The 57671-nt window shown below is 40.6% G+C and carries 48 protein-coding genes and 2 tRNA genes (1 of these 50 running past the window's edge); 34 read left to right on the top strand and 16 right to left on the bottom strand.

Translation table 11 applies throughout. The features are described 5' to 3' along the window. The 18 genes from A7967_RS13880 to tldD all read left to right on the top strand — a co-directional run. Positions 1-1551, top strand: the 3' portion of a protein-coding gene (locus tag A7967_RS13880; RefSeq protein WP_054204846.1) for a GspE/PulE family protein. 177 nt of this gene lie to the left of the window's left edge; only the last 1551 of its 1728 coding nucleotides appear in the window; its start codon lies off the left edge, out of view; its stop codon occupies positions 1549-1551. Further along, entirely contained in the window at positions 1538-2761 is a 1224-nt protein-coding gene (locus A7967_RS13875) for a type II secretion system F family protein (protein ID WP_064435811.1), read from the top strand. The genes A7967_RS13880 and A7967_RS13875 overlap by 14 nt, the downstream gene beginning before the upstream one ends. Positions 2762-2772: 11 nt before the next feature. Next, positions 2773-3357, top strand: coding sequence for a prepilin-type N-terminal cleavage/methylation domain-containing protein (locus tag A7967_RS13870; protein ID WP_244507104.1), 585 nt, complete (start codon positions 2773-2775; stop codon positions 3355-3357). Between the two features lie 23 nt (positions 3358-3380). Then, on the top strand, positions 3381-3917 hold the full coding sequence (locus A7967_RS13865) for a prepilin-type N-terminal cleavage/methylation domain-containing protein (protein ID WP_054204843.1): 537 nt from the start codon (positions 3381-3383) through the stop codon (positions 3915-3917). 8 nt (positions 3918-3925) lie between these two features. Next, positions 3926-4417, top strand: coding sequence for a type II secretion system protein (locus A7967_RS13860; protein ID WP_054204842.1), 492 nt, complete (start codon positions 3926-3928; stop codon positions 4415-4417). Continuing rightward, entirely contained in the window at positions 4404-4940 is a 537-nt protein-coding gene (locus A7967_RS13855; RefSeq protein ID WP_054204841.1) for a prepilin-type N-terminal cleavage/methylation domain-containing protein, read from the top strand. The genes A7967_RS13860 and A7967_RS13855 overlap by 14 nt, the downstream gene beginning before the upstream one ends. Further along, positions 4940-5770, top strand: a complete 831-nt coding sequence (locus A7967_RS13850; protein WP_054454805.1) for a PulJ/GspJ family protein — start codon at positions 4940-4942, stop codon at positions 5768-5770. Before A7967_RS13855 ends, A7967_RS13850 begins: the two co-directional genes overlap by 1 nt. After that, positions 5760-6254, top strand: coding sequence for a hypothetical protein (locus tag A7967_RS13845; protein ID WP_054204839.1), 495 nt, complete (start codon positions 5760-5762; stop codon positions 6252-6254). The genes A7967_RS13850 and A7967_RS13845 overlap by 11 nt, the downstream gene beginning before the upstream one ends. Further along, positions 6251-9994: an H-type lectin domain-containing protein gene (locus A7967_RS13840; protein ID WP_064435810.1), complete on the top strand. Its 3744-nt coding sequence runs from the start codon at positions 6251-6253 to the stop codon at positions 9992-9994. The genes A7967_RS13845 and A7967_RS13840 overlap by 4 nt, the downstream gene beginning before the upstream one ends. Before the next feature lie 369 nt (positions 9995-10363). Next, positions 10364-12394, top strand: a complete 2031-nt coding sequence (locus tag A7967_RS13835; protein WP_054204838.1) for an SUMF1/EgtB/PvdO family nonheme iron enzyme — start codon at positions 10364-10366, stop codon at positions 12392-12394. Between the two features lie 137 nt (positions 12395-12531). Beyond that, positions 12532-13575, top strand: coding sequence for a rod shape-determining protein (locus tag A7967_RS13830; RefSeq protein ID WP_016709506.1), 1044 nt, complete (start codon positions 12532-12534; stop codon positions 13573-13575). Continuing rightward, a complete protein-coding gene (mreC, locus tag A7967_RS13825; protein WP_170173838.1) occupies positions 13575-14417 on the top strand; it encodes a rod shape-determining protein MreC in 843 nt (280 codons plus the stop codon). The genes A7967_RS13830 and mreC overlap by 1 nt, the downstream gene beginning before the upstream one ends. Next, positions 14410-14889: a rod shape-determining protein MreD gene (gene mreD, locus A7967_RS13820; protein ID WP_054204837.1), complete on the top strand. Its 480-nt coding sequence runs from the start codon at positions 14410-14412 to the stop codon at positions 14887-14889. Before mreC ends, mreD begins: the two co-directional genes overlap by 8 nt. Next, complete coding sequence (locus A7967_RS13815) at positions 14889-15458, top strand: Maf family protein (protein WP_064435809.1); 570 nt, start codon at positions 14889-14891, stop codon at positions 15456-15458. The genes mreD and A7967_RS13815 overlap by 1 nt, the downstream gene beginning before the upstream one ends. Before the next feature lies 1 nt (position 15459). Next, a complete protein-coding gene (gene rng, locus A7967_RS13810; protein WP_054204835.1) occupies positions 15460-16932 on the top strand; it encodes a ribonuclease G in 1473 nt (490 codons plus the stop codon). Then, entirely contained in the window at positions 16932-20780 is a 3849-nt protein-coding gene (locus tag A7967_RS13805) for a YhdP family protein (protein WP_064435808.1), read from the top strand. The genes rng and A7967_RS13805 overlap by 1 nt, the downstream gene beginning before the upstream one ends. Positions 20781-20790: 10 nt before the next feature. Continuing rightward, positions 20791-21609, top strand: coding sequence for a carbon-nitrogen hydrolase family protein (locus A7967_RS13800; RefSeq protein ID WP_064435807.1), 819 nt, complete (start codon positions 20791-20793; stop codon positions 21607-21609). Beyond that, positions 21606-23045 (top strand): metalloprotease TldD, encoded by a 1440-nt coding sequence (gene tldD / locus A7967_RS13795; RefSeq protein WP_054204833.1) that lies wholly within the window; start codon positions 21606-21608, stop codon positions 23043-23045. Before A7967_RS13800 ends, tldD begins: the two co-directional genes overlap by 4 nt. A 62-nt stretch (positions 23046-23107) precedes the next feature. Here the strand turns inward: tldD and A7967_RS13790 are convergent, their stop codons facing one another. Then, a complete protein-coding gene (locus tag A7967_RS13790) occupies positions 23108-24001 on the bottom strand; it encodes a LysR family transcriptional regulator (protein WP_054204832.1) in 894 nt (297 codons plus the stop codon). Between the two features lie 113 nt (positions 24002-24114). On the opposite strand from A7967_RS13790, the gene A7967_RS13785 reads away from it, so the two are divergent. From A7967_RS13785 to A7967_RS13765, 5 genes are all read left to right on the top strand, one after another. After that, the gene (locus A7967_RS13785; protein WP_054204831.1) at positions 24115-24519 is read left to right on the top strand and encodes a VOC family protein; all 405 of its coding nucleotides are present in this window, start codon (positions 24115-24117) and stop codon (positions 24517-24519) included. A 412-nt stretch (positions 24520-24931) separates the two neighbouring features. Beyond that, entirely contained in the window at positions 24932-26032 is a 1101-nt protein-coding gene (locus A7967_RS13780) for an alkene reductase (protein ID WP_054204944.1), read from the top strand. Positions 26033-26067: 35 nt separating this feature from the next. Further along, the gene (locus tag A7967_RS13775) at positions 26068-26607 is read left to right on the top strand and encodes a YbhB/YbcL family Raf kinase inhibitor-like protein (protein ID WP_054204830.1); all 540 of its coding nucleotides are present in this window, start codon (positions 26068-26070) and stop codon (positions 26605-26607) included. A gap of 18 nt (positions 26608-26625) precedes the next feature. Next, complete coding sequence (locus tag A7967_RS13770) at positions 26626-27561, top strand: polysaccharide deacetylase family protein (protein ID WP_197279068.1); 936 nt, start codon at positions 26626-26628, stop codon at positions 27559-27561. Positions 27562-27674: 113 nt separating this feature from the next. Next, positions 27675-28244 (top strand): DUF2799 domain-containing protein, encoded by a 570-nt coding sequence (locus A7967_RS13765; protein ID WP_064435816.1) that lies wholly within the window; start codon positions 27675-27677, stop codon positions 28242-28244. A 108-nt stretch (positions 28245-28352) separates the two neighbouring features. Here the strand turns inward: A7967_RS13765 and A7967_RS13760 are convergent, their stop codons facing one another. Beyond that, a complete protein-coding gene (locus tag A7967_RS13760; RefSeq protein WP_054204828.1) occupies positions 28353-29180 on the bottom strand; it encodes a mechanosensitive ion channel family protein in 828 nt (275 codons plus the stop codon). A 167-nt stretch (positions 29181-29347) separates the two neighbouring features. Next, positions 29348-30709 (bottom strand): glutathione-disulfide reductase, encoded by a 1362-nt coding sequence (gorA, locus tag A7967_RS13755; RefSeq protein WP_054204827.1) that lies wholly within the window; start codon positions 30707-30709, stop codon positions 29348-29350. 130 nt (positions 30710-30839) lie between these two features. Here gorA and prlC point away from each other — a divergent pair, with 130 nt between their 5' ends. From prlC to A7967_RS13730, 5 genes are all read left to right on the top strand, one after another. Then, on the top strand, positions 30840-32891 hold the full coding sequence (gene prlC, locus A7967_RS13750) for an oligopeptidase A (protein ID WP_064435806.1): 2052 nt from the start codon (positions 30840-30842) through the stop codon (positions 32889-32891). 120 nt (positions 32892-33011) lie between these two features. Next, positions 33012-34193 (top strand): response regulator, encoded by a 1182-nt coding sequence (locus A7967_RS13745; RefSeq protein WP_054204825.1) that lies wholly within the window; start codon positions 33012-33014, stop codon positions 34191-34193. A 57-nt stretch (positions 34194-34250) separates the two neighbouring features. Continuing rightward, positions 34251-35006 (top strand): class I SAM-dependent methyltransferase, encoded by a 756-nt coding sequence (locus tag A7967_RS13740; protein WP_054204824.1) that lies wholly within the window; start codon positions 34251-34253, stop codon positions 35004-35006. A 118-nt stretch (positions 35007-35124) separates the two neighbouring features. Continuing rightward, positions 35125-37050, top strand: a complete 1926-nt coding sequence (locus A7967_RS13735) for a methyl-accepting chemotaxis protein (protein ID WP_064435805.1) — start codon at positions 35125-35127, stop codon at positions 37048-37050. 72 nt (positions 37051-37122) lie between these two features. Further along, positions 37123-37596, top strand: coding sequence for a peroxiredoxin (locus A7967_RS13730; RefSeq protein ID WP_054204822.1), 474 nt, complete (start codon positions 37123-37125; stop codon positions 37594-37596). Between the two features lie 105 nt (positions 37597-37701). On the opposite strand, the gene A7967_RS13725 is transcribed toward A7967_RS13730, so the two are convergent. Further along, entirely contained in the window at positions 37702-39852 is a 2151-nt protein-coding gene (locus A7967_RS13725) for a S8 family peptidase (RefSeq protein WP_064435804.1), read from the bottom strand. 313 nt (positions 39853-40165) lie between these two features. Between A7967_RS13725 and A7967_RS13720 the strand changes: the two genes are divergently transcribed. The 4 genes from A7967_RS13720 (at position 40166) to A7967_RS13705 (ending at position 43937) form a co-directional block, all read left to right on the top strand. Further along, on the top strand, positions 40166-41350 hold the full coding sequence (locus A7967_RS13720; protein WP_054204820.1) for a BaiN/RdsA family NAD(P)/FAD-dependent oxidoreductase: 1185 nt from the start codon (positions 40166-40168) through the stop codon (positions 41348-41350). Positions 41351-41704: 354 nt separating this feature from the next. Beyond that, positions 41705-42895: an RNA ligase RtcB family protein gene (locus A7967_RS13715; RefSeq protein WP_054204819.1), complete on the top strand. Its 1191-nt coding sequence runs from the start codon at positions 41705-41707 to the stop codon at positions 42893-42895. Beyond that, positions 42892-43593: a peptide chain release factor H gene (gene prfH / locus A7967_RS23560; RefSeq protein WP_054204818.1), complete on the top strand. Its 702-nt coding sequence runs from the start codon at positions 42892-42894 to the stop codon at positions 43591-43593. The genes A7967_RS13715 and prfH overlap by 4 nt, the downstream gene beginning before the upstream one ends. Continuing rightward, complete coding sequence (locus A7967_RS13705; protein WP_197279067.1) at positions 43593-43937, top strand: low molecular weight protein tyrosine phosphatase family protein; 345 nt, start codon at positions 43593-43595, stop codon at positions 43935-43937. The genes prfH and A7967_RS13705 overlap by 1 nt, the downstream gene beginning before the upstream one ends. Positions 43938-43991: 54 nt before the next feature. Here A7967_RS13705 and A7967_RS22425 read toward each other — a convergent pair whose 3' ends face one another. The 8 genes from A7967_RS22425 to A7967_RS13665 all read right to left on the bottom strand — a co-directional run bounded on the left by A7967_RS22425 (position 43992) and on the right by A7967_RS13665 (position 51002). Beyond that, positions 43992-44237: a hypothetical protein gene (locus A7967_RS22425; protein WP_054204817.1), complete on the bottom strand. Its 246-nt coding sequence runs from the start codon at positions 44235-44237 to the stop codon at positions 43992-43994. A gap of 294 nt (positions 44238-44531) precedes the next feature. Beyond that, on the bottom strand, positions 44532-44876 hold the full coding sequence (locus A7967_RS22420; RefSeq protein WP_054204816.1) for a hypothetical protein: 345 nt from the start codon (positions 44874-44876) through the stop codon (positions 44532-44534). A gap of 160 nt (positions 44877-45036) precedes the next feature. Next, the gene (locus A7967_RS13695) at positions 45037-45864 is read right to left on the bottom strand and encodes a nucleotidyltransferase domain-containing protein (RefSeq protein ID WP_054204815.1); all 828 of its coding nucleotides are present in this window, start codon (positions 45862-45864) and stop codon (positions 45037-45039) included. Beyond that, positions 45851-47128, bottom strand: coding sequence for a multifunctional CCA addition/repair protein (locus tag A7967_RS13690; protein WP_054204941.1), 1278 nt, complete (start codon positions 47126-47128; stop codon positions 45851-45853). Before A7967_RS13690 ends, A7967_RS13695 begins: the two co-directional genes overlap by 14 nt. 38 nt (positions 47129-47166) lie before the next feature. Beyond that, a complete protein-coding gene (rtcA, locus tag A7967_RS13685) occupies positions 47167-48216 on the bottom strand; it encodes an RNA 3'-terminal phosphate cyclase (RefSeq protein WP_054204814.1) in 1050 nt (349 codons plus the stop codon). 2 nt (positions 48217-48218) lie between these two features. After that, entirely contained in the window at positions 48219-49442 is a 1224-nt protein-coding gene (locus tag A7967_RS13680) for an RtcB family protein (protein ID WP_054204813.1), read from the bottom strand. 55 nt (positions 49443-49497) lie between these two features. Next, positions 49498-50667, bottom strand: a complete 1170-nt coding sequence (locus A7967_RS13675; RefSeq protein WP_054204812.1) for a slipin family protein — start codon at positions 50665-50667, stop codon at positions 49498-49500. Between the two features lie 265 nt (positions 50668-50932). Next, a tRNA-Leu gene (locus A7967_RS13665) sits at positions 50933-51002 on the bottom strand. A gap of 253 nt (positions 51003-51255) precedes the next feature. On the opposite strand from A7967_RS13665, the gene rtcR reads away from it, so the two are divergent. Continuing rightward, positions 51256-52860: an RNA repair transcriptional activator RtcR gene (rtcR, locus tag A7967_RS13660; RefSeq protein ID WP_054204811.1), complete on the top strand. Its 1605-nt coding sequence runs from the start codon at positions 51256-51258 to the stop codon at positions 52858-52860. A 278-nt stretch (positions 52861-53138) separates the two neighbouring features. Further along, positions 53139-53215: transfer RNA gene (locus tag A7967_RS13655), tRNA-Ile, on the top strand. A 48-nt stretch (positions 53216-53263) separates the two neighbouring features. Here A7967_RS13655 and A7967_RS13650 read toward each other — a convergent pair. From A7967_RS13650 to A7967_RS13635, 4 genes are all read right to left on the bottom strand, one after another. Beyond that, positions 53264-53686 carry a hypothetical protein gene (locus A7967_RS13650; protein WP_152960623.1) on the bottom strand — a complete coding sequence of 141 codons (423 nt, stop codon included), beginning with the start codon at positions 53684-53686 and terminating at the stop codon, positions 53264-53266. A 133-nt stretch (positions 53687-53819) separates the two neighbouring features. Further along, positions 53820-55046: an organoarsenical effux MFS transporter ArsJ gene (arsJ, locus tag A7967_RS13645; RefSeq protein ID WP_054204809.1), complete on the bottom strand. Its 1227-nt coding sequence runs from the start codon at positions 55044-55046 to the stop codon at positions 53820-53822. A gap of 5 nt (positions 55047-55051) precedes the next feature. Continuing rightward, the gene (locus A7967_RS13640) at positions 55052-56062 is read right to left on the bottom strand and encodes an ArsJ-associated glyceraldehyde-3-phosphate dehydrogenase (protein WP_054204808.1); all 1011 of its coding nucleotides are present in this window, start codon (positions 56060-56062) and stop codon (positions 55052-55054) included. 68 nt (positions 56063-56130) lie between these two features. Beyond that, positions 56131-57018 (bottom strand): metalloregulator ArsR/SmtB family transcription factor, encoded by an 888-nt coding sequence (locus A7967_RS13635; protein WP_231659011.1) that lies wholly within the window; start codon positions 57016-57018, stop codon positions 56131-56133. Between the last annotated feature and the right edge of the window lie 653 nt (positions 57019-57671).

The raw sequence follows: 57671 nt of genomic DNA, 5'->3' as shown, positions 1-57671 counted from the left end.
CAACTTAAAGTGCCATTTTTAGATATTTCACAACGCAAAATATCCCCAGAAGTGTCTAAGTTGCTATCAGAGGTTATGGCTAGGCGTTACCGTGCACTTGTAATTGAAGATAATGGCGACTCAGTACTTATAGGTATGAGTGATCCGGCTGATTTAAGAGGGTTAGATCAACTAGGGCCAATATTTGCACCAAAAAGAATTGATTTGGCGGTAGTGCAAGAAAGCCAAATTATGGTTGCATTCGATAATGTCTATCGTCGTACGGAAGAGATAACCAGCTTTGCGGAACAGTTACATGAAGAGTACGAGGATGTTGAAGAATTTGACTTAAACTCTCTCGGTGATGATTCTTCAGATGCAACTGTTGTTAAATTACTACAGTCTATTTTTGAAGATGCAGTACAAGTAAGGGCATCGGATATCCATATCGAGCCAGATGAAAGTATGTTGCGTATTCGCCAGCGTGTTGACGGTGTATTACAAGAGCACATATTACATCAGGTGAAAATTGCCTCTGCATTAGTATTACGTCTTAAGTTGATGTCTGGCTTAGATATATCAGAAAAACGTCTACCACAAGATGGCCGATTTAATATTAAAGTTCATACACATAGTATTGATGTGAGGTTATCCACGATGCCGGTGCAGTATGGTGAATCGGTAGTTATGCGGTTACTTGATCAATCAGCTGGATTACTAACTTTAGATGAAACAGGTATGCCGACGCATATTTTGAAACGCTTGCGCAGTATTTTAAAGCGCCCCCATGGGATGATTTTAGTTACAGGGCCGACAGGGTCCGGGAAAACGACCACTCTTTATGGGGCGCTAAGTGAGCTTAATCAGCCTGAAAAGAAAATTATTACAGTTGAAGATCCTGTTGAGTATCGAATTGGCCGTATTAATCAGGTGCAAATAAAAAACAAAATAGGGCTCAGTTTTGCCAGTATTCTACGCACTGCATTACGCCAAGATCCTGATATTTTGATGGTTGGTGAAATGCGAGATCAGGAAACCGTAGAAATTGGCTTAAGAGGTGCATTAACAGGGCACTTAGTCTTATCAACGCTACATACCAATGATGCGATCACCAGTGCAATGCGTTTAATTGATATGGGCGCGCCAGCCTATCTGGTTGCCAGCTCATTACGTGCCATTATAGCTCAACGGCTAGTAAGGCGAGTATGTGAAAACTGCAAAACGCAATACCACCCTGATCATCAAGAAACGAGTTGGTTAAAGTATTTGAAAGTTGATGTTGCTAATAGTCAGTTTTGGTGTGGGAAAGGATGTACTGCGTGTAACCATACGGGCTATAAAGGTCGTGTTGGGGTGTTTGAGCTACTGGAAATGGATGACGCCATGATGGATGCATTACGCCAAGATGATACGCAAGGTTTTTCTGACGCGGCTAAAAATAGCGCTCAATTCACACCTTTATCAAGCATGGCACTAGAGTATGCAAAACAGGGCCTAACCACATTGGATGAAGTGTTTAAAGTTGCTGAATATATCCCTGAGATAATAGGAGATGACGATGCAACTTTATAGCTACCAAGCTAAAGATCATAAAGGAACATTAGTAAAAGGCAAGCTTGAAGCGGTCAATCAAGCCGGCGTAGCTGATAACTTAATGCGTCGTCAATTTATACCAATAACGATCACACTGATCGAGCGTGAAAATGATATTCAATTTCCAGGTTTACAACTATTTAAACAAAAAGTAGGCCTTGACGACATGATTATGTTTTCTCGGCAAATGTATTCATTACTCAAAGCAGGCATACCTATAATTCGTGCCATTGTTGGGTTAGCAGATACTACACAAAATAAAGAGTTTAAAGCGGTTTTAACTGAGGTTATTAAGCAGTTAGAGCAAGGTCGAGATTTATCTAGTGCAATGAGCATGCATAATAAAGTGTTTAGTCGTTTGACTATTTCGATGGTGTTGGTGGGCGAAGGTTCAGGGCGTTTAGAAGATGCTTTTTTACAACTTGCTAATTATTTTGAAAAAGAACAAGACACACGAAAACGTATTAAAACAGCGATGCGTTACCCTATTTTTGTTATCGCAGCTTTAGTGATAGCCATGGTGATTTTAAACATTTTTGTAATCCCCACATTTGCCACTATGTTTGCTCGATTTAATGCTGAGTTGCCTTTGATGACGCAGATATTAATAGGAACCAGCCACTTTTTTGTTAACTACTGGTGGTTACTATTATTGATAATTGCAATGACTATTTTTTTCTGGAAGCGCTACTTAGCGACTGAACAAGGTTTGTATAACTGGGATCACTACAAGTTAAAAATCCCTTTTGTAGGCCATATTATTCATCGCTCACTTCTTGCTCGTTATAGCCAAAGCTTGGCTATGGTACTGCGCTCAGGTGTACCGATGACTACAGGCTTATCGCTTACAGCACAAGCCGTTGATAATAGTTACATGGAAAAAGCTATTTTATCTATTCGTCAGGAAATAGAAAAGGGCGATAGCTTATTGCGAGCTTCGCGTAGTAGTGAGCTGTTTTCGCAGCTGGTATTACAAATGGTTGCAGTGGGTGAAGAAACAGGCCGTGTTGATGAAATGCTACAAGAGGCTGCTGATTATTATGAGCGAGAAGTTGATTACGATTTACGTAGTTTAACTGCGAAGATAGAACCTATTTTAACTGTATTTGTTGCCATTATGGTCCTTATTTTAGCGTTGGGTATATTTATGCCGATGTGGAATATGATTTCAGCAATAAAGGGGGGGTGATAATGCTCAATATGGCGCAACACAATAATGGTTTTTCACTGTTTGAAATGGTTTTAGTTGTGATTTTGTTGGCCGTAGTTATGAGTGTAGCTGTACCACAATTTATGAATGTTAAAGAGCAGGCTCATAGTGCAAACATTGATGCTGTAGCGGGTGGTTTTGCCAGCGCAGTCGGGTTTGTCAGAGGGCAATGGGAATTAGAAGCACGACCTAAAGGTAGCGCTGCTTCACGGTTTGTTACTTATATTAATTATGGAGGTGTGGTTGTAGGAGTTGATGGTGAAACAGGTACTCCTACCAGTGATGAAACAGAGCAAAAAGACACACGGGCATTAGCAATGAGTAGTGCAAGATGCCAACAGGTGCTGAATGTGATTTTACAAGATGCGCCAAGCAATACCCTAAGTAGTACAGTGTCAGAGGTTAAAGATGTACGTTTTTTAGTAAGGTACGACGCAGATGCGTTGCAGTGTATCTACTATCTTAGTCATTCTTTAGATGCTGAAAATATCCCTAAGAATGGTAAGCAATTAATTGATACCAAAGGGTTTTCGTACTTTCCTAAAATAGGCAAAGTGCAAATTTTTAAATCTTAAGTAATAACAAAAGAGGCTTACTTATGAAAACGCAATCAATGAATAGCAATGAAATGAACAACCAAGCAGGTTTTACCCTAGTAGAATTGATCATTGTGATCGTGATCCTTGGCATACTTGCGGTAACGGCTGCTCCGCGCTTTTTGAACTTACAAGGCGATGCAAATGCATCAACACTTGAAGGTTTGCAGGGCTCTATTCGCAGCGGTATGAACATCGTTAATGGTAAATCAATAATCTCAAGTGATCATAAAAAACCAACCGCAACAGTAACGGTTGATACAGGCGCTGCAGTTGATACTATTTATGGTTATCCTGCTGCGAGTACTGCTGCATTTGAAGCTTTCTTAGATGTTGACTTTGCAACTGGTGATGCGGGTGACTTTAACTTAGACGACACGACTAAAGCCGCTACTGGAACTGCAATTATTTTTCCTAACAGCTATGTAAGCACAGATGATTGTCGTATTGAATATACACAAGCTAAAGACTCTAACGATGGTACCCCGCCAGTCAAAGTTGTGGCGCCAGTATTAACAATTATACTTACAGGATGTTAATCATATAGATGGGAAGCTCGACTAAGCAACGATTGCGTGGCTTTACTTTAGTTGAACTGATAATTACTTTGGTTATTTTGGGTATCCTGTCGGTAACGGCAGGGCCCAAATTCTTAGGTAGTTCAACCGAAGACGCCTATTCATATCGTGATCGCGTATTGGCCGCACTACGCACAACTCAATTACGAGCGATGCAAAACAGTGCAATAGCGAGTTGCCATAAGTTATACATAAGCGCAGTGTTAATTGCTGGGCCAACAACAGATACATGCAATGGAGGAGCGGATCCTAACAACCAAGACGATTTGGTAGTGAAGATAGACACGCAACGTAGCGAAATAGTATTTACTGCGTTAGATGGTCAAGGATCGCTATTTACTGAAATTAATTTTGACCCATTGGGGCGAAGTGATCGAAATTGCAACAATACATGTCGAATAGATGTAGGGTTAGCTGGTGTATGTATTAGTGGTGAGGGGCTGATTTATGCGTGCCCTTAATACGGGTTTTACCCTTATTGAGCTAATCATTAGCATTGTTATTTTTGCGATAGCCCTGACAATTATTACCGGTTTAATTGCGCCGCAGGCGCGTCAAAGTGCGGATCCTATTTTACAGTTACGTGCTAATGAATTGGGTCAATCATTAATGAATGAGATCCAAAGTAAGGCATTTGATGAGCATAGTGAACGTGCGCCGCCGTTTAGACGATGCTCAGAGAGTGGTTTGGCTGCACCAAATTGCACCGTTGTAGCCGATTTAGGTGCCGATAGCGGAGAAACCCGGACTACGTATGATGATGTGGATGATTATTTAGCACTCAATGCTCAGCCTATAACAAATAGCTTAGGTGAGCAGTTAACGCAGTATCAAGATTTTAGTGTTGCCGTTACTGTGGTTTATGACAGTGACCGTAATAGTACAACCGTAAATGATGGAACAACATTAAAGCTCATCACACTTATTGTTAGTGCTCCAAATGGAGAGCAATATGGGTTTAGTGCTTATAAAGGTAATTACTGATGTTTAGCTTTATAAAACAATGCGGGTTTACCCTTATAGAGTTATTAATAGTCATGGTGATTGTGGGGATATTAGGGGTTACTTCGGTTGCTTATATTAATGCGGGGGTAAATATCTACAGCCAAGGTGTTGAGCGTCAAGAAGCCGTTGCACAAGCACGATTTATGCTAACACGCTTAGCTAAAGAGCTACGGCACGCCACACCAAACTCTCTTCGGTTACAGTGTGAAGGAGGGTGCACATTTGATCAGTGTCTTGAGTTTATTCCTTTCCAATCAGCGACTCATTATACCGGCTACCTACCAACGTCAGCCCCTTTTAATGTTACAGCGGTAGACTTCGAATTAAATAATTTAGCACAGCCAACAATTGGAAATTGGGCCACTGTATACCCATTACACCACAGTGATTTATACGATGTAGCAAACAATAAACGATTACAAGTAACAGGGTTTGTAAGCTCAACAACGAGCGAGCTGGATCAATGGCAATTTAGCCAAGCATTTATGCAAGAGTCGTCATCAAAGCGTATCTATTTACTGGCTGAGCCTGTGAGCTTTTGTGTTGAAGGTAATGCCTTATATCGATACCAAGATTATGGTTTTAATGTAAACCAATTAAATGCAGTACAGCTACAGGCAAGCAGTGGGGTAAAACGAGATTTACTTGCGCTTCATATAAGCAACAACTTAGTTAGCAATGAGTTTTTCAATTTAGATGATGCAGCGTTAACACGTAATTCTGTATTAAATATTCATGCAATTATGACGTTTAATGATAGTGAAGCAATGATGTTTAATCATGAGGTGCATATACCCAATGTACCTTAAAAATAATAGGAATCAAGCAAGTCAAAATGCCGCTCGTCAAAAAGGTAATTTACTCGTTGTTACACTGGTGATTATTGTTGTATTTTTGATGTTGGGCTTAGCGCTAGTGAAAATACTTTCTGCATCAGCACAACAAAATATTATTGAGTATTATGGCGCTCGTGCTTATATGGCTGCCCAAAGTGGGTTAGAAAATGCTTTAACAGAGCTTTTCCCGTTAAATAACCCTGCACAGAATTGCGCGGCAGTATCAACGACGCTAGCTTTGCAAGTAACTTATCTTGAAAACTGTGTGGTTACACTCAGTTGCAAGCAATACTTGGCTGTGCCAGATAGTAGTAATAGTGCTGGTACTGTTAGTATTTTTTATCTGCAAAGTACGGCTATTTGCGCCCCTATTGCATGCGCCATTGGTGAGGCTTGTCGAAAAGATTATTGGCAAACACAACGTACATTGAGCGTTGAAGCGAAGACCTTACCATGATGATTTACCGTACATTAATACTATTAGGATTGCTATGCTGTAGTTGTGTGTGTGTAGCCGCAACGCCAAAAATAGAAGGCCGCTTTATTGAACTGCAAGACACGTATGTTTCACCTATTTGGACCAAAATAAATTTTCAACAAGAATATGATGTTCCGCCTGCGGTGTTTATGCTTTCGACCAATCAAGGCGGTAACCCTGCAATAGTACGCATACGCAATGTGACTACAACTGGCTTTGAAGCTCTACCACTTGAACCTACAGGAGAAGATGGTGAGCATATTACCATGGGGGCGCATTATTTAGCGGTTGAATATGGCGTACATGAATTCCCTGATGGCACAATCATGGAAGTTGGTAGTACAGATATATTGCTTGAAATTCAATATGGGCCTCAATCTAATTATGTTTTGCCGAAGAGCTATAAAGGCGTTACCTTCTCGATGCCATTTACTACACGGCCAAATTTTTTTCATTCACTACAAACAATCAATAGCTTGGAAACAACTCCTCCGAGAGATGCGTTAAGACCATTTTTAACCGTGGCTGTTGAAACTAATTCATTAACATCAGTGGGAGTAAATATAGCGCTTGAAGCATCAGAGACAAGTAGTGGCTTAATCAAAAGCGAGACAATTGCCTACCTTGTTGTGGAGCCAGGAAGTAACCGTACTTTTGTGGATGATAATCAAGTCGAAGTGTTATGGGAGAGTTTTTTCACTGGGTATAAAGTGGATGGTTGGAGTGATGGTTGTAATTACTTTTACTTTAATAATGACTTTGACGTAGCCCCTTTAGTTGTCGCAAGTAAGAATAGTCGGGTTGGTGAAGATGGGGGGTGGTTACGTAGTTGTAATTTAACACGAACTCGGCTGGGTATAGTGGTTGATGAAGATAGAGATGGCGATAGGGAGCGTAATCACCCAAATGAAGAGGCATCTATTTTAGCCATGACGAGTACGTTTGTATCCAACGGGGACATTTTGAGTTGTGATACGCTCTTTCCAGGGGCTATTGCTACATACAATAATGGACAGATTCAACTTGTTCAAGGCGTTACGGTTACAGACAACAATGCGAATGTTTTAACAACAATGAATTACATTTCAACTGCGATTACTAATATTCCTTTATGCAATGGTCAGCCTTGTGCTGCAAAGGGAGAAAATTCGCTGACCGCAGGGCAAGCTTCACGGGTGCCTACAATAGCAAATGATGGCTCATCTGGAAGTGCCATACCAACGAGCTTAGCGGGTGATTACTTTTTTGATGAATTGCAAATAACGATGGTCGAACCTGAATACAGAGTAACAAAGCCCACCCGAATATTTGTGCAAAATTCAGACTCAATATTATCAACCGCTTTTTTAACGGTCGCTAATACGAATATAGTTATTGAAGATGGTGCGTATTTGGCTATCTACATTGATGGTGCTGTATCGATTGGAGCGAGTGTTGACTTTAACGCATTTTTAGTCGCAACGGGAGAGGTGCGTATTGCGCAAGAAGTACAGTATACGGGTATGATTACCTCTGGCACTGAGATTATAGCAGAGCAAAGCTCTTCATTTACGGGAACACCAGTACCGAATAATATCCCCGGTTTTTGTGGAATTACACCACCAGTATTATTAGATCATTACCGCATATCCATGAGTGATAACAAGGGTTTAACGTGTCAGGCTAAAGAAATGACGCTTACAGCATGTGCGAATGATGCATGTGATGTGCTTTATGCTGAAGAGTCTACACTCGATCTTTCGCCAAGTACTAGCGGGTCACAAAGCTGGGTTACAGGGGAGAACATAACATTTACAAGCATGACAGATATACGCTTTGCTAAGCGTACGGCTGGTCAAGTGCAATTTGGTTATAACTTAGCTGATCCATCAGCGCCGTTACGTTGTTATATTGGGGGTATTAATGTTGGCCTTGGTGGATGTAAAGTCACGTTCTCTGATGCAGGGTTTATTTTTAGAAATGACAGTGACAATAACACCTTAATACCTACTCAGTTATCAGGAAAACCTTCTGATACAGGCTTTAATGCTAAACAGTTAGCGATACAGGCTGTTAAAACCAACACAACAACAGGAGTCTGCGAAGCTGCTTTTCCTACCGATGGAGAAGTTGCAATTGATTTGGCTTATAGCTGTAGTTCGGGGTCTGTTTGTAGTGATGAGTTGGCGCTTGTGAATAACGGTAATACGCATGCAATTGGGCAAAGCTATCAAGCGGTACCACTAAAGTTTAGTAGTGAATCCAAAGCTGAGATTACCATTAATTACCCTGATGCAGGACAGGTAAGCTTAAATACTAGGTTAAACTTGATACTGGATCCTGCAACCAATCTATCAGTAAGCTTAGCGGGGAGTTCAAATGAATTTGTTGTTAAGCCATTTGGCCTTGCTATAAACTTTCCTAATGACGGCAATAATGCATTTGCAAGTGATGCAAACGGCAGTTTATTAAAGCTCACTGGTGAGCCATTTTCATTGAAAATGAATGCGGTACAATGGCTTGTTGGACAAGATAACAACAATGATGGTTACCCAGATGATTATTCAGTAATAAACAGCAATGCAATCGCTAAACACTTTATTGGTGAGTCACCCAATGTGACACCTTCCACCTTATTACCTTCGGGCGGAGTATTAGGTAATCTAGACGTAGATACACTATCCGCGTTTACTGATTCGGGTAGCTTAAGTGAATCCCTATCACAATATAATTATGATCAAGTCGGGATTATTGATTTAGCTGTGGGCTTGCAAGATGGCGATTACTTAGGTGCTGGAGATGTGCGAGGTGAGATCACCAATGTTGGCCGTTTTGCTCCATCTCAATATGTATTACAAGGTATTCAAGCCGCTGCTCAATGTACACGTTATGGCAGTAATCAAACCTACTTAAGTGAGCCATTTTCACTTGGGTTTACAGTACTCGCTCAAAATCATAAAAATCAAACAATGAAAAATTATGTGGGTGGGTTTATTAACTCAAATATCGTAGTTAATGCTGAAAACAGTGAGGCCGGTAATTATGTATCCGCACTTGATTTAACACCAAGGCTGCAGAACATAGACTCACCAGCATGGGGGAGTACACCTGCAGACGCTGGACAATGGCAATTAAACGACCTCGACACCATTTTGGCACGCCAAGAATTTAATGACCCAGATGGGCCTTTCGAAAGTGTAAACCTTATGGCAACACTAACAGGGCTTGAGGGGGCTGCTTTAATGGGTGCTAACGATAACCCAATAATTGCGGGGAGCTGTGTGGCAAATTGCGATAGCGTTAGACTTAATAGTGCACCAATTAGTTTTCGGTTTGGGCGTCTGGATTTGGGGAATAATGCAGGTTCTGACTTAGATGATTTACTCGTACCAATGGAGATGCAATATTATAATGGTACTGAGTTTGTTCGTAATGCCAATGATAACTGCAGTGTATTTACGCACCCTGAAATAAGTCAAATTTCACCGGCATTACCTGTTCTTAATTATGTTTACAGTACAGGCAATAGTGGTGTCTTTGAAAATGGTAGTTACCCAAATACTAACGGAATTTATGCGCAACCTCAGGGTATTGGTATTTTTATAATTGAATACGATACTGAAAATTGGCTTGAGTGGGATTGGCAAGCTGATGCTAGCCAATTAAATCCTAGAGGAATACTTCAATTTGGCAGTTTTAGAGGAAATGACAGAGTTATTTACTGGCGTGAAGTCCGATAATAGTAGTATGTCCAGTCAATCTCAAGATACAGAATTCAGTGTTTCACAGGGGATGGCTATCAAGGTGTGATTTTACAAAAATGGCAACGCCTGTGAAGCATCCTATAGAGAAGCTTAAAAGCAGATTTATACTGCGTTACTGTTATGAGAGACTAATTTTAATAAGGGAATAGCCATTATTTGCAATCAATGCCTTGTTTAAATCACTTTTAATTCCAACTGAAGCTCGCATCTTGAGGCTAATTAGGTATAAACTCAGATAATTTTTGAACAAAGCTTGTGTTTTGCCTTGCAAGTACATAGCATAAGAGTTTAATTATAAAAAATAAATAATGACCAAATAATTGCCGCTTTTTGGGAATGGAATATATGCGAATTGCTCCTTTATCTCTGTTAATTTCAGCAAGTTTGCTTGCATCAAGTGCGTTTGCACAAGATACAGCGACGGTAACTGGGATTGAATCTGAGATCAGTATTAAACAAGCTGAATACGATAACTCTACACAGATACTTGAAAAACATTTAAAAGAAGAAAGTCAGTTACAAAGCCAACTTGATTTATTGCGTACTCGTTCAACTGCACTCGATAAAGAAAAGAACCAAGCACTTGATGCAATGAACGAGATGTACCGTCGTTTAATTGATGATCCAACGCTTGATATCAGTACCGCACAAGCACGTTATCAACAAGCCGTGGTTGATCATAAACAAAATAAAGATGATATAGCGATGCAGTTGGCGGCAATTGCATCCCACCGCAAAGATATTGAACAAATTCGCGTAGCTAAACATACCCAGCTAAACACGCTTGAAAGCTTAAAAGAACAATTAACAACAGCACGAGTAGAGCGCTTGCGTAACGAGTTTACCCGCGAGGGAACGTTAGAAGTTAATCACACCATCAACTGTAAGCGTACAGAAACGCTAGCAGCGTGTGAGCAACGCGGTCAGCAAATGGGTTTACAAAAAGCAACAAAACGCTTCGTAGATCAAATATTTGCAAACCTAACTGAAGAGCGATTGGTTGAACCAAAACGCAATATGGCTGGTGCGCAAGTACAAATATTAAGTAGCCATGTAGTAAATAGTGCATTCAGTGGTCAAGGTAATTACAACGTAAATTTAAGTGTTACCATGCGCGGAGATGTTAATAGCAGCCGTTTATGTAACTTATTAAGTGTTGATAATCGCTATTGTTCTGAGTACGGCACACCACTGAGCACACCTTATCAAGCAAGTTACGGTACTAGCTACTCAGATAGTCAGTTAACATTCAGTGATAGTAAGGATAATGACGTAGTTTCAGTGTCGCGTTTAAATACGCAGTCGGTTCGAGACTACTCAGTAAAGCCAATGTTGATGCCAAAAGTTGATCCATTGGTTGTTGATAACAACAAAAATAGAATGGTTGAACTAACACTGCGATCAAATGTATTTGATGATGAAGTGTTTATTGATGGTGTGAGTTTTGGCTCAACACGCTTAGCGACTACTTTGCCAAGTGGCGTACATGATGTTGAAGTACGAAAACAAGGTTACCAATCATATCGTGTGCGTGTTGATTTGCGTAAACCGCAAACCATTCATGCCAAGTTGGTAAAAAAGCCTGAGTCGATTGCTGCACCGACATACACTCGAGAGCAACGAAATACAGCATCTACGACTACAGCGGTTGGCAATGCAGCCGGTGCGGCTGTGGTTGTTATTCCAGCAGGCACGTTTGAAATGGGTGATATCAATGGCAACGGACTTGCTAATGAGCGTCCTGTTGTTGAGAAAACCATAGCCAACTCATTTGCAATGCAAAGCAAAGAAGTATCAGTCGGTGCGTATAAGCAGTTTGTTACCAATAGCGGTTATAAAACAGAAGCTGAACGCAATCGTGGCTGTGCGTATTATTTAAATGGTGAGCCAGTTTGGGAAGCTAATTTAAATTGGCGTAACCCTGGCTTTGAGCAAGGCAATGATTATCCAGCTGTATGCTTAACCTATAATGATGCTAAAGCATATGCTGATTGGTTATCAGGTCAAACAGGCCAACAATATCGCTTACCGAATGAGGTTGAGTGGGAATATGCAGCTCGAGCGGGTACTAAAACCGAATACCCATGGGGTAATGAAATCGGTAAAAATTTAGCCAATTGTGGCTGGTGTGGTAGTGAATGGTCAAACAAAAGTGCATCACCGACAGGTGCTTTTGCGCCAAACGCATTTGGTCTCTACGACACCGTAGGAAATGTATGGGAATGGACTCATAAGTCAGCTCAGCAATCGGATGTAACAGTTCGAGGTGGTGCATGGAATTTTGCACCGAGTTTAGCTCGCGCTTCAACTCGTTTGATTTTAGCGCCGGACTTTCGTGCAAATTATATCGGTTTTCGCTTAGTACGCGAGCGATAAAAATAATTTAAAAAGGAAGCAATGCTTCCTTTTTACCCAATTAACAAAGGTAGCTGCGCTTTGTATTACTGAAATAATTCAGTATGTTAAAGTAGAGTCAGCTAACATAAGAACGTTTTCAAAGGTCATCCAGCCTCATGTTTAAAAAGCTCCGTGGTATTTTTTCAAACGATCTATCGATCGACTTGGGTACAGCCAATACCCTTATTTATGTTAAAGACGAAGGCATTGTCCTTAATGAACCATCTGTTGTTGCGATCCGTCAAGAACGCGCTGGTGGCCCTAAAAGTGTTGCCTCAGTAGGCACCGAAGCAAAGCAAATGCTTGGTCGTACTCCAGGTAATATTAAAGCGATCCGCCCGATGAAGGATGGCGTAATTGCTGACTTTTATGTAACTGAAAAAATGTTACAGCATTTTATTAAGCAAGTTCATAACAACAATTTTATGCGTCCTAGCCCACGTGTACTTATATGTGTGCCATGTGGTGCAACTCAGGTAGAAAAACGTGCAATACGTGAATCTGCAATGGGGGCGGGTGCGCGTGAGGTATATTTAATTGAAGAGCCAATGGCGGCTGCAATTGGTGCGGGTTTACCTGTGTCAGAAGCAACGGGTTCAATGGTTGTTGATATCGGTGGCGGTACAACTGAAGTCGCAATTATCTCACTTAACGGCGTAGTGTATTCATCATCAGTGCGTATTGGTGGCGATAAGTTTGATGAAGCAATCATTAATTATGTACGTCGTAATTTTGGTAGCTTGATTGGTGAAGCGACAGCTGAAAACATTAAGCATCAAATAGGGTCAGCTTTTAAAACTGATGAACCGATTGAAATTGAAGTGCGTGGTCGTAACCTTGCTGAAGGTGTACCGCGCTCATTTACGCTTAACTCGCACGAAATTTTAGAAGCACTGCAAGAGCCATTAATGGGAATTGTAAGCGCTGTAATGGTGGCACTTGAGCAATCACCACCAGAGCTTGCGTCAGATATCTCAGCTAAAGGTATGGTACTAACAGGCGGTGGTGCACTGCTTAAAGACTTAGATCGTTTATTAATGGAAGAAACAGGTATTCCGGTAGTGGTTGCTGATGATCCATTAACGTGTGTAGCACGTGGTGGCGGTAAGGCACTTGAGATGATAGACATGCATGGTGGTGACGTATTTAGCTACGACTAATGAAGTTAATGTTTGGGCGTGCCATCTCTTTGCAACTGCGACTTTTTGTCGCAGTGCTGTTGAGTATCATGCTGATCGTAGGCGATCGTTATACACAAGGCGGCACAACGGTTCGCACCAGTTTAAATACGCTAGTCAGCCCATTATTGTATTTAGCTAATTTACCCTATGAAGTTTTTAGCCTTGGTGCTAAAAGCTTGCATACGCGTGATCAACTACTAACCGAAAACGAAGCATTAAAACAAAAGCAATTACTGCAAAGTGAACAACTTCAGCAATATCAATTTTTAGCCAAAGAAAATCAAAAACTGCGGGCATTACTTGGCTCTTCAGCTAAACAAGCTAACCGTAAAATCATTGCACAAGTACTGTCAGTTCATTCAAACCCATATAGTCACCAAGTGGTGATCAATCGCGGTGCGATTGATGGTGTTAGTGAAGGACAAGCTGTGATTGACGAAATGGGCGTGGTAGGTCAACTTACAAAAGTGGGATCAACAACCTCTCGTGTACTTTTAATGACAGATACGACCCACGCAACACCGGTGCGCATTTTACGCAATGATGTGCGCACTGTCGTGGAAGGTGTAGGGAAAATAAACTCAGTAAAACTCTCCCATGTACCGCATAGCCTAGATGTACGTTATGGTGATGTATTGGTAACATCAGGTCTTGGTGGCACGTTTCCTGAAGGATATCCTGTTGCAGTTGTGACAGAGATAAACCGCGATGAAGGGCGTCCGTTTGCGCAAGTATACGCGGAGCCAATTGCTCAGCTAGACCGAATTCGCTTATTAGTGATCTTATGGCGTAGTCAACAGGAAATTATCAGCGATGAATAGCCGACACACATTACTTATCGGCTTTAGCATCTTTTTTGCATTGATTATGGCACTGATGCCGTTGCCGTTTTCATTTGAACCATTTCGTCCAGACTGGGTTCTACTCGTTTTAATGTACTGGTCATTGGCGGTTCCGCATCGTTTAAACATTGGTACTGCTTGGGTGGTGGGACTCTTAATTGATTTAGCATCAGGCTCGCCATTAGGTGTAAACTCACTCACTTACTCAATTTGTATTTTTGTTACTGCGAGTAATTTTCAAAAAATCCGTAACTTCTCGATTTGGCAGCAAGCAATATTGGTTGGGCTATTTTTAACGCTTTATCATTTAATGCAATTTTGGCTGAATCACTTTTTAATGGATGTGTATTTTAATCCGCAATACTTATGGCCAGTGGTTACTGGCATGCTAAGTTGGCCATGGATTTTCTTGCTGCTGCGTAAATACCGTCGTCATTTCAGGATCCGATAATGCAAACCGCCATTTATTTAGCGTCAGCTTCTCCAAGGCGCAAAGAATTGCTAACTCAGCTAGGCATTGAATTTTCGCAATTTAGTGTGGATGCCAACGAAAGCCAGTTAAGCAACGAATCTCCACGTGAGCTGGTTGAACGTTTAGCGCGCTTAAAAGCTCAAACGGGCGTGACCATGGGTTACACCGATCGCCCTGTATTGGGCAGCGACACTGTCGTGGTTATCGATAATCAATCGCTAGGTAAACCACTGGATAAAGCGGACTTTATGGCAACGTTAAAGCGTTTGTCAGGGCGAGAGCATCAGGTGCTAACCGCAATAGCATTTGCTACGCCAGAGCGAGTAATGAGTTGTGTGGTAACAACACAGGTCAGCTTTAAAACATTATCAGATCAAGAGTTAGAAGATTACTGGCAAAGTGGCGAACCACAAGATAAAGCCGGTGGTTATGGTATTCAAGGGTTAGGTGGTCGATTTGTAACGCATATTTCAGGTAGCTATTTTGCAGTTGTAGGCTTACCTTTATATGAATGCGAAAAATTATTAAGCGAATTCTTAAGTAGGTAACATGAGTATAGAATTACTGATCAACGTCACTCCGAGTGAAAGTCGTGTTGCTTTGATAGAAAATGGCGTATTACAAGAGATCCAACTAGAGCGAATTGGTAACTTAGGGATTGTTGGTAATATTTACTTAGGTAAAATTAGTCGCGTATTGCCGGGTATGCAAGCCGCATTTGTTGATATTGGTTTAGACAAGGCTGCATTTCTACATGCATCAGATATCGTTAATAGTGCTTCAATTGTAGAAGGCGTTGACGATCAACCAATAAAAAAAGTGCAAGACATCCGTGAGCTAGTTCGTCAAGGACAGTACATTATGGTGCAAGTGGTAAAAGATCCACTGGGTACTAAAGGTGCGCGTTTAACCACAGATATTACAATTCCTTCGCGTTATTTAGTTTTTATGCCGGATGCAACTCACGTGGGTGTGAGTCAGCGCATAGAAACAGAAGAGGAACGCGCGCGATTAAAAAATATTGTTGCTGATTATTCCGATGAAAACGGCAGCTTTATTGTTCGCACAGCAGCAGAGGGTGCAAACGAAGCTGAACTGCGCCACGACGCACAGTTTTTAAAAAAATTGTGGGAAAAAATAGTCGCAAAACGCAAAAAAACCAGCAAAGAAAGCATCCTTCATGAAGACTTAACTCTCGCATTTAGAACCTTACGTGATTATGTAGGTGAGGACATGGAGCGCATTAGAGTTGATTCAAAGTTAACATATGAAGAACTAAAAGCCTTCACTGCTGAATTTGTACCGATACTCTCAGAGGTGCTTGAATACTACCCAGGTGAGCGTCCGATTTTTGATTTATTTGATGTTGAAAACGAAATTCAAAAAGCACTACATCGTAAAGTGGAACTTAAATCAGGTGGGTATTTAATTATCGACCAAACTGAAGCAATGACCACGGTTGATGTAAATACAGGTGCCTTTGTTGGTCACAGGAATTTAGAAGAAACCATTTTTAATACTAATGTTGAAGCTACTTCGGCAATAGCTCGTCAGCTTAGGTTACGAAATTTAGGTGGCATAATCATCATCGATTTTATTGATATGATTAGTGAAGATCACAAACGCCGCGTATTACATTCACTGGAGTCGGCACTGGGTAAAGATCGTGCTAAATCAAACATTAATGGCTTATCTGCGCTTGGTTTAGTTGAAATGACAAGAAAACGAACGCGAGAAAGCTTAGAGCATATTTTATGTGATGTGTGTCCCGCGTGTTCAGGACGAGGTTCGCAAAAAACAGTAGAAACCGTTTGCTATGAAATACTGCGTGAAATTGTACGTGTGAACAGAGCATATGCAGCAGACAAATTTATGGTTTATGCAGCACCAGCTGTGAGTGAGGCCTTGATTAATGATGAATATCATAACCTTGCAGAGCTTGAATTATTTATTGGCAAGCAAGTAAGCATTCAAACCGAAAGCCTCTACAGTCAAGAGCAGTTTGATGTGGTTATGATGTAATGAAAGCAAAGACGGCCTGTTTTTTTTGTATCCGTAAGTTATGGCAAGCCTGTGCTATAACATTGGTGCTGCTGGCCGTTATTGTGTCCGTATTAAAATATACACTCCCGTACGCTAATGATTATAAAGGTGACTTAGAAAATTACCTTTATGAAAAGTTTGCCGTTAATCTGTCAATTGGCGCTATCTCAGCGAGTTGGCATGGCAAAGGACCCTCTATTGTATTGGAAGAAATTTCCTTTGAAGATAATCAAACATCACCTATAGCATTGACGATTGCCAAAGCAAGCTTTGAGTTAAATGTATGGGAAACCATCAAAACGCAGCAATTAAAATCCAGCTACTTTGTAATTAACGGCTTTCATGCCAATGTTAATATACCGAGCATGTTGGATTCAAAAAGTACGGATGTATCTTTTGAGCAAAAAGAACTAATTGAAGGTTTATTCCTAGGTGAAACCGGGCATTTTGCTGTAGAGAATAGCAGTCTTAATTTTATGCTGGGAGATGGTAAAGACCGCCGTTTAATTCTTGAAAATATTGTTTGGCAGAACGAACCTGAACAGCATCTAGGAAGTGGTACTTTGGCTTTGCCGGGGATTTCGGTTGGCACGTTTGATGCGCGTTTAGCGCTCGTTGGCACTACTTTAGAAAGCATGGCTGGTGATGTTTATATACAAGCTGGCAATGTTGATGTTTCTAAGTGGCTTGCGCAATATATTAATGCTAGTAAAGAGCAGCTCAATTCAGATATTAATTTAGAGTCTTGGGTGAGTATTGAAAAAGGCTTAATTAAAGATGTCACCGTTAAATGGCTACCCAGCTATATTAATTGGCAGCAAGATACAAAAAATCACCAATTTAGCTTAAGTGAAGGGGGGTTTCACCTTTATCCATTTCAGCAAGGTTGGCGTTTAAAAAGTACGGGTTTAGGCATTAAAAATGATCAGCAATATTGGCCTGATTTTCAATTTGAAGCGCAACTAGATAAAAAACAAAAGCAGTTTTGGATACAGCAACTTGATTTTGACTTGGTTTCAAAACTGGCTCAATTAAGTAACTTTGCAGTCCTTGATCAACTTATCAACCTTCAACCAAGTGGGCAGGTTGATTACGCTTACTTTCAATATTCGTCTCCTGAGCAATGGCAATTATGGTTTGAGGCGCAGCGGCTAGGCTGGCTTGCTAAGCAAGGTATTCCAGGCGCGCAAGATTTACGTATTGATGGATTGTTAAATCAAGACTATGGGCGCATTAACTTATTTGGCGAGCATAACCAATTACTCACCGGCGATACGTTTAGTCATCCAATAAAATATAATCAGCTCAATATGCAAATTGATTTGGCTAGCAGTGAGCAAGGCTGGCAGATAAGCAGTGATAATATTTGGCTTGATAATGATGAGGCAACAATTGCCGCTGAAATGAAGCTTAGCTTAGGGGGGCAACCTAGGCTTGATTTATACGCCGAAGCATTCGTTCCTAACGCGAGTATTGTAAGTCATTACTTCCCACTCCCAGTTATGACCAATAGTTTAGTTGATTATTTAACTGGTGCGATTAAAGGGGGCGAAATACCACAAGCGCAAGTGTTGTTTTCAGGGCCATTAACAGGTTTCCCGTTTGCTGATAATTCAGGGCAGTTTGAAGTGTTAGCCCAAGTTGAACAAGCACATTATCAATTTGCGCCTAATTGGCCTGCAGTGACAAAAGGTAGCGCAAAGCTGCATTTTGAAAATGAACGTATGGATATTTACTCTCAACAAGGTGAACTTGTTAATTTGGCCGTGGGTGATGCAGTGCATGTGAGTATTGCAGATCTAATGGATGCAGACATTCTTAATGTTAAAATTAACAAGCAAGCAGATGTAAAAAAACTATTACCTTTTTTTAAAGCCACCCCCATTGCAGATCCTCTGGCAAATGTATTTGAAGTGATCCAAGGCCAAGGTGAAGCGAGTGCGGATATAGAGTTGTTGGTTGATTTAAATGACCTGAATGTAAATGCCAAAGGGGTTGTTAACTTAAGCAAACTCCCCGTTTATTTAGCGCAACCAGGCGTACAATTAGAGCAAGTAACAGGCAAACTGTATTTTAATGATGACCATATAAGCTTAAAAAATGCCGAAGCAACGTGGTTAGGTATGCCGCTTAAGGTTAACTTTGATGGTAAAAGTATCAAAGATAGCTACCGTGGTGATGTGGACATTAAAGCACAATTAAACGCACACACCTTGATTAAGCACGGGCAAGGTCTTTTAAAAGATTATTTAAGTGGCGAAAGTGAAGTTGCTATAAATATAGGGCTTAATTTTTTAGCTGATGGTTTTAATTATCATGCCAACGTGAGCTCTCAACTTAAAGGGCTCAAAAGTGAATTACCAGCGCCTTATACCAAAAATGCAGAGCAAGTTTGGCCACTTAGCGCCGTTATTCAAGGCGATAATATTTCAAACTTGATCACTGCTAATATCAATAAAAACGTGTACTTTAATGGGATTTTAGCCAACGACACTGGCCAACTCAGCAATGCTCATTTAATTTTAGGGGCACAAGATTTAGGTTTGAACCGTGAAAACTTAACGGTAGCGATCAATTTAGATCAAACCGATCTGCTGCCATGGCTTGGTTTAATTAAACAAATAGTGAGCATTAACCAAACAGCATCTGATGCTCAAGGAGTACTTCCTCCCCTCAGCGAAGTGGTTGGCAAGGTGCAGCAATTAACGATCGCGGATATTGCATTTAATGATTTCGAAATGCGTTTAGCGCCTGTTGATAACGACTTAAGTTTAAAGCTGAACGCCAAAGAATTACGCTCGCAGGTGTTTATTCCTTTAGGGCAATTAAGTCGTCCTATCCATATTGCTACTGATTATTTAAGAGTTAACTTTACGCCTTCAAATGACAACTCCAATATACCAACAATTCCTGAAAACTATACATGGTTGAACGATTTACCCGCAATAGAATTTGAGTGCGCAGACTGTAAAGTGGCAAGCTACCAACTAGATAAAGTGAGCGCATCGTTTTATGGTGATGGGCAAAAACTAACGGTATCAGAATTAGTTGTTGATAAAAGTAAGCATATTTTACGCGCAAAAGGCGAATGGAAAAATGGCCTCACACAGTTTAATGGCAATATGCAAAGTACTGACATAGGTGAGTTATTTGATGAATTTGATATAACCACCACAGTTAAAGACTCAACCGCAGATATTAAATTTGATTTAGCGTGGCAAGATGCGCCTTATCAATTTGATATACCCAGTTTATCAGGGAATTTAGATTGGCAATTAGGCGAAGGCCATTTAGCTGAAGTCAGTGATGGTGGAGCGCGGGTGTTTTCATTACTGAGCCTAGATTCATTGGTGCGTAAGCTTAAGCTCGACTTTAGAGATGTTTTTTCAAAGGGATTTTTTTATAACAGCATGCAAGGCACTATGCAGTTGGACAAAGGCATTGCTTATACACAAGACACTAAAATGGATGGTGTACCCGCAGATTTAACCATTAAGGGCCACACTAACCTTAATACCATGGAAATTGATTACGACCTAGCGGTTGCCCCGCAAGTAACCTCAAGTATTCCCGTGATAGTTGCGTGGATGGTAAACCCTGTTACCGGTTTAGCTGCGTTGGCGATTGACAAAGTACTTCATTCTGCACGGGTTATCTCGGAAATAAATTTTAAAGTTAGCGGCAGTATGAGCGATCCTGTTGTACAGGAAGTTGATCGTAAAAGTCGCGAAGTAACTATTCCGCAAGCTGCACAAAATCAGCCACAAGCAGCGCAAAAGTCTCATGAGTTAACACTCAAAGACGCCGCAGTGACAGCCACTCAATGAGAGTTTTATTATGCAACCAATGATAGTTGCTATGCAGATGTGCTCAGGCGTGTGTGCAGATGAGAATATCAATCAACTTAAACAACTACTTTTAAAGCTCCCTAAAACACGGCCATTACTGGTGTGTTTACCTGAGAGCTTTTTAGTGTTTGGCAAAAGTGGCCAAGATGCATTAGCCGTAGCAAAGCAAAGTGATTATTATCAACAGCAATTAAGTGCTTTGTGTCGTTTACATGATATTTGGTTAGCAGCAGGCACATTACCGATCAGTGCTAACAATGATCGCTATTTTGCAGCATCGCTACTATTTAATAGCAGTGGCGAGGTGTTAGCGCAGTACAACAAAATTCATTTATTTGATGTTGATGTGGCGGATGGCACGGGTTCATACCGAGAATCAAACTTCACACAAGCAGGTGAAAACGTGGTCGTGGTTGATTCTCCATTTGGTAAAATCGGCCTCACAGTATGTTATGATCTTAGATTCAGTGGTTTATTTAGTGCATTGCAACATCAAGGGGCTGAAGTTATTTTAGTGCCTAGTGCATTTACTACGGTCACTGGCGAAGCGCATTGGCAACCTTTATTAAAGGCCAGAGCGATTGAAACACAAAGTTATGTAATTGCCGCTGCACAAGCGGGGCAACATGAAAACGGCCGCGCAACATACGGCCACAGCATTATTATTTCTCCTTGGGGCGACGTCCTCAGTGAGCTTGCAAATGGCATAGGGTTTATTGGCTGCCAGCCAGATTTGAACCAATTACATGCCATTCGTCGAGATATGCCCGTGCAATCTCACCAACGATTTAGAGAGCATTTATTATGAATACGGTTGAACAGCATTTATTACACGACAGCCAGCTAAATCGAGAAGAACTCGAAAAAACGCTTGGTTTTATTCATCAGCATAATGTTGATTACGCTGATCTTTATTTTCAATCTAGTCACCATGAATCATGGGTACTGGAAGATGGCTTAGTTAAAGAAGGCTCTTACAACGTTGAGCGCGGTGTCGGTGTGCGCGCTGTAAGTGGTGAAAAAACAGGCTTTTCGTACTCAGATGCAATCAATCTTGAGGCGCTTAACAAAGCCGCTACAGCTGCGCGTAGTATCGCCGAGGCGGGTGAGAGTAAAGCAATTCAAGTCTTTAGTGATGTAAAAGCCAAGCAGCAGTTTGCACCATTACAGCCAATTCAAAGTATGAGCGATAATGACAAAGTAAGCTTGTTACGTGAGCTTGAGAATTATATTCGCGAACTAGCCCCAGATGCAGAGCAAGTTATTAGCTCAATGTCAGCCGTCTATGAAGAGATATTAATTGCCGCAAGCGATGGTACATTTGCTACTGATATTCGCCCATTGATCCGCTTAAACTGCTCAGTACTACTTGAAAAAGAGGGTCGACGTGAACGCGGTGGCGCAGGTGGCGGCGCACGTTTAGATTATGGTTATTTTAAAGAGTTAGTTGATGGCAAACCACGTTGGATGGAATACGCAGAAGAAGCTGTTCGCCAAGCAAAAGTAAACCTAGAAGCCATTGATGCACCCGCTGGTAGTATGGAAGTGGTACTTGGTGCAGGCTGGCCTGGCGTATTACTACACGAAGCTGTTGGCCATGGTTTAGAAGGTGATTTTAACCGTAAAGGTGCATCAGCATTTAGCGGTAAAGTAGGTGAGAAAGTCGCATCTGAGTTATGTACAGTGGTAGATGATGGCACCATAGCCGATCGCCGTGGTTCACTTAACGTAGATGATGAAGGCACACCAGCGGCTTACAATGTGCTGATTGAAAACGGTATTTTAAAAGGGTATATGCAAGACAAGTTAAATGCACGTTTGATGGGAGTAAACCCAACAGGTAATGCGCGTCGTGAATCATACGCCCATTTACCTATGCCACGTATGACCAACACCTACATGTTAGGCGGCGAGCACAGCCAAGCAGATATAATCAGTACTGTTAAAAAGGGTATCTTTGCACCAAACTTTGGTGGCGGCCAAGTAGATATTACTTCAGGTAAGTTTGTATTTAGTGCCTCAGAAGCGTACTTGATCGAAAATGGCAAAATCACACAACCAATTAAAGGCGCAACTTTAATTGGTAACGGCCCAGAGGTAATGCAACAAATCTCGATGGTAGGTAACGATTTAGCGCTAGATAAAGGCGTAGGCGTATGTGGTAAAGACGGTCAAAGTGTTCCTGTTGGCGTGGGTCAGCCAAGCCTTAAAATTGATAACCTAACGGTTGGTGGTACAGCTTAACTTTTGTAAGTATCGTATAGCCTCAAAATTAAAACCTTGAGAGCGCAGGCTCTCAAGGTTTTTTATATTAACTGTTGCTGTAAAAAGTCCATAAAGGCCACAGCTTGCTTCGGCTGAAATTTACGAGACGGATAGACAAACTGTAAACCAATCTGTTCTTTATCTTTATTACTAAACCCCAGAATATGCTCATCTAATATAGTTACTAAGCCTCCGTTAGCTAAATCAACACTAATATCGACCAATGATTTAAGTGCAATGCCGGCTCCATCAATAGCCCATTGCCTGATAACTGAACCATCACAGCTACTCATGGCGACAGGAACACGTATTATTGTGTTTTTAAAATGCCAGTCATTCATCGGCTGGCCAAATCGTTCCATCACTAGGCATCGATGATCAGCTAAATCACTCGGTGATAAAGGTTGCCCATGTTGTTCTATGTAATCAGCTGAGGCGCATAGCACCCGTTTATTGGGTTTGATCTTACGGCTGATTAAATTACTGTCTGGTAAGTTACCAAAGCGGATAGCGACATCAATACCTTCTTCAACTAAGTTGATTAAGCCATCCGTTAAATGAAGATGTGGTTTTACTTGCGGATTAAGGGCAACAAATTTTGATAGTGCAGGGGCAACAAACTGCTTACCAAAATCAGAAGGGGCAGTGATTTTTAGGCTGCCTGAGAGCTCGTTGTCACTGATTGTGATGCTCTGCTCTGTGGCATCAACTTCAGCAATCACTCTTAAACAGCCCTGATAAAATCGCTCACCTGCATCAGTTAACTTAATGCTACGGGTATTACGGATCAATAAACGTGTTTGATAGTGGTTTTCGAGCTGATTAATTCGTGCCGTCATGCTCGCTGGCGATAAACCTATTTTTCGTCCTGCTGCCGCAAGTCCTGCGGATCTCACTACATGAACAAAAAGCTGCATATCATCAATTTTAGTCATTAACCCTCACCTTTATATTCAGCTTTTATGAATAGTCTTTTTAATATTAACTCAATTATCAAATTATTATAAACAATTAAACTGATTGTATTAAAAACGACAAGAGAAAACGAATGCGATTAGATCATGTATTAATTTCAAGTGCTGACTATCAAGCTATGCGTCACTTTTTTATCAGCTCAATTGGATTGACGCAAGGGTACCGCCCGCCTTTTTCGTTTGAAGGTAGTTGGCTATATGGCACCGATAATATTGCGTTGGTCCACTTAGTCAATGCTGCTGGAAATAAAGCACAGCAGCGTTATTTATCAGCGGTTAATACCAAAATGCAAGGCCGAGGTGTTGTAGATCATATTGCAATTCGCAGCTTAGGTTATCAAGTATTTAAGAATCGTTTAGATCAAACAGGAGTCATTTATTTTGAGCGCTCAGTGCCTGAGCTGCTAGAGCATCAGGTTTTTATTGATGGGCCTGAAGGGCTAAAAATCGAAATGCTATTTAATAGTAATGAAATTTAGTTTTAACCCTAGGGCGTGTTGACCTTTGTGGATTGAAATTTGTTCAATCTAGGGGCGATTTAATCGCGACGCGAGGTTTGGAATCGAGTGGGCTCGATAACTGCTCCTGCGTTATTCTACTGGCTCACATCTATGTGAGAATAAGTAAAAATCGAGCAAAGCTTGTGCGCCCTGCTCACGCCCCTTACCTACATCCATGTAGGCAACAAAGAGTCAATCGCCCCTAGGAAGAACCCTTTGGGCAGCGCGTGTTTGGTATTTATACTGCGTTATCGCCTATTTATGGGGAACACACACCATAGGCGCTGCCTTGCCTAAATACCAAATAGACTGCTGTAAAATCAATCACAAAAGGTCAACACGCCCTAATGTAAATTATTAAATAAGAGAGAAAATTATGTCTATAAAATCTATGTCTATAAAATCGTTATTCGATGCTAAAACAATTGGCGATACAACCCTTAATAATCGAATTGTTATGGCGCCTATGACCCGCTCACGCACAGCGCAACCGGGCGATATTCCAACTGAGTTAATGGCAACTTACTATGCTCAACGCGCAAGTGCTGGGCTGATTATTTCAGAGGCAACGCAAATTAGCCCGCAAGGCAAAGGCTATTCGTTCACGCCTGGTATTTACTCGCAGGAGCAAATTGAAGGTTGGAAACTCGTAACTAAAGCTGTGCACAACGAAGGCGGAAAAATATTTTTACAGCTGTGGCATGTAGGGCGTATGTCACATCCTTCATTTCATAGTGATGGCTTACCTGTTGCGCCATCAGCACTGGCTCCAGATGCACAAGTTTGGGTTGTGGGTGATGATGGACAAGGGCGCATGCTTGATTGCCCAACCCCACGTGCGCTTAACACTTTAGAAATTAAAGCAATTGTGACCGACTATAAACAAGCGGCTATTAATGCAATAAAAGCAGGCTTTGATGGTGTTGAAGTACATGGTGGTAACGGTTACTTAATTGACCAATTTTTACGACGCTCATCGAACAAGCGCCTTGATGAATATGGTGGCAGTCAAGAAAACAGAATACGCTTTGCGTGTGAAATTATCGCTGCAATTAGTGGAGCTATTGGCGCGGACAAAGTCGGTATCAGGCTCGCACCCTTTATAACCCAGCGCGGGATGGATGACAGTGAAGCTATTGAAACAATTTTACTCGCGGCAAATAAATTTGATGACATAGGCATTGCATATATTCACCTAGCCGAAGCAGATTGGGACGATGCGCCAACAGTGACACTCGAATTTAGAGAGGCACTACGTCGCGGTTTTAGTGGTGCTATTATGGTTGCTGGTAATTACACCGAACAAGCAGGGGCTGAGCTTATTAATAAAGGCCTTGCTGACTTTATTGCATTTGGTCGACGTTTCATTGCGAACCCTGATTTACCGTATCGCATTGAACACCAACTGCCATTGAGCAATATTACTGACCATACCACACTTTTTGGTGGCACAGCGGTAGGTTATACCGACTACCTTCCTTATCAGCAATAAATCAGGCTTTTAAAAAATAAAGACAAGGAATACCTATGTTTAATATAACAAAAACAGCTGCCGCATTAATACTGACCGGTTTGTTTAGTAATGTAAGTTTTGCTGCTGAATTTAATTTATCAAGCCCTGATTTACAGCAAGGTCAGGCAATAGCGAAGGCACAATATTGGAACCACTTTGGCTGTCAAGGAAGCAATATTAGGCCGCAACTTGATTGGCAAAATGCGCCTAAAAAAACCAAAAGTTTTGCAGTGACAGTTTATGACAATGATGCACCGACAGGCAGCGGGTTTTGGCATTGGGTAGTGTACGATATTCCAGCAAATACGAGCTCAATTGCATCCAAGTCATTACCACTTGGTGCTGTTGAAGGCAATACTGATATGGGCAAAGCTGGCTACTTTGGCCCTTGTCCACCAGAAGGAAGAAAGCATAATTACACTTATAAAGTATATGCATTGGATGTTGAAAAGCTTGATGTACCAAAGGGGGCAACGAGTGCATTAATAGGGTTTTTCATACACCAGCATGCCCTAGGTACAGCGAGTATCACGGTGGCGGCAGGTCCGCGTTAATTAACTTAGGATATACAGATGAAAATATTATCTCTGTTTACGTGTTTAACCGTATTACTTGGCAGTTTACCAACTAGCGCTGAACAGCTATCTGAAAAATCAGAGTTTTGGCCAGATAATGCACAGCTAGTGATCTCTATTTCAATGCAATTTGAAGCCACCGCACAGGATGCGACTGATGCTGGACCATTTCCTCAAATAGAGGTGGGCTATCACGATACTATTTCCCCAACATGGTTTCAATATGGTATGAACGAGGGGATTCCACGGTTGCTCGACTTATGGGATAAGCATAATATCAAAGTAACGTCGCACATGGTGGGCAGGGCTGTTGAGTTAAATCCTATGTTAGCCAAAGAAGTTGTTACAAGAGGGCATGAAGCATCTGGTCATGGTCAAGCGTGGACCCCGCAATATTCAATGACAGCAGAGCAAGAGCGTGCTTCATATATAAAAAGCGCCAATATAATTGAGAAAATAACGGGCACTCGCCCTGTTGGTTTTAATGCTTTTTGGATGCGACACTCAAAAAACACATTATCCATATTACAAAATTTAGGCTTTATTTATCACATTGACGACTTATCTCGTGATGAACCATCGTATACGCCTGTAAATGGTAAGCCTTTTGTTGTGGTGCCTTATACCTTTAGAAATAACGATATTGTGCGTTACTCGGGCAGCACAGCGATGACAAGTAAAGCCTATTTACAAGAACTAAAAGATGAGTTTGATGTACTTTATAGCGAAGGTAAAACAAGACGGCGAATTATGTCGATAAGTGCGCATGACCGTGTTGCTGGGACGCCTGCGAGAGTTAAAGCACTTGATGACTTTATTCTGTACGCCAAACAGCATCAAGGTGTTAAGTTTATGCGTAAAGACAATATAGCAAAATGGATCATGCAACAAACACAGGTGCCGACTAATCCAGCCAGAAAATTTAACGACTGATGAAATAGCACTGAATGATAGAGTAAACATACGCAGCTTTAGGGCCTATTGATATGGCCCTAAAGAAGGAATAGTATGCTTGCATATTAAAATGAAAACAGATGTTATTTTTTATGATTAAAAAATGTGTTTTTAGCCTAGCCCTTATTACTCTTAGCGGCTGTACGAGCCTATCGCAAGAAGAGTGCGCATACGCGAATTGGCAGCAGCTTGGCTATGATCATGGCCAATCAGGAAAAACTTACAGCCAAGGTGTTGATACCGTAACAGCCTGTCAGGAGTTTGGTATTTCACCTGACGTTGCACAGTATAAAGAAGGTTATGACAATGGCTTGCGATATTATTGTAAACCTGAAAACGGCTTTGCAGTGGGTATTCGTGGTGAGTCATTTAATGGTGTATGCAACAGCAAACAATTTCGAAAGGCGTGGGAAGAGGGCAATGATCGTTACCAAGTCGAAGTAAGAAAAACCGAAATAAAAAATCGGCTAGACACAATAAACAGACGACTTGAAGTAATCAGAAGCGAATTAAGCGCTGCAAATATATCGAGTAACGAACGTGCAGTACTAATTAACGAGCAAAGAGATCTTGATGATGAGCGCAATGATTTAAGAAGAGAGCGTGCGCTTATTCCACTGTTAAATAAGCTACCGTCAGTTCATATTGACTATGAACTATAAAAACCTTGGTACACATCAAGTTTAAAAGCGATGTGTACCAAGTGTATTATTTTAAGGCCTAAATTCAAGAGAATATTAAGCTCTACCTTGGTTGAAAATAAACACGGTCTAGCCTCGAGTCTCTTGTTTTTTTGCCTCGTTATACCACAGCGTCATAAAGCACTCTGTTAGTTTATGCTCTATTTGAAGTGCCTTGTCTGTAGGGCAAAATAGCGTAAAGCTTGCTTTAAACTCACCTATTTCAGTGGTGCCAAAATGAATTTCAGGCGCGGGGCCTGAAATTTTAGCATCCAGCTTTCTCTCAATAATTGAATTATAACGGCTTGCTACTTCTTCAAATTCTTCACAATGGCGTTTGGCTTCATCCATTAAATTTTCATAAATTGGATAAGGGTTAAAGCTTTCTTTACGGATAATAGTAAAGTGGTGTGTTGCAAAGCGTTTTACAAAGTTTAAATTTTTAATTGGGCTGGTGATCAGTTTATTATTTGGTATATATATGGTTTTTCTGGAAAATTGATAGGTGTGCATATCAATTTCATGCATAGTAGTTTTGATCCAATCAGTTTCAGCCACTTCACCATAATACTCACCAACTTGGATCCAATCGCCTATTCTAAATGGCCGTGTTGTTACCAAGTAGAAAAAGCCAATCACACATTGAATAAACTCTCGCGTAGCAAGTACAATCGCAACAGCAAATGCAGCAATAGACAGCGCAAAGTTTTGTATTTCAGTTGACCAAACAAACAGTAGTGATAACACCATCACAAAATTAATAAAATGCTTAATGTTGTGTGCAATGTAGCGAATGTCTTTTTCTTTTTTCTCAGCACGATTTCGCGCTAACTTATCAACAAGCATTTTTAGGATGAATGCAATTGTTAGCATTATCAATGAAATAAGAAATGGATGTAGTAGTATATCTTTGATCATAACTTCCTAATAGGCTGAATAAATTTAGCATTATCATAGTGGGCGCTTTATGAAACACAATGAAAGCATCGCACTTTTTACAATGGCTGTAATTTAACATTAATAACAACAAAAAACCCCTTAGAAAATTAATCCTAAGGGGTTTTTTATGTTAATAAGCGCAGGGCTTATCTCATCGTCACAAATTCCTCTGAGCCCGTTGGATGTAGTGCTACAACGGCGTCAAAATCAGCTTTGGTAGCGCCCATTTTCATAGCAACCGCAAAGCCTTGAATCATTTCATCAACAGCAAAGCCTAAGCCGTGTAAGCCAACCACTTTCTCGTCAGGGCCTGCACACACTAGCATCATGTTACATGCTTGGCGGTGCTGGGTAACTGCAGTGTACATAGCTGCAAAGCTTGATTTGTACACTTTTACGTTTTCTTCACCGTACTGTGAGACTGCCTCTTGCTCAGTTAAACCAATCGTTCCAATCGGCGGGTGACTGAATACCACGGTAGGCACTAAGCTGTAATCCATTTTCAGATCATCTGGCATGTCTTTATTAAACAACCGCTCTGACAGTGTACGCCCTGCTTTTACTGCAACAGGTGTCAGCTCAATGCCGCCTTCGATGATATCGCCTACAGCATAAACATTTTTTGCTGTGGTATTTTGGTATTCATCAACTTTAACAAAACCGCTTTCGTTTACTTCAACACCAGCAGCTGCAAGGTTAATTTTATCGGTTGTTGGCTGGCGGCCAATTGCCCAAATTACTTGGTCAACGTTTTGGCTATAACCGTTTTCAAAGTGAATGGTTAAGCTACCATCGCTTTCTTTAACCACTTCTTTTGGTGAACATTCGGTATGCAGCGTAGGGCCTTCTTTAGCCATAATATCAACCAGTGTGTCGATGATGTATGGGTCAAAGGTGCGCAGTGGTTTACTTTTACGAACAAATAAATGAGTTTCAGTGCCTAGGCTATGTAGTACGCCTGCGATCTCAACGGCAATATAACCAGCGCCCACAACAGCAACGCGTTTTGGTTGCTCGTTCAGCTCAAAAAAGCCATTTGAATCAATGCCGTGTTCAGCACCTGGAATATTTGGAATGCTAGGGCGACCGCCTACGGCAATTAAAATATGATCAGCTGTGTATAGTTCGCCATCTACTTCAACGGTTTTACTATCAATAAATTTAGCAAAACCTTTTATTACAGTAACCCCGTTTTTCGCTAGGCCATTATCATACCCTTTGTGAATACGACCAATATAAGCTTCGCGACTTTCAACTAATTTACTCCAGTTAAAATCTTTTACTTCAACATTAAAACCGTAATCAGGAGCATATAAATTAATTGCTTCAGCAATTTGAGCGCCATGCCACATTACTTTTTTTGGTACACAGCCTACGTTTACGCAGGTGCCACCCATATGTTTTGCTTCAATTAATGCAACGTTTGCGCCGCGCATTGCCGCACGGTTAGCTGAACCGATCCCGCCGCTTCCGCCGCCAATTGCAATGTAGTCAAAATGCTGAGCCATAGTTAGTCCTCAAAGATGAAATGATCATATTAACGTGATGATAGCACAAGGAAGACCTGTTAAAAGCCCCTTGTATTTCATCAGTTCGCCCCAACTTCAAAATGATATTCGCAATGATTTGAGAGCTAACATGACCGATTTAACAAATAACCCACTCGTAGGCCTTGAAGGCTTACCGCCATTTTCAAAAATTAAACCTGAGCATGTTGTCCCAGCGCTAAAACACGCAATAGAACAATGCCGTACAAAAATAGACGACGTGTTAGCTAATAAATCATTTACATGGAATGACTTGGTACTGCCACTAGAAGAAGTTGATGACAAACTGTCACGTGTTTTTTCACCGGTATCACACCTAAATTCAGTATTAAACAGCGATGCACTTCGCGAAGCGTATGAGCAATGTTTACCGATTATTTCAGAGTATTCTACCTTTGTGGGACAGCATCAAGGCCTCTATGAGGCATATAATGCATTGCACAATAGCGATGAATTTAAAAGCTTAACGACAGCTCAACAAAAATCGATCACTAATGCACTGCGCGACTTTGAGTTATCAGGTATTGCATTAGCGCCAGAGCAGCAAAAGCGTTACGGCGAAATCAGTGCGCGTTTATCTGAATTAGCAGCAAAATTTGGCAATAACGTTATGGACGCCACACTTGCTTGGCAAAAGCACATAACAGATGAAAGCGAATTAGCTGGTTTACCAGAGTCAGCATTAGCGTTGGCAGCAGAAACTGCAAAAAATAAAGAATTAGACGGTTGGGTGTTTACTTTAGATTTCCCATCTTACCTACCTATTATGATGTACGCCGATAATCGTGAGCTTCGTGAAGAAGCGTATACGGCATTTGTAACGCGCGCATCTGACCAAGGTCCGAATGCTGAGGAGTTTGATAACTCAGCGATTATGAGTGAAGAGCTAGCGCTACGTCATGAAATATCGCAGTTGTTAGGCTTTGCAAGTTATGCTGAAAAATCACTGGCAACAAAAATGGCTGAAACACCAGAGCAAGTATTCTCATTTTTAGAAGACTTAGCGGTTAAATCTAAGCCACAAGCAAAACAAGAGTTGGCTGAGCTACAAACATTCGCAAAAGAAAAACACGCTATAGAGCAGTTATCGGCATGGGATTACGCTTATTATGGTGAAAAACTAAAACAAGAAAAATACGCAATTTCAGACGAAGTGCTGCGTCCTTATTTCCCAGCAGATAAAGTGCTAGGTGGCTTATTTGAAACAGTAAACCGTTTATTTGGTATTACTGTAAAAGAGCTGAATGACATTGATACTTATCACAAAGATGTACGCTTTTTTGAAGTTTACGACAGTAGCAATACGTTACGTGGCCGTTTTTACTTAGATTTATACGCGCGTGATCATAAACGTGGTGGCGCATGGATGGACGATTGCATGGGCCGTAAAATCCGTGCCAATGGTGAGCTACAAACACCGGTTGCCTACTTAGTGTGTAACTTTAATAAAGCGGTGGGTGATAAGCCTGCACTGTTTACGCATGACGAAGTAACAACCTTGTTCCATGAGTTTGGTCACGGTATTCACCACATGCTCACCCAAGTTGATGCCGCGCCTGTGGCAGGAATTAATGGTGTTGCATGGGATGCTGTTGAGCTACCAAGTCAGTTTTTAGAAAATTGGTGTTTTGAAGAACAAGCACTTAATTTTATTTCAGGCCATTTTGAAACAGGTGAGCCATTACCAAAAGAGTTACTTGATAAGCTGCTTGCGGCTAAAAACTATAACTCAGGCATGCAAATGCTGCGTCAGATAGAGCTTTCACTGTTTGATTTTAGAATCCACAATGATTATCAAGCAGGAGATGAGTGCCAAATTCAAGCATCTTTAGATAAAGTGCGAGATCATACTGCAGTTGTTAAACCACCCGCGTTTAATCGCTTTCAGCATGGCTTTAGTCACATATTTGCAGGTGGTTATAGCGCAGGTTATTACTCATATAAATGGGCCGAGGTATTGTCAGCTGATGCTTTTTCTAAGTTTGAAGAAGAGGGAATTTTTAACGCTGAAACAGGTAAAGCCTTTATGCAGCATATTTTAGAAAAAGGCGGCAGCGAAGAACCAATGGAATTATTTAAAAACTTCCGAGGCCGTGAGCCAAATATAGACGCATTATTGCGCCATAGCGGCATTACTGCATAGTCAGTTTTTAAGTAAAAAAGCGCCTTATGGCGCTTTTTTACTATTTAGAGTAATAAATTGTCGCAAAATAATCCCTCCGTACTATGCTTTTTTAAGTAATTCATTAAAAGGGAATGGAGCATGACAAAACTGGTATTAGCGATTGACGATGATAAATACGTTCACCATGTCATTGAAGAATCATTAGCAGGGTTTTGTAAATTAATTCATGCAAAAAATGGCGAGGAAGGATTAAGGTTAGCATTAAAATACAACCCAGATATTATTTTACTCGATGTTGAAATGCCTGGTAAATCAGGTTATCAAGTCTGTACTGAATTAAAAAATAGTGACCAAACCAAAGACACGCCCGTGATGTTTTTATCAGGAAAAAGTGAATTGCCCGAGCGTGTTAAAGGGTATAACGCCGGCGCTGCAGATTACATCGTCAAGCCTTTTAACGCACAAGAATTAATGGCCCGAATACAAGTGCTTTATGAGTATCGTCAGCATTCAAATAAGCTAAAAGATGATATTAAAAAAGCGGAGATCACTGCTGAAATAGCGATGACAGATTCAGGCGATATGGGGCGAATAATGCGCTATGTTGGGCAAAGTTATCATGCCCATGATATACAAACTTTATCTGAGTATTTTTTCGAATTTTTTAAACCCCTAGATCTTGAGGTTATTGTTGCTTTTTGGTATCAGGAAATAGGCGTTTTTTGTACTACAGATGGCTGTGTTTGCCCATTAGAGCAAGAGCTGCTAGAAAAGCATCGTTATGCTAACCGATTTGTTGATTTTAGCAGTTGTACAATTATTAATTTCCCTAAAGTATCTATTTTAATTAAAAATATGCCTTTGAGTGATGTTGCACTTTATGGCCGCTATAAGGATTTATTCCCGCACCTTTTAGAGGTTACTAACGCTAAAATTCAAGATATGGAAGTAAACGAAAAAGCACTTTCGCAAGCGCATAACGTAGGCAATGCCTTTTCAGAGCTATCAGAGTTAATGTTTGCAAACAGTGATACCCGAGAGCAGGCTGTGGATCAAATGACAGAGCAATTGTCAGAAATTCGTAAAACCATGCAGCAATATCCGGAGCTAGCCAATAATCAAGCGTTAGCCCTTAATGTTGAACAGTTAGAAAAAACACAGTTATTGTTTGCATCACTCAATGATGATTTAGGATTTGTAAAATATCAGCTTAATCACATTATTGACTCACGTACTGAATTAATTGATAGCTTAAGTAAAATAGCCACACCAGAGTTTACAGATAATATTACGTCACAAACTGATATTGAGCTATTTTAGTGCTATAGCGCTTTGCAGTTGATATACTTCGCGAGCTATTTACGGTCGGAGTTTATTTTGGTTATACAGTGTCCTTTTAAAGAATTACGTCATTATCTTACTGGTATTGAGCAGCGCTTTGGGCTTGAAAAATGGGCTGCAGAAACGTCTGGTTTTTCACTTCATTATGGTGAAGATGGTTTAACACTTCGTAAAACAGATGAGCCAAAGCTTGGCGCGATAAGCGTTGACTTTGTGACCGGAGCGGTTGCCCATAGGCGCAAGTTTGGGGGTGGTAAAGGTCAATCAATTGCTAAAGCGGTAGGGTTAAATAAAGGCGCCACACCCGTTGTACTTGATGCAACAGCAGGGCTTGGCCGCGATGGTTTTGTTTTAGCATCTTTAGGCTGTAAAGTGATTTTACATGAACGCCATCCAGTTGTTGCCGCATTACTTTATGATGGCTTAGAGCGTGCTTATAACGACATTGAAATAGGCCCATGGATGAAAGAAAACATGAGCTTAGTGTTTGGTTCAAGTCATACATTATTGGCCCAATGTGAAAGTATGCCCGACGTGGTTTACCTTGATCCTATGTTTCCGCATCGTGAAAAGTCTGCATTAGTAAAAAAAGAAATGCGGGTATTTCAAGACTTAGTAGGAGCAGACAACGATGCTGATGACTTACTTGAATTTGCATATCCTCTTGCCAGTAAGCGCGTTGTAGTTAAGCGTCCCGATTACGCGCCATTTTTGAACAACAAAACCCCCAGCATGCAAATTAAAACGAAAAAGAACCGCTTCGATGTTTATGTAAAAGCGGCAATGGTATAAGTCTTTTTTCTTATTAAATGTTTTTGTCCCCATTAATTTATGTGTTTTAGTGGTTTTTCATTAAACTGTCATAAATAGTTAATAGTGTAAGCGCGCAGTCATTCAGAGGAATCAACTCATGCGCGTGTCATCATTTACTCGTTTATTAGCTATTTTGTTGGCGCTCGCCAGTTTACTTTTAGGCGGTACTTTGTATTGGGCAAGTCAAACCTTAGTTAAATTAGAGCACCAAGATCAATCATATAACCAGCTAAAAAATAGTATATTAATTGATCTTGAAAGCTCGTTAGAAGATTATTTAGACCAAGGTGATAGCCAATATTTGGGGCAAGCATCTGATTTAATTACAGAGTTAAAAAACACTCAACTCACCATTTTACCCACGATTTTAAAGCAGCAGTTAAACTCACAACTGAGCCAACTTGATACAGATATAAAAGGCAAATACCGCGCTCTTGGTAAACTTTCAGGTAATGAAACCGCATTGCTGGATAATGCCTTGAGGCAAATGGCTGGATCAGCATCTTCACTAATTAGTTATGCTAACAAGTCTGCACAGCAAAATACGAATACACACACTTATTACCAACTCGCCAGTGATTATTACAGCGAAGTCACAACCTTGTCGCTTTTTACTTATCAATTGATCCTTAATTTTGATCAAGACACCCAAAAAAACTTACAGCAAAGCGTAAACAACTTAAACCACTTAGCACAGCAAATTGAAAGCCTTGAAAATTTAGGTGTGATGAGTGACGTTGATGAAGACAGTTTATTTATAGATGAAGAAGCTGAAGATTTAGCTGATGAGATAAAAGCAGAGTTAAGTAGTTGGCCTAATCGTTATCCGCGTGATTTAGCTAATACCATAGATCAGGCTCAGCAGCGTCAAGTTGGTATACATGCTTTACGTAAGCAAATCAGTACATTGTCTGGCACAGTCATAAATGCAGAGCAACAACTTAAAGCCGAGCAAGGTATTTTAAAGCAACAAGTATTAGTGGTGTTTTGTGTTGCGATAGGCATGTTAGTGATACTTGCAGTGGGTGTATACGTTGTGCAACGTAACCAAGTATTAACGCCGTTACGCCAATTACGAGATGGGTTTGCATTTTTGATTGAAAGCAATGAATTAAAAAATATTGAAAGTAAAAACCCAAAAACCGAAGTCGGTGAAATCGCTAATTATTTTAACCAACTAATTGAACAGCAACGTATTGAAGCGCAAGAGCGGGCACAAATGCTCAAGGTTGTTAACGATTTTATGCAAGAAATGAGTGTGCATTTACACACGATTAGTCAGCAAACAGATGCTAGTCATCATCAAGTGGAGCAAAATCAAAGTTTACTGGCTGATATTCAACAAATAGGTGAGCAGGTAAATGCTATTAATGGTCAAGTTGCAGATAACGCCAAGCATACTTTCTCAGCAATGGATAAAAGCTTAGGGTTTGCAGAAAATATGCTAAGTGCAAGCTCGCATACACAAGAACGTGTAGGGCAAGGTTTACATAGCCTACAAGAGCTATTAAGTGGCGTACAAGATGTAGGCCAAATTATAGAGGTTATTCGGAACATTGCTGATCAAACTAATTTACTTGCACTTAATGCTGCCATTGAATCTGCACGAGCAGGGGAGCATGGCCGGGGATTTGCGGTTGTGGCTGACGAAGTGCGTAAGTTAGCACGGCAAACACAAGGCTCATTGAGTGATATAAATAATCAGTTGAACCTATTAAGTGAAAATTCCACCATGGTCTCAACTCAAATTTCGGCGCTGGCAGATGATGCCCAATTGCAAACAAGTAATGCTCAAGATCTTAAACGCAACTCAGAAGGAGTGGCAAGTAGCGCACAAGATGCAAATAAAGTGGCATTTGATGCAATGGAATTAGCAAAGCAGCAAAACTCACTATTAGATAATTTTAGTCAATCAATGCAAAGCATGAAAGGGCAAGTGAGTGAATCAAGCAACTTAGTGAGCGACATTCACCAACGCTTGCAACAACAGATGCAAACAATCCGTGGTAGCTTGGGGTTATGATGGTAGGGTTGATTTTGCTTTTGTGATACTTTTAGTCGCAATGAATCCAGAGTCAATTTAAAAGGAAATACCATGATTTCTCAAAACCAAACATTACCAGCGGTTAGCCTTACACAATTAACCGAAGACGGCATGCAAACGCTGACCAACGAAACGTTGTTTGCGGGTAAAAAAGTAGTGTTATTTGCAGTGCCTGGCGCGTTTACACCCACGTGTTCAAATGCACATTTACCAGAGTTTATTACGCTTGCTGATAAAATCAAAGCCAACGGCGTGGATGCTATTTACTGCGTATCAGTGAACGATGCATTTGTAATGAAAGCATGGGGCGAAGCGCATAACGCACAAGAAATTGAAATGCTAGCTGATGGCGATGCCAGCTTTACAAAAGCACTTGGGTTAGATAAAGATACAGCCGGTTTTGGTGGTGTTAGATCAACGCGTTACGCAATGATTGTTGATGACCAAAAAGTGACAGGTCTATTTGTTGAGCAAGGTAAAGAGTTTGTAGTAAGTAGAGCTGAAGCGGTACTTGCTGAACTTTAAACTTGAAGAATAAAGCTAAACTAAAAAAGCCGAACTCTCGTTCGGCTAAAAATTACCAGGGGAACTGGCTAAGTTAGTAAGCGTGATTTTTACTCACGCTATACTTTATGGCTTGTACTGAGCGTCGATAGTAACACCTGAAAATGTACTATACGCATTAGCACTTAAATGCCATGTTCCAGCTTGTGGATTAGTAAAGGTACATGTTTCAGCGTTACCATTTTTGTACGGACGACAATCATAGCTAGACGTTGTTGGTCGGCTACCAGCTTTAACAAATAAATCCGCATCACCAGTACCACCAGACATAGTCACTGTAAAGCTTGCCATACCTGCTGGTACATCTAGCGTATAATGTTTCCATTGACCTGCACTTGCTGAAATGTCAGCAACAGTGCCGCCGCCAGCTTGTGGTGCACCCGTGCCACCGCCTGAAGTGGTTAGATTACCCACTAAACTAACAGCAGAGTAAGCAGAGTAACCGCGTAGCATTACATGATAAGTCCCAGCGGTAGGGTTATCGATAGAGCACTCTTCACTGTTGCCCCCTTTGTATGGGCGACAATCGTAAGTTGATGACGTTGGTTTGCTGCCTGCACGCACATACATATCAGCATCACCTGAACCACCGCTCATTGTAAATGTCACGTTTGTAGCACCATTTGGTACGGTCATTGTGTAAAAAGTTTCGCTATTTGCAGCGCCGCTTAACCCTGTTTTTGCTTGGCCATCAGCAAGTTCATTACCACCTGGTGGTGGTGTAGTACCACCTGACGCAGCAGCAACGGCCGCAGCGGCATCAACAATACCTGTACCACAGTTATTACATGTTGCAGCAAATGAACGTGTTGTTGATTTTAAGATGCTTTCAATTTCATCAGGCGTTGCATTTGGTTTAGCTTGCTTGATAAGTGCAGCAACACCGGCAACGTGAGGTGCCGCCATTGATGTACCTTGTGAGTAATGATAGCTGTCACCCGTTGGGCTAGATGAACCTGAGTTATGCGTTGAAAGCACACCTTCAGAATCATTAGCAAAGCTTTGCGCGCCACCTGGTGCTGCAATATCAATGTTAGAACCATAGTTTGAATAGTAAGCACGGCCACCATTACGGCCAACCGATGCCACATTAACAACACCACTACAGTTACCAGGGTTATAGTTTGCAGAGTTATCGTTATCATTACCTGCTGCAATAACAATTACAGTACCATTGCCACGAGCTTGATTGATTGCAGACTGAGTTGTTGAACTACAAGAACCCGCGCCGCCTAAACTCATATTAATTACATCAGCTGGGTTTGCGTTACTCGGTACGCCGGATACAGAACCACCTGATGCCCAAATAATACCGTCGGCGATATCAGACGTTAAACCACCACACTTACCAAGTACACGTACAGGCACAACTTTAGAATCATACGCAACACCAGCAACACCTTCGCCATTATTAGTTACAGCGGCAACAGTACCCGCAACATGAGTTCCATGCCAGCTAGAGTTTTGGTTAGATGCTGGAACTGGTTGGCCCAATTGATTTGTGCCACATTCACCAGTATTAGTTGCATCACCCGGATCGCGCGCATCGCTATCACGTGCGCCACCATCGTTAGCTACAAACGTATCTGAGATCATGTCATAGCCAGGTAAAATATTGGCATTTAAATCAACATGTGGACGATAACCAGTATCAAGTACAGCAACGACTACACCGCTACCTGTTGCAGTATCCCATGCTGTTGGTAAGTTAAGACCACCCGCTTGCTCATAATAATGCCATTGATCGTTGTAACGCGGATCGTTAGGCGTAGCAAACGGCTGTAACATTTGGTCAATTTCGATGTATTCAACATTGCCAGATGCAATCATCTCTTGCATGAATTCTTGTGTTTCATCAGCGTTAAGGTTTTTGTCTACACGCATAACGTGATGATTACTTAATGCCATTGGGCGAACATATTGCGCCTTAACTTTAGCTTTCTTGCTTGTAAATGCACTCACAAAACCTTGCGCTTTTTGGTTCATCATTTGTGGGCTTGCGTCAGCAACCGAGAAAGTAGCCATATCATTACTGTTATTTTTATATTTAATGATAAAGCGAGTACCAAGTGCACTTTGCCCTTGAAGCTTAGCTGTTGTGTCAGCCATTGATGGCATGATTACTTGACTTGGATTAGCCATGCTTGATGATGCAGCGAAAAGCGTGCCCAAAGTGAGGGCTACAGCGCATTTTTTAAATGTTGTACTTGTTGTCATAATTATCCCTAGATTGTTATTGGTTTCTTCGCAATGAGATGTCGCGAAGTGGTACAAAGGTAAATTATATGTTAAAAAGGTTAAAATAACGTTTTGTTATGTATGTCTCTACTTTGGTTATATGGAGATGTTTAAATGGCCAAGTTTACTTATCTAATTGATTTTTAGCCTAGTATTTAATTATAAAGTGCTGGTTTTTTATTTTTATTATATTGTATCAGTTACATTTGTTGCTGTTATAAAAACAATCAAAGTTCTCCGCTGAGGTGTGAAACTTGTTATAATTAGCCAAATTTTTTAATGAGATTAACAAATGACCCAAGTAGATGTAATTGTAATAGGCGCCGGTGCCGCAGGATTGATGTGTGCAGCACAAGCAGGTTACCGTGGCCGCAGTGTTACAGTACTTGATATGGGTAAAAAGCCCGGTCGTAAAATTCTCATTAGTGGTGGCGGGCGTTGTAACTTTACTAACGAAAACGCCAGCCCAGAAAACTACCTATGTGGTAACCCGCATTTTGTAAAATCGTGTTTAAGTCGTTATACCCAGCATGACTTTATTGAGCTGGTAGACCGTCACGGTTTAGCGTATCACCATAAAACCCTAGGCCAGTTATTTTGTGATAACAGCGCCCAAGACATTGTTAATATTTTATTGACCGAGTGCGAGTGGGCGGGTGTTAATGTTGCGTTGCGTAACGAAGTGCTGAACGTAGAAAAAACGGATAGCGGCTATCTCGTGATCACCGAGCAACAATCATATACGTGTGAATCGCTAGTGGTCGCCGCTGGTGGCTTAACCATGCCAAAGCTAGGTGCAACGCCAGTAGGGTATAAAATTGCTGAGCAGTTTGGCTTAAATATTTTACCAACCATGGCAGCGTTAGTGCCATTTACGTTGCATCAACATGACAAAGATCGCTTTGAAGGGCTCTCAGGTATCAGTATTCCTTGTGTTGTGAGTAGTGAAGACGGCACTCGCTTTAAAGAAAACATCCTGTTTACTCACCGTGGTTTATCAGGCCCTGCTATTTTACAAATTAGCTCGTTTTGGCGTGCAGGGCAGGCGGTCACAATTAACTTATTACCAGAGCTTGATTTAAAAGAGCAATTAGCAACATGGCGAGAAACCCAAGCACAAAAATCATTAAAAAACAGCCTCGCGACTATTTTGCCAAAACGTTTTATTGAAATATTACACGAGAGTAAAGCAATCCCAGATTATAACGTAAACCAGCTCACCCACAGCCAAATTGACGAGCTAGCTAATTACATTCATAACTGGCAAATTAAACCCAACGGCACCGAAGGCTACCGCACCGCCGAAGTGACCCTAGGCGGCGTAGACACCGACGAACTCAGCTCAAAAACCTTCGAAGCTAAAAAAGCCCAAGGCCTGTATTTTATAGGCGAAGTCACCGACGTAACAGGTTGGCTAGGCGGTTATAACTTCCAATACGCATGGAGCTGCGGCTTCGCAGCAGGGCAGTATTGTTAGGTGTAACACTATGTAATACAGCACATAAAGCAAACATAAAATAAATTTATGTTTGCTTTATGTGCAAAAACTGATTACCATGTGCTCGTTCAATTATTCAGCACTAATCCTAAGTGTTGGGTTCATCAACTAACTGTAAGGGAGAAAATACTATGACATTTACATCAACATCCTTTGCAGGTCTTATCCGATAAGAAACTGGTTACTTAGCTACGTATTTATATATTAAGTACATTTAGGTAAACATTGCGTTTAAACGCGTTCCTTTCGTTTGATTTCAAAATAGATCCAGACCTGCCAATTCGAATTTCGTTTTAATCCTATTTTTCTAATAAAGAAAAAGGAATTGGTATTATGGGCAAATCCGTCCAAAAAATTTCTGAACATGTGAGCCTCATTGCGTCTAAAAATACGTGGATTGAAGGGCTGGCAATACAGCAACTGATCAAAACATCAGAGCTAAATGGTATGCAACGCGTTGCGGGCATGCCTGATTTACACCCCGGGAGAGGTTATCCTATCGGGGCTGCATTTTTTACAACAAACAAAATTTACCCTGCGCTGGTTGGTAACGATATAGGCTGTGGCATGTCACTGTGGCAAACGTCAGCAAAAGTATCAAAAGTAAATTTAGATAAACTCGCCAAAAAATTTGAACATGTTGAGTTGCCACTTGATGACAGTTGGCTTGCGATTATTCAAAGCCGAAAAGCGGCAAAAAACATAACTGTTAATGGTCATGATCGTACTTTAGGCACCATTGGTGGCGGTAATCACTTTGCTGAATTTCAGGCGATTGATGAGATTTATAATCAAGCCGCTTTAGATGAGTTAGGGTTGAATAAAAAACATCTTCAGCTTCTTGTTCATTCGGGCTCTAGAGGGCTGGGGCAATCAATATTGGTGGATCATATTGCAAAATATAATCACGATGGGCTATGTGAAAGCGATCTAGGTTTCAACGATTACATGAATAAACATGATGAAGCCGTACGCTTTGCAGAGCTGAATCGTGAGTTGATAGCAATGCGGTTTTTAGAAGCAATACGCGCCAATGGTGAGTGTAGCTTGGACATTAACCACAATTTAGTCTCGCCTAAAAACATTGCTGGCTGTGATGGTTGGTTACATAGAAAAGGCGCAACACCAAGTGATAAAGGCTATGTGGTTATTCCGGGCTCTCGGGGGGATTATAGTTACCTTGTAAAACCCATATTAGCAGAGCTAACCGATGATAACTCAGCCATGCTTGAAAACATCAACACCAGTTTATTTTCATTAGCGCATGGCGCCGGGCGAAAGTGGCAGCGTGGTGAATGTCATGGTCGATTGGGTCATAAATATAAGCGCGAAGATTTATACCGAACAGCGTTAGGTAGCCGCGTAGTGTGTGGTAATAAAGAGCTGTTATACGACGAAGCACCCCAAGCATATAAAAAGTGCGAAACGGTTATAAGTGACATGGTTGATGCAGGGTTAATTGAAGTTGTGGCTAAGTTACGCCCGATACTAACCTTTAAAACAAATGGAGATTGTTCATCATGATATTACTACAATTATCTGCTGGGCAAGGCCCTGTCGAGTGTTGCAAAGCTGTTGGTTTGGCGCTGAAAACGATTGAAAAACAATGTCGAGAAAAGGGCATAAAGCTAGATATTGTTGAAACCGTTGCGACTAAAGAACAGGACTGTTTTAAATCGGTACTATTACAAGTTGGTTCAGGGCAACTCGATTCAACAACTGCTGATTCAAAAAAATCTTATTCAGAAAAGGAAAGCCAAGTTAAGCAATTGGCTCAGTTATGGCAAGGCGCTATGTTGTGGGTATGCCAAAGTGAGTATCGGCCTAAGCATAAACGTAAAAACTGGTTTTTTAGCGGCCAAGTGTACGTTATTGATGAAAGTAAGCTTGATAACAGTGTAACCTTTCAAACCTGCCGCGCGTCGGGTGCTGGTGGTCAGCATGTTAATACCACCGACTCAGCAGTTCGAGCCACGCATACAGAAACAGGTATTTCAGTGCGCGTTGAGAGTGAACGAAGTCAACATGCCAATAAGCGATTGGCAAGAGCCTTATTGTTTCAAAAGCTCGAAGCAACAAAATTGGACACAATGACGCAACAAGAAAAAGCACGTTGGCAACAACACTGGGAGGTAGAGCGCGGTAACCCAGTAAAAATATTTAACGGTAAAAAGTTTATTTTAAGCCAAGAGCGCTCAGTTAATAAGGGGGGACTTATTTAATGAAGGAACATAAAGTCATAAAAGTGCTATTTATTTGTAGCCGTAACCAATGGCGAAGCCCAACGGGCGAGCAAGTATGGAAAAATCATCCCGCGTTAGCTGTTAAGTCTGCGGGTACAAGCCCTAATGCTAATAGAACGGTAAATGCTAAAACTATTCAATGGGCTGATGTGATTTTCGTCATGCAAGAAAAACATAAAAGCCGCTTAAAGGCACAGTTTACTCGACTGTTAGATTACAAAGATATTCATGTATTAGATATTCCTGACGAATACCAATACATGGATAACGCATTAGTCGAAATTATGAAGCAATCAGTGGGCAGCTATTTAGGTCTCACTTAAAGAATATTGATAGATATACGAAAGCGACCCTAAATTACAAGGGCGCTTTTTATTTTAGAATAATGTGGAGCCTGCAATTTTCCGGAGTGCAAATTTACCGCGTTCAGCAACGGGAGCAGCGTGATCCAATGATAGTTGTTCAGCAAGTTGTATTGATTCATCGCCTAAACTATCTAATTCTCTAATTAACACTTCAGCAGCTACGCGCCTCACGATTGAAGAGCGATCGCTGGCTGCGGATTTAAGCAGCGAAACAAGTGGTACTTGAATTGTCAAATACCGCTGTGCAATAACGGGCATTTCACGACCTTTGCAATATCGAATATCTGTCCATTGCCATTCTCTACCATTAAACCAAGATACTTCTTTGTTAAATAAGCACTTGTAAACCTTGGCACGAAGTGACGGTTGAATAGCATTGTGGGCGATGTCTACAAGGAAATGATCTATCGCACTCTTACGGGCAATTTGTGAAAATATTAAAGCTAACGGGCCTGTTGGTGATGCTATTAAATTTAATTTAAGCTTATCTAAAATAGAGGGGGTTGTGATTACTTCTAATAATATGCTTTTGCTTTTATCATCAATTCTTTTCTATGATGACCAGTGACTTAGGGTAAAGTAAATGACATCTGCAACATCGTTTTTATCAGTGTTTTCAATGATTTTGCTAAGTACTTCGCTAGCTGCTTGTCTTACTTGAGGTACCCAGTCGTTAAGCCTTCGACATACTAATGCTAAAGCAAATCTATTTTGTGCACCGCCCTCTATACTGCGAAGTGCTTGTTCTCTTTTATGGCCATCCCAACTGCACAAATCAATCCATGTTGTTTTCGATGGAGTATTAGACCAAAAATTCCATATGTTTTTTGGCTGCGAAGAAATAGCCCTTTCATATTCATCACGAATAAATCTTTCCCAGTAATCTAAATTACCCAATTGCCATTGTGATGTTACAAGATAGACTGGGCATAGAGGGGGCCTCTTTTGAGGTGAATTAAATAATTTGACTAACTTTATTATTGCGAGGGAAAGCTCTTCCTCTAACTCATTTTTTTGTTCACTTTTATATCCTTATTTCCTAAGTAAAAGCAATGGCTTACTTATCCACACTTCTGCTTAAAATATCAATAAAAAGTTGGTTTAATTCTTCAAAATCAACAGATCTTTTTTCAAATTTTGATGTGTAGTTTTCGTGTCTGGCTAGTTCTGATTCAATGAACTCATTAATTACAGGCACGCTTTTAATATACTCCTTTTCTAAACTGACGCGTTTTGATGCTAAAAGCGCTGATATTGCATTATTAAGCGGGGTATTGTCGGCTACTAATTTACGTAAAGTATCGAACTCGATGGGTGCTGGCTCGTTATATTTTTCAAGCCACATAATTGCAAGCAAAGGCCTTAAAACATAAAAGTACTTTTTCAGAGGTATTTGCTCTTTTTTAAGGTATTCGCGGAAATTGCCTTTAGCCATGTGTAAATAGTGATAAATCCCTCGTGTTGATGATGCGATAAGTGGCATCAATTCGCGCGCTTTTGTTGCAAAATGGTCGTCATCTACATAAACAATGGGTGATTGTAGCCACTCAATAAACGCGGGGTTAGATTTATAAAATAACTTTAAGGCTTTACGAATATCCCAGCCGTTTATATCGATTTCATCGACGATTGGGTATTCAATCACATCGCGTTTATCTTCAAGGTTTACTGCTAAATACCAGTCTGTTGGGTGAGCGTAAATAAATCGCACGTCGTAATCGCTGTTAGGAGATTCAAACCCCCACGCTCGGCTGCCTGATTCTATCGCGTAAAGTACCTTAACATCATGCTCTAGTTCTGCGGCTTTTATTCTGCGCATTATTTCTGCATGAATATCTTTGTCGATGTGTTTATGTACCGTATTCTTTTTTTTAGTTATTTTCATGGTTTGGTTCTTTATTTTCATTGTTCTTAAATTCAGTTAGGTAGTCACGTAAACAGTTTATTTCCGCTTCGCGCATCGCGGTGCCAATATGTGGGCCGCTTTTACCTTGTGAAATAGCACGTTGTACTATGGCTTTTTTATCGAGTTGATGTAGTGCATTTAATAGCGACTGTGCAAATTGTAATTGCGGATAGTCTTTATTTACAAAGGTCTCACCTCGGCCTTGTGCATCACACAAACAAGCTTGAAGAAACTGTAAAAAACGGTGTGGATGGACTATTGCATTCATTTTTTCAACAATGAGTTTGTGTATTTTTTTAGGTGTTAGCTCTAATAATTTGTGACAGCGGGTGTGGTTATCACTTGTTAAAACTGCCAGTGCTTTGAATTTATTAGGTACTTTTAAGCGTTCGCAAAATTCATTAATTATTTTAATGCCTATTTGCTCATGGCCGCGTAAATTCCCATACTGCTGATAGCAATAGGCTTTACCAAAGTCGTGGGTGAGGGCGGCAAAGCGTGTTTCAACATCAAACCCTAAGTCAGCAGCTCGCTTTAGTACCAGCATAGTATGAATGTAAACATCACCTTCAGGGTGGTGCTTTTCAGGTTGAGGGATGCCTTGCATAGATTCGATTTCAGGAAATATCCCTAAGCCATTAAGCGCTTGAAAAAATAACTGTGGGTGTTTCTCGCTCAATGCCTTTTCGGTTTCATTCCATACACGTTCGGGTACTAAATGCGCAAGTTCGCCGCTTGCTTTAAGTTGTTTCATAAGTGCTTGAGTGTCTGGGTGGATTGACCATTGCTCACCAAAACGGGCAAGAAAACGCGCAATGCGCAATACGCGCACGGGATCTTCTGCAAAGGCGTCGGTGGTGTGCCTGAGTATTTTATTTTTTAAATCAGCTTGGCCATTAAAAGGGTCGATAATGTTGCCTTTAGCATCCATCGCCATTGAATTGATGGTTAAATCGCGGCGGGCTAAATCTTCTTCTAACGTTACTGATGTGCTGGCATCCACTGTAAAGCCGCAATAACCTTTGCCGCTTTTTCGCTCGGTGCGGGCTAGGGCGTATTCGTCTTTAGTTTTTGGGTGCAAAAAAACTGGAAAATCACTGCCAACAGGCTGATAACCTAATGCGATTAAAGTGGCAGGTGTTTCACCTACTACAACATAGTCTTTGTCTTTTGATTGCCGGCCAAGTAATGAGTCTCTCACTGCGCCGCCCACTAAGTAAACTTTGTTTAATTTATTATTCATTACCTTACCGTTGTATTTATTATCCGAATTTAGGTCGTTTAAGTCTTTTGTAATAGCGAAACATGCCACAGGGACTCTGTTAGTTGCTTTAACTTTATCTCCTTTCCTAATATATGTTTAATAACATTTATATTGGTTAGTGTATGTAGGCTTGGTTTCGTTGTTGTAAAACTGCCGCTGCCCGCCAATGCAATAGGAAGTAACAGTTGATCGGCTAAATGTTCTTCAACGGCGGCCTGGGATTGAATAAATGTATTTACTCTTCCTGCTGCGCGTTTTGCTACATTTTGGGCTGATAATCCTTTTTCACCCGTCACTTCAAATACAGTACGATGCGTTTCACTATCAATACCTAATTGAAAGCTGTTACCCGGCCCTGGGGTGATCACGTTTTGCACATGGCTTGGTGCATCTTGCCAATTGAGTACTTTTTTAGCCGTGTTTATTTCGCGCTGCCCTATGCTTGAGGGGAGTGAACTTACTAGTGCCGTTAGTGAGCAGTTACTGATGTTTTTAGCAAGGTCAGCACCGGCATCAGTTAATTGAATGGGCGTAAAATTAGTTGCTGGTTGAATGCTAATTTGCCATTTTCCGCCGCCCGCAGGGTAAAATCCAAGTGCTGTTGTTTTAACGTGGCAGTCAATGCCCATACGTTTGAGTATGGGTAAAAATGACTGCTCTAAAAAACTCAAAGAAGGTGACATGCCGTTATGTGTGCCCCCTTCAAACGTCACGGTTGAGCTGCTTTGCGCCAGTGCCAACACGGGTAAAATAGTCTGGCATACTAGTACCGTGCTGCCTGCACTCCCAATAGCAAAATGAAAGTTACCTGCTTTTATTTTGCCCGGCGAAAAGCGAATATGCGTTGAACTAAGTTCAACGCCTTCTACGCTGGCATCGCATATTTCTTGTGCGGCCAAAACAGATGTAAGGTGTTGGCGTAATAAGCCTGTTTTGTTTCTGCCGGCTCTAATATTGCAAAGCTCAATATTTTGCTGGGTTAGAATCGAGAGCGTGAGGGCAGTTCTTAATACCTGCCCACCGCCTTCACCTTGTGAGCCATCTATTTTTATAAATTGTGTGGTCATATTTATCCTTTTACACAGACAATTTGTTTTAAGGTATATACCACCTCAACCAAGTCTTTTTGTGCTTCCATTACTTTTTCAATATCTTTATAGGCATGAGGAATTTCATCAATGACTGATGCATCTTTTCTGCACTCTACACCTTGTGTGGCGGCTATTTGATCTTCAACGTTGTACACCTTTTTGGCTTTTGTTCTAGACATAACACGCCCAGCACCATGGCTGCAGCTGTTAAAGCTTTCAGGGTTACCTAAACCTCTAACAATAAAAGAGCGTGCGCCCATATTGCCAGGAATAATGCCCATTTCGCCTTTTTCTGCTCTTACGGCGCCTTTGCGTGTTACAAAACAGTCTTTACCAAAGTGATGCTCACGCGAAATATAATTATGGTGGCAATTAACCGCGAGCTCATGGGTTGAGAACACAACAGGTATTTGTTTACGTAATGCGGCTATGGCATTAAACATCATAATTTCACGGTTTTTGGCAGCAAAATCTTGCGCCCACTCAACGGCTTCAACGTAGTCATCAAAAAAATCACTGCCTTCTTCAAGGTAGGCTAAGTCCATATCGGGTAAGTTAATTTGATGACGTTGCATTTCTTTTTTAGCTAACTCAATAAAATACGTACCAATGCGGTTACCTACGCCACGGCTGCCAGAGTGGAGCATGATCCATACGGCATCATGTTCGTCTAAACACAGCTCTAAAAAGTGATTACCCGTACCCATAGTGCCTAAATGGTTAACGTTGTTGCTCTTTTTAATTGCAGGGTGTTTTTCACAAATACGTTCAAACCGTGCTTGTAGCTTTTGCCATTCACCCGCAACTATATCGGGAATGTTATGCCATGCACCTCTGTCAGCTTTGCTTCTATTGCTGGTTCTACCATGGGGAACTGCAGACTCAAAAGCATGCCTAATCGCCAGTAAATTATCAGGTAGTTGGCTTGCGGTTAAGGTGGTTTTAGTGGCCACCATACCACAGCCAATATCAACACCAACTGCTGCTGGAATAACCGCATTAACAGAGGGTATAACACTGCCAATGGTTGCGCCTTTACCTAAGTGTACGTCTGGCATTACGGCAATATGCGAGTGTACTAAGGGCATACGTGCAATATTGTTGAGTTGCTGTTGGGCTTGCTCTTCAAACGGCACACCTTTGGTCCAAGCTTTAATTGGTACGCTGCCTTGGTTTTCGATAACGTTATAATTTTTAAACATTTGTTTTTCCTTGATTCTTTTTATTGTTGTTTTTATTGAGAATAGCGCTAGCTGGTTAGGCTATTTTTACTACACCATTCATTAACCCTTCTAAACCGCCATACACGGTTAGGTTGTTTATTCGCTCAGCTACTTTTTCTAACGCTTCCAGTTCTTTTAAGCGCATTAGTGTTGGGTTGTTTTCAATCACCTTGGCCGTGTTGTGCAAGCTTCTGGTGGCTGATGTTTCTTCGCGTCTTTTTATGACATTGGCCTCAGCTGCTTTTTGCGCTTCAACCACTTGGTTTAGTATTGTTTTCATCTCGCCTGGCAAAATAATGTCTTTTACACCAACGTTCGCAAGGGTGATGCCAATGTCTGTTAAAGACTGTGCAACTAGCTCTTTTACTGTTTCATTTACGTACAATTTATCCAACAGGATATCATCGAGCGATTTTGTGCCAACGGCTTCACGTAATGCTAACTGCAAAGCTTTGTAGACAAAGTCATTCACGTTATCAACGCTTCGCGCTGCAAGCTGAGCGTCATGTACTTTAATGTTGGCACTTAAATTAATGCGCAAGCTTACGCGGTCTTTACTTAGGATCTCTTGCCCTGAGATCTCGAGTAACTGCGTTCTGCAATCAAACGTTTTTAATTCAATCTCGTGGTTAAATTGCCAAAAACCATAATGACCAGATGTGAGTTGTTTTAATAGTTGGCCATCTACATACAGTAAACCAACGTGTTCTTTTGCTACGTGTAAATCAGCAATTGGTTTAATCGCAACGGTACGCTCACTTTTAATTAAACGTGACGCTGTGTTTGCACCAGCTCGGTTAATTAAAAAAAGCACTTTATCGTCTAAGGTTATCTCTTCATCGATTGATATTTTCTCTAGGCGAATATCACCAGCATCTTGCCATAGGTATAATTGCTCGCTGGGTGCCACTATGCCTTCAAGTAAATCGTTAATGTACAGCAAGCCCACTTCAGTGTTATTTAACTTGCAGTGGAAAATATGCTCACTTAATTGCGGACTATTTCGGTATAGCCTTTCGGCATTTTTCTCTGAAAAATAAAGGGCGTTTATATCAAAATAATCAAATGATAATTCATTCTTAAAATCCCAAAACGTATGTTTGCCAGCTGTGAGCACATTGATGAGCTGTTGATTTTTGTACACTAGCACTCTTTGGTTTTCAGTGATTTCTACTATTTTTTTAAATAATTTTTTGCTTAACATTTTAAATTCCTTATTGTTTTTACTCCCCTTAAGTTAAGGGGTTAGCAAGGGTTAAATACTTTTTTGATAAAAGCTCAAAACGAGATTGCGATGGGGAGCATCCGGCTTGCCAAGGCTTATTCGTGTTAGGCGTTTATCAAGCAGTGGTACTAACTACTTACTAACGTATTTATATTTATATTTATATTTATGTTTAGGGTGGGACTTGAACCCACAACAAGCGGCATAACCGCTGCTCTACCAGTTGAGCTACCTTTAAAGGGTATTATTAAGGAAGGATTCGAACCTTCGCACACGGCACTGAGCCGTTGCTCTACCTCTGAGCTACTTTAATAGTTGTTTGATTAGGAATACGCGGCAACAGTGTTGAGCGCACCAGAGTGACTTTTTGAATCACATCCAATTAATCAGACTCCTATGTAATTACAAGTCACGTGCCAAGTGCATTTTAATGTTTGTTTTTGTTTTTAAGTTGTTGTTTTAATGAATTTAAATTATTTTCATCACCGTTTTTGATTATTAAGCTTGATTGGTTTTTTGTTGTTATGTATTGTTTTTAGATATTAAGGTTATCTATATGGATATAAAGTGAAAGACACCGTTGTCGTTAGTTTAATTGGTACACAGTTAGATTATGTAGGTAAAAGATCTGATAGATGGGCTAAGTGGCGGCCCAACGTAAGTTTGTGCAGTCAAGATGATCTAATCGTTAACCAGCTGCATATGCTGCATGATAATCACAGTCACCGCCTTGCTAATAATGTTGCAGTGGATATTGAGTCTATCTCGCCTGAGACGAATGTTAAGTTGCATCAACTTAATTTTAGTGACCCTTGGGATTTTGAAGAAGTGTATGCAAAGCTGTTTGATTGGTGCCAGCACTATACTTTTGATACAGATAAAAATGATTACTTATTTCATATCACAACAGGTACGCATGTTGTGCAAATATGCAGCTACTTGCTTACAGAAAGCCGCCATTTCCCAGGGCGTTTGATTCAAACATCACCGGATCACAATAACAATAATAAATCGATAGGACGTATACAGGTCATCGATCTGGATTTATCCAAGTATGATCAATTAGCAACTCGGTTTGATGTAGAGCATCAGCAAGGTAAAGAGTTTTTAAAAGGCGGGATAGAAACTAAAAACGTCTTTTTTAATCAGCTGATCACGCAAATAGAAAAAGTAGCAATTCGCTCGCACGACCCAATGCTTTTAACCGGGCCGACTGGGGCGGGTAAAAGCCAGCTGGCAACCCGTATATTTCAATTAAAGAAAAAACGTTCTATGTTAAAAGGCACGTTGGTATCAGTAAATTGCGCCACGTTAAAAGGTGAAAATGCGATGGCTGCGCTCTTTGGCCACACAAAAGGGGCATTCACTGGCGCGCAACAAGCAAGAGATGGCTTTTTACTGACAGCCCATGACGGCGTGTTATTTTTAGACGAAATAGGTGAGCTCGGTTTAGAAGAACAGGCAATGTTACTCCATGCAATTGAAAATAAAACTTTTCATCCTGTTGGCAGTGATACACCCATACAAAGTAATTTTCAATTAATTGCAGGTACAAATCGTAATTTGAAGCAAGAGATAGCCAAAGGTCATTTTAGAGCTGATTTATTTGCCCGTATTAATTTGTGGACATACGAGTTACCGGCACTTAAAGATCGAAAAGAAGATATTCCTGCAAATATCGATTACGAAGTCGATCTCTATGCTAAAAAAATGGGGCGCCGTGTACAATTTAACAAAGAAGCTAAAAGTACCTTCATTAACTTTGCCACATCAAACGAGGCTCTATGGACTGGCAACTTTCGGGATTTGAGCTCTGCAATTACAAGGTTGTGTACTTTGGCGGATTCTTCTCGGATCACGGTGGAAGATGTTAACGATGAAATAAAGCGCTTAAAGCAAGCGTGGTATCCTTACAATCAGCAATCATCTTCGAATGTGCTTTTACATTATCTCGAAAAAACTCAGGTCGATACATTAGATGATTTTGATATTAATCAGCTTGGCTATGTGCTTACTATTTGCCAGCAGCACAATAGTATGGCCTCTGCGGGGAGGGAGTTATTTAACGTAAGCCGCACGCTTAAGTCTCAAATAAACGATTCAAGTAGGTTACAAAAGTATTTGAGTAAATTTGGTTTAAAATGGAGTGATATCTCTTCTAAATCAAAGTAACGGTAGTTTAAAGCTATGTAATTTACCCCGATGCTTAATTATTATTTAGCTTAACCAAGGTCAAAAGATAGATTAAGCATTACTAGTTGCGGTTTTAATGTGCAATTAAGTGTTTTGCGATTACTATTTAAGCAGTTGGCTTATTCATTGTTAAAATAAAGGTTTTTGCTAGTGACAAGGCGGTAAAAACTTTTTATACTGCAACCCGCTTTAACCGCTCTTGTGGTTAAACGCTTCAAAATTTAGCGTTAGTTAACTAACATATGCTAATACAAAATGGCCCCTTAGCTCAGTTGGTTAGAGCACACGACTCATAATCGTTAGGTCCCCAGTTCGAGTCTGGGAGGGGCCACCACTTTTAAAGACTTCCAATAAAAATAATTAACAACTCTAAATGCTGTCATTAGGCGCGATGGTTAAACAATAAACCTGAGCTAGTATTCCCTGCTGATGAAAATAAATTCCCCATCAATGTTGATACGTTCTTTTTAACACTTATCTGTATTGAAATAAGCTCGCTGTCTAATTCTTGTTGTAACTCTGCAAGTTTAGTTTGTTGCTCAGTTTTAGACAGGCTTTTGTCAGTTTCAAGGCTCTGCATTTTATTTTGTAGATCTTTAATATTTTTAATCATTTGTTGTTGTGCGGTTTCAGCTGTTTCGTCACTGTCAGTTTTATTTTGAGTTGCTTCATCATCAATATTTTTAGCCGTTTTAGTCGAAGTTGTTTGTTCTTCCGTGTTATTTGCTTGCTGGGTGTTTGCTTGTGATTGTTTTAAATAATTTGGATCTGTGAGCAGTGATGAGGGTGTTGTTGTTAAGTTCATTGTGCGTCCCGTGCGGCTAAAAATTGACATGTTTTTTATAGTCAAAAGTTAATGCATTAACCGTTCCATATTTAGGGATAGTAGTTGAGGGCGTTCCTGTATCGTGAAAAATACAATACAGGAATAAACTAAATTATGGTGAGGGTACTTCGGCCGTTTGTGGTAATGCTAAAGAAAGTAAGGCGGCTAACGCAATAAACGCGCTTGAGATCCATAAACACGCTTCAAGCCCATATTGCTGATATACCCAACCAGATAAAACAGTGCCTATTAATCTTCCCATGGCATTGGCCATATAGTAAAAGCCCACATCAAGTGACACGCCATCACTATCAGCAAGGCTGACAATTAAATAGCTGTGTAATGATGAGTTAATAGCAAACACAACACCAAATATCAGTAAGCCGATAATAATGGCTGCTTGTATATAAAAATCATAATGCAGCGCTAAGGCTATCAGTGCAGGAATGATGGTTAAGTAGCTAGCCCATAAAAATGCACTACGGCCATTGGGTACTTGCCCTGACTTTTTACCAGTAAAAGCAGGTGCAAATGATTGCACTATGCCATAACCAATTACCCAGCTTGCCATAAAGCCGCCAACCCACCAGTGATCCCAGCCAAATGTTGCAGCCAAGAATACTGGCAGCGCCACTACAAACCAGACATCTCTGGCGCCGAATAAAAATAACCGCGCCGCGGAGAGTACATTAATCGCTTTGCTCTTTGAAAATAACTCACTAAATTTAGCTTTGTTTTTAGCTTTGCCTAAGTCTTCTTTTAACGCGAATAAGCTAAATAGCCATACTGCTGTAAGCATGCAAATCATGGCAAGTATTGCACCATGAAATTCAAGTAGGGTAAGTAGTAAACCACCTAAAAAGAAACCCACTCCTTTTAGGGTGTTTTTTGAGCCGGTAAGTAATGCTACCCATTTGTATAGTTGGCTTTGTTCATCACTGGGAACGAGTAATTTAATGGCACTTTTTGCACTCATTTTATTGAGATCTTTTGCGATCCCAGAAAGTGCTTGTGCTGCCATTACATATAAAATACTTAGCATAGATGTTGGGGCTAATAACATTGCCAAGGCAACAATTTGTAATGCAAGACCAATGTTCATGGTTCTATTTAAACCAAAGCGAGCGCCTAACCAACCGCCGACAAGGTTTGTAATTACGCCAAAGATCTCATAAAACAAAAATAGCATAGCAATACTTAATGGATCATAACCTAATTGATGAAAATACAGCACGATCAACATACGCAGTGCACCATCAGTCAGGGTGAATGCCCAATAATTGCCTGTAATCACCAAATATTGTTTTATTTGCGGTGATAATGACGTAATTAGCCCCATGTTGGTTATTCCTTATCTGCCAAGCCAACTTTTAAAACGAGCTCTGCGGTGCGGTTTGCATAGCCCCATTCATTGTCATACCAGACGTAGAGTTTTACTTGTGTATTGTTAATGACCATGGTCGATAAGGCATCAATAATGCTTGAGCGAGGATCTGTTTTATAATCAACAGAGACTAACGGGCGCTCTTCATAACCCATGATATTTTTAAGTTCATTTTCAGAGGCTTGTTTTAGCAAGCTGTTAACCTCTTCAACCGTGGTATCGCGGTTAAGTTCAAATACACAATCAGTAATTGATGCATTTGTTAAAGGTACACGAATTGCGTGGCCGTTTAATTTGCCTTGTAACTCCGGAAATATATGAGTGATAGCCGTTGCTGAACCTGTTGTTGTAGGGATCAAACTAGTGCCACATGAACGCGCACGACGTAAATCTTTATGCGGCGCATCTATAATAGTTTGTGTGTTAGTTATGTCATGAATCGTAGTGATTGATCCATGTTTAATACCTATTTGCTCTTGGAGCACTTTAACAACAGGTGCGATACAATTAGTTGTACACGATGCCGCAGTAACAATTGGGTAAGTGTCTTTATTATAAAGGTGGTCGTTTACCCCCATTACAACATTTAAAATACCATTTTCTTTTACTGGTGCGGTTACTACAACGCGTTTTACACCTTGATCAAGATAGGCTTGTAATAAGGCTTTGGTTTTAATTTTACCCGAAGCTTCAATAACAACATCACAGTTAGACCAGTCAGTGTCTTGAGTTTTGGTATTTTGTGTAAAGCCAATAGCTTTACCATTAATAACTATTGTATTGTCAGTATGCTCTGCTTCGTGGTGCCATTTACCGTGCACTGAATCAAACGTCATTAAATGCGCAAATGTTTCAGCATTACCTGCGGGGTCGTTAATATGAACAATTTCAATATCGGCCCAATCATACGCTGCGCGCATTGTTAAACGTCCCATACGGCCAAAACCGTTAATACCCACTTTTATAGCCATTGTTAAATCCTTACTTGGTTGTGTATGTGTTTAAGTTTAATTTTAAATGAAACTCTTATTAATAGTCGTTAGCGGCAAAAGCTGACTTTATCTGGGCGGTCATGCATTACAGCTAATCTTTTTAAGTCGTCAATTATTAAAGCAATGTTACTTTCAGTCGTTTGGTTAATGATTGCTTTAGCCCAATCAGGTAAAAACGGGTTGATTTGATAAAATACCCATTGGCCATTCTTTCTATCAGTGATTATGTTTGCTTTCTTTAGTACAGCTAAATTACGGGATACCTTAGGTTGGCTTTGTTCATTTAGCGCTATCATTAATTCACATACGCATAGTTCGCCATGGTAATTGGCAAGCATAAGTGTTTTTAAGCGTATCTCATCCGTTAGGCATTTATAAAAAACAATGGGATCAAAATGCACTGGCTGCGCTTGTTCATTTATAAAAGTATTTTTGGTGAGTTCATCGTGTGTGGTTTGCTCGGTATTGTTTATTACCTTAAGAAACATAATTAAACGATTATTCAATTCATTAATAGTCATTAAAAATGGGTTTAAGCCTGAGCGTGTTTTGGGATCTGGAAGATCCCATGCAAGTTGATTTACTGCATATGGATAAGCACGGCATTCTTGATTAGCTTGATCGCATAACGTAATAACGTAATCAAATTGCCTACTTTCAAAATACTTAATACTTTTTGCAAGTAGTGATGATGTTGGAATAGCAAATGTCTCTAAAGCCAAAAGCGTTCGTGGGTCGATAATGCTTGGTGTAGTACCCGCACTATATACTTCAAACCGCTCATTTGCTTTATGGCGTAGTAGAGCCTCAGCAATTTGTGAACGTGCTGAGTTTTCAGTACATATAAACAGCACGGTTATTTTTGGTTTACAACTGTTAGGCATAAAGAGTGTATCAATCAGGTGTTTTTCAATATTGTATATATGAAATTTCATATATGCAAATGGTTTTGCTGTTTTTTTGTCCGATGTAGTGACTTGTTCAAGTGCACCTTGCTCTAATTACTAAATACTGGCTTAGTTTAGATGTGTTTTCGAACGTTTCGTTTGATATTTGCTCGAACAGTACTTTATTTCAAGTTTTCTTCAAATAACGCTTGCGTAAAATCCGCCGCGCCCTATAATGCGACCCCACTGAGAAGGCAGACAGCAACGCTTAGCGGGGCAAGAGTTAATCAGTGAGTCGAGTAAAACTTGGGTTTGAATTTTTATAAAGTTTAAATTTAAGTGTTGACAAAAAAAATGGAAAGCGTAATATGCGCAGCCCTAGCGAGATAAAGTTTAACTTTAATCGCAACGTTCTTTAACAATATAAAGCAATCATCTGTGTGGGCACTCGTACAGATTGAGTTCTAACAGCCAAGCTACTTCGGTAGTGAGGCAAAAAATTTAGAGTCTCAATGTGATTTCTCGAAAGAGAAACTGAGTGACCAACAGAGTAGTTATTTTTAATAATTATTCGGCACAGTCAATTCAATATCGAAAGATATTAAATAAATTCAGAATTCATTGAGCAGGTTCTTCATTCTTTATTGGATGAGAACAGAAAAAACTTTTAATTGAAGAGTTTGATCATGGCTCAGATTGAA

This window comes from Pseudoalteromonas neustonica, assembly GCF_001653135.1.
Taxonomy (GTDB): Bacteria; Pseudomonadota; Gammaproteobacteria; order Enterobacterales; family Alteromonadaceae; genus Pseudoalteromonas; species Pseudoalteromonas neustonica.
This window is presented reverse-complemented; position numbering and strand designations above follow the sequence as displayed.

What these genes read in the sequence shown, in the direction of transcription:
- A7967_RS13875 (WP_064435811.1), top strand. Translation starts at nt 1,538, where the DNA reads ATGCAACTTTATAGCTACCAAGCTAAAGATCATAAAGGAACATTAGTA.
- A7967_RS13870 (WP_244507104.1), top strand. Translation starts at nt 2,773, where the DNA reads ATGGCGCAACACAATAATGGTTTTTCACTGTTTGAAATGGTTTTAGTT.
- A7967_RS13865 (WP_054204843.1), top strand. Translation starts at nt 3,381, where the DNA reads ATGAAAACGCAATCAATGAATAGCAATGAAATGAACAACCAAGCAGGT.
- A7967_RS13860 (WP_054204842.1), top strand. Translation starts at nt 3,926, where the DNA reads ATGGGAAGCTCGACTAAGCAACGATTGCGTGGCTTTACTTTAGTTGAA.
- A7967_RS13855 (WP_054204841.1), top strand. Translation starts at nt 4,404, where the DNA reads ATGCGTGCCCTTAATACGGGTTTTACCCTTATTGAGCTAATCATTAGC.
- A7967_RS13850 (WP_054454805.1), top strand. Translation starts at nt 4,940, where the DNA reads ATGTTTAGCTTTATAAAACAATGCGGGTTTACCCTTATAGAGTTATTA.
- A7967_RS13845 (WP_054204839.1), top strand. Translation starts at nt 5,760, where the DNA reads ATGTACCTTAAAAATAATAGGAATCAAGCAAGTCAAAATGCCGCTCGT.
- A7967_RS13840 (WP_064435810.1), top strand. Translation starts at nt 6,251, where the DNA reads ATGATGATTTACCGTACATTAATACTATTAGGATTGCTATGCTGTAGT.
- A7967_RS13835 (WP_054204838.1), top strand. Translation starts at nt 10,364, where the DNA reads ATGCGAATTGCTCCTTTATCTCTGTTAATTTCAGCAAGTTTGCTTGCA.
- A7967_RS13830 (WP_016709506.1), top strand. Translation starts at nt 12,532, where the DNA reads ATGTTTAAAAAGCTCCGTGGTATTTTTTCAAACGATCTATCGATCGAC.
- mreC (WP_170173838.1), top strand. Translation starts at nt 13,575, where the DNA reads ATGAAGTTAATGTTTGGGCGTGCCATCTCTTTGCAACTGCGACTTTTT.
- mreD (WP_054204837.1), top strand. Translation starts at nt 14,410, where the DNA reads ATGAATAGCCGACACACATTACTTATCGGCTTTAGCATCTTTTTTGCA.
- A7967_RS13815 (WP_064435809.1), top strand. Translation starts at nt 14,889, where the DNA reads ATGCAAACCGCCATTTATTTAGCGTCAGCTTCTCCAAGGCGCAAAGAA.
- rng (WP_054204835.1), top strand. Translation starts at nt 15,460, where the DNA reads ATGAGTATAGAATTACTGATCAACGTCACTCCGAGTGAAAGTCGTGTT.
- A7967_RS13805 (WP_064435808.1), top strand. Translation starts at nt 16,932, where the DNA reads ATGAAAGCAAAGACGGCCTGTTTTTTTTGTATCCGTAAGTTATGGCAA.
- A7967_RS13800 (WP_064435807.1), top strand. Translation starts at nt 20,791, where the DNA reads ATGCAACCAATGATAGTTGCTATGCAGATGTGCTCAGGCGTGTGTGCA.
- tldD (WP_054204833.1), top strand. Translation starts at nt 21,606, where the DNA reads ATGAATACGGTTGAACAGCATTTATTACACGACAGCCAGCTAAATCGA.
- A7967_RS13790 (WP_054204832.1), bottom strand. Translation starts at nt 24,001, where the DNA reads ATGACTAAAATTGATGATATGCAGCTTTTTGTTCATGTAGTGAGATCC.
- A7967_RS13785 (WP_054204831.1), top strand. Translation starts at nt 24,115, where the DNA reads ATGCGATTAGATCATGTATTAATTTCAAGTGCTGACTATCAAGCTATG.
- A7967_RS13780 (WP_054204944.1), top strand. Translation starts at nt 24,932, where the DNA reads ATGTCTATAAAATCGTTATTCGATGCTAAAACAATTGGCGATACAACC.
- A7967_RS13775 (WP_054204830.1), top strand. Translation starts at nt 26,068, where the DNA reads ATGTTTAATATAACAAAAACAGCTGCCGCATTAATACTGACCGGTTTG.
- A7967_RS13770 (WP_197279068.1), top strand. Translation starts at nt 26,626, where the DNA reads ATGAAAATATTATCTCTGTTTACGTGTTTAACCGTATTACTTGGCAGT.
- A7967_RS13765 (WP_064435816.1), top strand. Translation starts at nt 27,675, where the DNA reads ATGATTAAAAAATGTGTTTTTAGCCTAGCCCTTATTACTCTTAGCGGC.
- A7967_RS13760 (WP_054204828.1), bottom strand. Translation starts at nt 29,180, where the DNA reads ATGATCAAAGATATACTACTACATCCATTTCTTATTTCATTGATAATG.
- gorA (WP_054204827.1), bottom strand. Translation starts at nt 30,709, where the DNA reads ATGGCTCAGCATTTTGACTACATTGCAATTGGCGGCGGAAGCGGCGGG.
- prlC (WP_064435806.1), top strand. Translation starts at nt 30,840, where the DNA reads ATGACCGATTTAACAAATAACCCACTCGTAGGCCTTGAAGGCTTACCG.
- A7967_RS13745 (WP_054204825.1), top strand. Translation starts at nt 33,012, where the DNA reads ATGACAAAACTGGTATTAGCGATTGACGATGATAAATACGTTCACCAT.
- A7967_RS13735 (WP_064435805.1), top strand. Translation starts at nt 35,125, where the DNA reads ATGCGCGTGTCATCATTTACTCGTTTATTAGCTATTTTGTTGGCGCTC.
- A7967_RS13730 (WP_054204822.1), top strand. Translation starts at nt 37,123, where the DNA reads ATGATTTCTCAAAACCAAACATTACCAGCGGTTAGCCTTACACAATTA.
- A7967_RS13725 (WP_064435804.1), bottom strand. Translation starts at nt 39,852, where the DNA reads ATGACAACAAGTACAACATTTAAAAAATGCGCTGTAGCCCTCACTTTG.
- A7967_RS13720 (WP_054204820.1), top strand. Translation starts at nt 40,166, where the DNA reads ATGACCCAAGTAGATGTAATTGTAATAGGCGCCGGTGCCGCAGGATTG.
- A7967_RS13715 (WP_054204819.1), top strand. Translation starts at nt 41,705, where the DNA reads ATGGGCAAATCCGTCCAAAAAATTTCTGAACATGTGAGCCTCATTGCG.
- prfH (WP_054204818.1), top strand. Translation starts at nt 42,892, where the DNA reads ATGATATTACTACAATTATCTGCTGGGCAAGGCCCTGTCGAGTGTTGC.
- A7967_RS13705 (WP_197279067.1), top strand. Translation starts at nt 43,593, where the DNA reads ATGAAGGAACATAAAGTCATAAAAGTGCTATTTATTTGTAGCCGTAAC.
- A7967_RS22425 (WP_054204817.1), bottom strand. Translation starts at nt 44,237, where the DNA reads ATGCCCGTTATTGCACAGCGGTATTTGACAATTCAAGTACCACTTGTT.
- A7967_RS13695 (WP_054204815.1), bottom strand. Translation starts at nt 45,864, where the DNA reads ATGAAAATAACTAAAAAAAAGAATACGGTACATAAACACATCGACAAA.
- A7967_RS13690 (WP_054204941.1), bottom strand. Translation starts at nt 47,128, where the DNA reads ATGAATAATAAATTAAACAAAGTTTACTTAGTGGGCGGCGCAGTGAGA.
- rtcA (WP_054204814.1), bottom strand. Translation starts at nt 48,216, where the DNA reads ATGACCACACAATTTATAAAAATAGATGGCTCACAAGGTGAAGGCGGT.
- A7967_RS13680 (WP_054204813.1), bottom strand. Translation starts at nt 49,442, where the DNA reads ATGTTTAAAAATTATAACGTTATCGAAAACCAAGGCAGCGTACCAATT.
- A7967_RS13675 (WP_054204812.1), bottom strand. Translation starts at nt 50,667, where the DNA reads ATGTTAAGCAAAAAATTATTTAAAAAAATAGTAGAAATCACTGAAAAC.
- A7967_RS13650 (WP_152960623.1), bottom strand. Translation starts at nt 53,686, where the DNA reads ATGAACTTAACAACAACACCCTCATCACTGCTCACAGATCCAAATTAT.
- arsJ (WP_054204809.1), bottom strand. Translation starts at nt 55,046, where the DNA reads ATGGGGCTAATTACGTCATTATCACCGCAAATAAAACAATATTTGGTG.
- A7967_RS13640 (WP_054204808.1), bottom strand. Translation starts at nt 56,062, where the DNA reads ATGGCTATAAAAGTGGGTATTAACGGTTTTGGCCGTATGGGACGTTTA.
- A7967_RS13635 (WP_231659011.1), bottom strand. Translation starts at nt 57,018, where the DNA reads ATGAAATTTCATATATACAATATTGAAAAACACCTGATTGATACACTC.